The sequence below is a fragment of the Bacillus sp. NMCN1 genome, from assembly GCF_002998085.1.
Classification (GTDB): Bacteria; Bacillota; Bacilli; order Bacillales; family Bacillaceae; genus Bacillus.
This window is the reverse complement of sequence record NZ_PVQL01000002.1, coordinates 115,344-173,014: the sequence shown is the minus strand read 5'-3', so window position 1 is coordinate 173,014 and position 57,671 is coordinate 115,344. Positions and strand designations below refer to the sequence as shown.

At 41.0% G+C, this 57,671-nt stretch carries 49 protein-coding genes and 2 pseudogenes (1 of these 51 only partly in view); 21 read left to right on the top strand and 30 right to left on the bottom strand.

What is annotated here, in order from left to right:
- The 6 genes from deoC to C6W21_RS10655 form a co-directional block, all read right to left on the bottom strand.
- Positions 1-353, bottom strand: the 5' portion of a protein-coding gene (gene deoC, locus C6W21_RS10680) for a deoxyribose-phosphate aldolase (protein WP_106050356.1). It extends 319 nt beyond the left edge of the window; 353 of the gene's 672 nt are visible here — the first part of the coding sequence; the start codon lies at positions 351-353; its stop codon lies off the left edge, out of view.
- 83 nt (positions 354-436) lie between these two features.
- Positions 437-1,381 (bottom strand): DNA-binding transcriptional repressor DeoR, encoded by a 945-nt coding sequence (gene deoR / locus C6W21_RS10675; protein WP_106050355.1) that lies wholly within the window; start codon positions 1,379-1,381, stop codon positions 437-439.
- A 59-nt stretch (positions 1,382-1,440) separates the two neighbouring features.
- The gene (locus tag C6W21_RS10670) at positions 1,441-2,316 is read right to left on the bottom strand and encodes an aldose 1-epimerase family protein (protein ID WP_106050354.1); all 876 of its coding nucleotides are present in this window, start codon (positions 2,314-2,316) and stop codon (positions 1,441-1,443) included.
- 117 nt (positions 2,317-2,433) lie between these two features.
- Positions 2,434-2,895 carry a hypothetical protein gene (locus C6W21_RS10665; protein ID WP_056765343.1) on the bottom strand — a complete coding sequence of 154 codons (462 nt, stop codon included), beginning with the start codon at positions 2,893-2,895 and terminating at the stop codon, positions 2,434-2,436.
- 25 nt (positions 2,896-2,920) lie between these two features.
- On the bottom strand, positions 2,921-3,712 hold the full coding sequence (locus tag C6W21_RS10660) for an SAR2788 family putative toxin (RefSeq protein ID WP_142392854.1): 792 nt from the start codon (positions 3,710-3,712) through the stop codon (positions 2,921-2,923).
- A gap of 56 nt (positions 3,713-3,768) precedes the next feature.
- A complete protein-coding gene (locus C6W21_RS10655) occupies positions 3,769-4,632 on the bottom strand; it encodes a S8 family peptidase (RefSeq protein WP_176544447.1) in 864 nt (287 codons plus the stop codon).
- Positions 4,633-4,857: 225 nt separating this feature from the next.
- On the opposite strand from C6W21_RS10655, the gene C6W21_RS10650 reads away from it, so the two are divergent.
- Positions 4,858-6,678, top strand: coding sequence for an acyltransferase family protein (locus C6W21_RS10650; protein WP_106050352.1), 1,821 nt, complete (start codon positions 4,858-4,860; stop codon positions 6,676-6,678).
- Positions 6,679-6,758: 80 nt separating this feature from the next.
- Here the strand turns inward: C6W21_RS10650 and C6W21_RS10645 are convergent, their stop codons facing one another.
- Positions 6,759-7,856 carry a saccharopine dehydrogenase family protein gene (locus C6W21_RS10645; protein ID WP_106050351.1) on the bottom strand — a complete coding sequence of 366 codons (1,098 nt, stop codon included), beginning with the start codon at positions 7,854-7,856 and terminating at the stop codon, positions 6,759-6,761.
- On the bottom strand, positions 7,853-8,560 hold the full coding sequence (locus C6W21_RS10640) for a class I SAM-dependent methyltransferase (protein WP_106050350.1): 708 nt from the start codon (positions 8,558-8,560) through the stop codon (positions 7,853-7,855). Before C6W21_RS10640 ends, C6W21_RS10645 begins: the two co-directional genes overlap by 4 nt.
- A gap of 129 nt (positions 8,561-8,689) precedes the next feature.
- Between C6W21_RS10640 and C6W21_RS10635 the strand changes: the two genes are divergently transcribed.
- Positions 8,690-9,697, top strand: a complete 1,008-nt coding sequence (locus C6W21_RS10635) for a helix-turn-helix transcriptional regulator (RefSeq protein WP_106050349.1) — start codon at positions 8,690-8,692, stop codon at positions 9,695-9,697.
- A 37-nt stretch (positions 9,698-9,734) separates the two neighbouring features.
- Here C6W21_RS10635 and yidA read toward each other — a convergent pair whose 3' ends face one another.
- Positions 9,735-10,547, bottom strand: a complete 813-nt coding sequence (yidA, locus tag C6W21_RS10630; RefSeq protein ID WP_106050348.1) for a sugar-phosphatase — start codon at positions 10,545-10,547, stop codon at positions 9,735-9,737.
- A 313-nt stretch (positions 10,548-10,860) separates the two neighbouring features.
- Between yidA and C6W21_RS10625 the strand changes: the two genes are divergently transcribed.
- Together C6W21_RS10625 and C6W21_RS10620 are read left to right on the top strand one after the other, a co-directional pair.
- A complete protein-coding gene (locus C6W21_RS10625) occupies positions 10,861-11,220 on the top strand; it encodes a MerR family transcriptional regulator (protein WP_039182663.1) in 360 nt (119 codons plus the stop codon).
- 144 nt (positions 11,221-11,364) lie between these two features.
- Positions 11,365-12,348 (top strand): Gfo/Idh/MocA family protein, encoded by a 984-nt coding sequence (locus tag C6W21_RS10620; protein ID WP_106050347.1) that lies wholly within the window; start codon positions 11,365-11,367, stop codon positions 12,346-12,348.
- 40 nt (positions 12,349-12,388) lie between these two features.
- Here C6W21_RS10620 and C6W21_RS10615 read toward each other — a convergent pair whose 3' ends face one another.
- On the bottom strand, positions 12,389-13,903 hold the full coding sequence (locus tag C6W21_RS10615) for a methyl-accepting chemotaxis protein (RefSeq protein ID WP_106050346.1): 1,515 nt from the start codon (positions 13,901-13,903) through the stop codon (positions 12,389-12,391).
- 319 nt (positions 13,904-14,222) lie between these two features.
- Between C6W21_RS10615 and C6W21_RS10610 the strand changes: the two genes are divergently transcribed.
- The gene (locus C6W21_RS10610; RefSeq protein WP_034660513.1) at positions 14,223-15,560 is read left to right on the top strand and encodes an amino acid permease; all 1,338 of its coding nucleotides are present in this window, start codon (positions 14,223-14,225) and stop codon (positions 15,558-15,560) included.
- 32 nt (positions 15,561-15,592) lie between these two features.
- Here C6W21_RS10610 and C6W21_RS10605 read toward each other — a convergent pair whose 3' ends face one another.
- The 6 genes and pseudogenes from C6W21_RS10605 to C6W21_RS10580 form a co-directional block, all read right to left on the bottom strand.
- A complete protein-coding gene (locus tag C6W21_RS10605) occupies positions 15,593-16,699 on the bottom strand; it encodes a DNA alkylation repair protein (RefSeq protein WP_106050345.1) in 1,107 nt (368 codons plus the stop codon).
- Between the two features lie 89 nt (positions 16,700-16,788).
- Positions 16,789-18,117, bottom strand: coding sequence for a GntP family permease (locus C6W21_RS10600; protein ID WP_106050344.1), 1,329 nt, complete (start codon positions 18,115-18,117; stop codon positions 16,789-16,791).
- A gap of 24 nt (positions 18,118-18,141) precedes the next feature.
- The gene (gene gntK, locus C6W21_RS10595) at positions 18,142-19,686 is read right to left on the bottom strand and encodes a gluconokinase (protein ID WP_106050343.1); all 1,545 of its coding nucleotides are present in this window, start codon (positions 19,684-19,686) and stop codon (positions 18,142-18,144) included.
- A gap of 184 nt (positions 19,687-19,870) precedes the next feature.
- Positions 19,871-20,728, bottom strand: a complete 858-nt coding sequence (locus C6W21_RS10590) for a MurR/RpiR family transcriptional regulator (protein ID WP_106050342.1) — start codon at positions 20,726-20,728, stop codon at positions 19,871-19,873.
- A 92-nt stretch (positions 20,729-20,820) separates the two neighbouring features.
- Positions 20,821-21,756 (bottom strand): nucleoside hydrolase, encoded by a 936-nt coding sequence (locus C6W21_RS10585; RefSeq protein ID WP_106050341.1) that lies wholly within the window; start codon positions 21,754-21,756, stop codon positions 20,821-20,823.
- Positions 21,757-21,856: 100 nt separating this feature from the next.
- Positions 21,857-21,985 (bottom strand): annotated as a pseudogene (locus tag C6W21_RS10580) (DUF1433 domain-containing protein); the annotation flags it as partial.
- Here C6W21_RS10580 and C6W21_RS10575 point away from each other — a divergent pair.
- From C6W21_RS10575 to C6W21_RS10565, 3 genes and pseudogenes are all read left to right on the top strand, one after another.
- Positions 21,969-23,145 (top strand): annotated as a pseudogene (locus tag C6W21_RS10575) (lipase family protein); the annotation flags it as partial. The pseudogenes C6W21_RS10580 and C6W21_RS10575 sit on opposite strands and share 17 nt — an antisense overlap.
- Before the next feature lie 12 nt (positions 23,146-23,157).
- Positions 23,158-23,568 carry a hypothetical protein gene (locus C6W21_RS10570; RefSeq protein WP_106050340.1) on the top strand — a complete coding sequence of 137 codons (411 nt, stop codon included), beginning with the start codon at positions 23,158-23,160 and terminating at the stop codon, positions 23,566-23,568.
- An 82-nt stretch (positions 23,569-23,650) separates the two neighbouring features.
- A complete protein-coding gene (locus C6W21_RS10565) occupies positions 23,651-25,327 on the top strand; it encodes a hypothetical protein (protein WP_106050339.1) in 1,677 nt (558 codons plus the stop codon).
- A 15-nt stretch (positions 25,328-25,342) separates the two neighbouring features.
- Here C6W21_RS10565 and C6W21_RS10560 read toward each other — a convergent pair whose 3' ends face one another.
- Positions 25,343-26,242 carry a LysR family transcriptional regulator gene (locus C6W21_RS10560; protein ID WP_034660520.1) on the bottom strand — a complete coding sequence of 300 codons (900 nt, stop codon included), beginning with the start codon at positions 26,240-26,242 and terminating at the stop codon, positions 25,343-25,345.
- Positions 26,243-26,414: 172 nt separating this feature from the next.
- Here C6W21_RS10560 and C6W21_RS10555 point away from each other — a divergent pair, with 172 nt between their 5' ends.
- From C6W21_RS10555 to C6W21_RS10525, 7 genes are all read left to right on the top strand, one after another.
- Positions 26,415-27,410: a LacI family DNA-binding transcriptional regulator gene (locus C6W21_RS10555; protein ID WP_106050338.1), complete on the top strand. Its 996-nt coding sequence runs from the start codon at positions 26,415-26,417 to the stop codon at positions 27,408-27,410.
- A gap of 172 nt (positions 27,411-27,582) precedes the next feature.
- Positions 27,583-28,848 carry a galactooligosaccharide ABC transporter substrate-binding protein GanS gene (gene ganS / locus C6W21_RS10550; RefSeq protein ID WP_106050337.1) on the top strand — a complete coding sequence of 422 codons (1,266 nt, stop codon included), beginning with the start codon at positions 27,583-27,585 and terminating at the stop codon, positions 28,846-28,848.
- A 142-nt stretch (positions 28,849-28,990) separates the two neighbouring features.
- The gene (locus C6W21_RS10545; RefSeq protein WP_106050336.1) at positions 28,991-30,229 is read left to right on the top strand and encodes a carbohydrate ABC transporter permease; all 1,239 of its coding nucleotides are present in this window, start codon (positions 28,991-28,993) and stop codon (positions 30,227-30,229) included.
- A gap of 1 nt (position 30,230) precedes the next feature.
- Positions 30,231-31,073, top strand: coding sequence for a sugar ABC transporter permease (locus C6W21_RS10540; protein ID WP_106050335.1), 843 nt, complete (start codon positions 30,231-30,233; stop codon positions 31,071-31,073).
- An 11-nt stretch (positions 31,074-31,084) separates the two neighbouring features.
- The gene (locus C6W21_RS10535) at positions 31,085-32,293 is read left to right on the top strand and encodes a glycoside hydrolase family 53 protein (protein WP_106050334.1); all 1,209 of its coding nucleotides are present in this window, start codon (positions 31,085-31,087) and stop codon (positions 32,291-32,293) included.
- A gap of 24 nt (positions 32,294-32,317) precedes the next feature.
- Positions 32,318-34,384, top strand: a complete 2,067-nt coding sequence (locus tag C6W21_RS10530; RefSeq protein ID WP_106050333.1) for a beta-galactosidase — start codon at positions 32,318-32,320, stop codon at positions 34,382-34,384.
- A 300-nt stretch (positions 34,385-34,684) separates the two neighbouring features.
- On the top strand, positions 34,685-36,013 hold the full coding sequence (locus C6W21_RS10525; RefSeq protein WP_106050332.1) for a CitMHS family transporter: 1,329 nt from the start codon (positions 34,685-34,687) through the stop codon (positions 36,011-36,013).
- A gap of 46 nt (positions 36,014-36,059) precedes the next feature.
- On the opposite strand, the gene C6W21_RS10520 is transcribed toward C6W21_RS10525, so the two are convergent.
- The 7 genes from C6W21_RS10520 to C6W21_RS10490 form a co-directional block, all read right to left on the bottom strand.
- Entirely contained in the window at positions 36,060-36,488 is a 429-nt protein-coding gene (locus tag C6W21_RS10520; RefSeq protein ID WP_106050331.1) for a DUF4064 domain-containing protein, read from the bottom strand.
- Positions 36,489-36,512: 24 nt separating this feature from the next.
- A complete protein-coding gene (locus tag C6W21_RS10515; RefSeq protein WP_106050330.1) occupies positions 36,513-37,463 on the bottom strand; it encodes an ABC transporter permease in 951 nt (316 codons plus the stop codon).
- Positions 37,460-38,389 (bottom strand): ABC transporter ATP-binding protein, encoded by a 930-nt coding sequence (locus C6W21_RS10510; protein WP_106050329.1) that lies wholly within the window; start codon positions 38,387-38,389, stop codon positions 37,460-37,462. Before C6W21_RS10510 ends, C6W21_RS10515 begins: the two co-directional genes overlap by 4 nt.
- Positions 38,390-38,716: 327 nt before the next feature.
- The gene (locus C6W21_RS10505; protein WP_106050328.1) at positions 38,717-39,055 is read right to left on the bottom strand and encodes a zinc ribbon domain-containing protein YjdM; all 339 of its coding nucleotides are present in this window, start codon (positions 39,053-39,055) and stop codon (positions 38,717-38,719) included.
- 92 nt (positions 39,056-39,147) lie between these two features.
- Positions 39,148-40,287 (bottom strand): glycerate kinase, encoded by a 1,140-nt coding sequence (locus C6W21_RS10500; RefSeq protein WP_106050327.1) that lies wholly within the window; start codon positions 40,285-40,287, stop codon positions 39,148-39,150.
- A 31-nt stretch (positions 40,288-40,318) separates the two neighbouring features.
- Positions 40,319-41,590, bottom strand: a complete 1,272-nt coding sequence (locus C6W21_RS10495) for a GntP family permease (protein ID WP_106050326.1) — start codon at positions 41,588-41,590, stop codon at positions 40,319-40,321.
- Between the two features lie 117 nt (positions 41,591-41,707).
- Positions 41,708-42,820, bottom strand: coding sequence for a CdaR family transcriptional regulator (locus C6W21_RS10490; RefSeq protein ID WP_106050325.1), 1,113 nt, complete (start codon positions 42,818-42,820; stop codon positions 41,708-41,710).
- 161 nt (positions 42,821-42,981) lie between these two features.
- On the opposite strand from C6W21_RS10490, the gene C6W21_RS10485 reads away from it, so the two are divergent.
- The 4 genes from C6W21_RS10485 (at position 42,982) to C6W21_RS10470 (ending at position 48,054) form a co-directional block, all read left to right on the top strand.
- On the top strand, positions 42,982-43,632 hold the full coding sequence (locus C6W21_RS10485) for a TetR/AcrR family transcriptional regulator (protein WP_106050324.1): 651 nt from the start codon (positions 42,982-42,984) through the stop codon (positions 43,630-43,632).
- Between the two features lie 69 nt (positions 43,633-43,701).
- The gene (locus C6W21_RS10480) at positions 43,702-44,955 is read left to right on the top strand and encodes an MFS transporter (RefSeq protein ID WP_106050323.1); all 1,254 of its coding nucleotides are present in this window, start codon (positions 43,702-43,704) and stop codon (positions 44,953-44,955) included.
- Complete coding sequence (locus C6W21_RS10475) at positions 44,952-47,279, top strand: ABC transporter permease (protein ID WP_106050322.1); 2,328 nt, start codon at positions 44,952-44,954, stop codon at positions 47,277-47,279. Before C6W21_RS10480 ends, C6W21_RS10475 begins: the two co-directional genes overlap by 4 nt.
- Positions 47,280-47,292: 13 nt before the next feature.
- Entirely contained in the window at positions 47,293-48,054 is a 762-nt protein-coding gene (locus tag C6W21_RS10470; RefSeq protein WP_106050321.1) for an ABC transporter ATP-binding protein, read from the top strand.
- Positions 48,055-48,086: 32 nt separating this feature from the next.
- Here C6W21_RS10470 and C6W21_RS10465 read toward each other — a convergent pair whose 3' ends face one another.
- Entirely contained in the window at positions 48,087-48,299 is a 213-nt protein-coding gene (locus C6W21_RS10465) for a hypothetical protein (RefSeq protein ID WP_106050320.1), read from the bottom strand.
- A gap of 913 nt (positions 48,300-49,212) precedes the next feature.
- Here C6W21_RS10465 and C6W21_RS10455 point away from each other — a divergent pair.
- On the top strand, positions 49,213-49,956 hold the full coding sequence (locus tag C6W21_RS10455) for a hypothetical protein (protein WP_106050318.1): 744 nt from the start codon (positions 49,213-49,215) through the stop codon (positions 49,954-49,956).
- Positions 49,957-50,069: 113 nt separating this feature from the next.
- Here C6W21_RS10455 and C6W21_RS10450 read toward each other — a convergent pair whose 3' ends face one another.
- A complete protein-coding gene (locus tag C6W21_RS10450; RefSeq protein WP_142392853.1) occupies positions 50,070-50,333 on the bottom strand; it encodes a DUF3967 domain-containing protein in 264 nt (87 codons plus the stop codon).
- A 501-nt stretch (positions 50,334-50,834) separates the two neighbouring features.
- Here C6W21_RS10450 and C6W21_RS10440 point away from each other — a divergent pair.
- Positions 50,835-52,013, top strand: coding sequence for a Rap family tetratricopeptide repeat protein (locus C6W21_RS10440; RefSeq protein ID WP_106050315.1), 1,179 nt, complete (start codon positions 50,835-50,837; stop codon positions 52,011-52,013).
- Positions 52,014-52,113: 100 nt separating this feature from the next.
- Here the strand turns inward: C6W21_RS10440 and C6W21_RS10435 are convergent, their stop codons facing one another.
- From C6W21_RS10435 to C6W21_RS10420, 4 genes are all read right to left on the bottom strand, one after another.
- Positions 52,114-52,962, bottom strand: a complete 849-nt coding sequence (locus tag C6W21_RS10435) for a PRD domain-containing protein (protein WP_106050314.1) — start codon at positions 52,960-52,962, stop codon at positions 52,114-52,116.
- A gap of 30 nt (positions 52,963-52,992) precedes the next feature.
- Positions 52,993-54,459: a glycoside hydrolase family 1 protein gene (locus C6W21_RS10430; protein WP_106050313.1), complete on the bottom strand. Its 1,467-nt coding sequence runs from the start codon at positions 54,457-54,459 to the stop codon at positions 52,993-52,995.
- A 4-nt stretch (positions 54,460-54,463) separates the two neighbouring features.
- Complete coding sequence (locus tag C6W21_RS10425) at positions 54,464-56,320, bottom strand: beta-glucoside-specific PTS transporter subunit IIABC (RefSeq protein WP_106050312.1); 1,857 nt, start codon at positions 56,318-56,320, stop codon at positions 54,464-54,466.
- A 307-nt stretch (positions 56,321-56,627) separates the two neighbouring features.
- Positions 56,628-57,524, bottom strand: a complete 897-nt coding sequence (locus C6W21_RS10420) for a hypothetical protein (protein WP_142392852.1) — start codon at positions 57,522-57,524, stop codon at positions 56,628-56,630.
- Positions 57,525-57,671: the final 147 nt, after the last annotated feature.

The window sequence follows — 57,671 nt, the reverse complement described above, 5'->3', positions numbered from 1 at the left end:
CCTTTTGCCGCGTCTACAACTGCACGAATATCTTGCTCAACCACATCATATTCGCCGTCTTTCAATGCCGCAATATTGATAACCATGTCCACTTCAGTTGCACCGTTTTCAATCGCATCCTTTGTTTCGAATGCTTTCACTGCCGTTGTGTTTGCACCTAACGGGAAACCGATAACTGTACATACATCAACGCCTGTTCCTGCTAGTTCTTTCGATGCAAGAGATACCCATGTTGGATTCACGCAAACAGATGCAAATTGATGAGTCTTTGCTTCTTCAAGTAACTGCATGATTGCAGCTTTCGATGTATCTGGTTTTAGTGCTGTATGATCAATGAGCTTTGCTATCGTCATGCTTACACTTCCTTTTAATTATGATACTTTCATCATATATGATCGATGAACAATTGTAAACATAGTTATGAAATTTTGTTCATCTATTTTGTGACATTTAACAGAGCCTTTGCTGTATGCTGATCAATCATCAATACGTTCGCATATTTTCCTCTTAGTGCCCCGTGGATAGAAGCAACCTTGCGATGTCCACCAGCAACAAGAATAGAACGTTCTTTTGTCCTTAAATCATCAAGCTCCACGCCAATCGTACGGTTGTTAATCGCTTCACTGCAAATGCGTCCTTCTTGATCGTAAAAGCGCGAACAGATGTCTCCAACGCTGGATGCTTTGAGCAGTGCTTTTTCTTCTTCACGGAAGTAACCAAGTCTAAACAAAAGGGCTTCATCTCTTACCGTTCCAACAGTAAACACAGCAATATTCGCCTGTTTGCCCATTTCAATGATGCGCTGAATATGTCTGTCCTGCTCAACCATCTCCTTGACGGCAGCACTATCAAATACAACAGGAAGCGGCAAATAGCGCGGTGCTGTTTGAAAGGCCTCAGCAAACAGCTGGATGGTTTCCGCGGAATATGTATTCACATGGGAGTGGCTGATCCCACCCTTCAGCTGGACAACCTCTACACCTTTGACCTGTTTAGGTTGCATCTTTTGGGCAATTTGATACATGGTGGTTCCCCAGCTCACACCAACGATATCACCGTCTTTCACTGTGTCTTGCAAGTACTCGGCACCAAATTGGCTCAAGTATTCGGTGATCGTTGGATAATCATCTTTGGGCGAAAACACCACATGAGCTTCGAGCAGGTCATATTTTTCCTTGAGCAATGAAGACAGCTCATTTAAGTCCTCAAACGGGTCCATTACCGTTATCTGGACGTACCCCTTCTCCTTCGCATATTGAAGCAGCCGAGACACAGTTGGTCTAGACAGGTCGAGCTGTTTGGCAATTTCCTGCTGGCTGTAATCCGATAAATAATAAAGCCTTGCCGCTTCAATACTCAGTTGTTGTTTCTCCCGATCCATTCGTACGCCTCCTTTTTCTTCTATCATAACAAAATGTTCACCTTAACATGCACAAATGTTCATTTAAAGAAAATCGTATAGGCGGCATGGAAGGTCTCATTCTTCTTTAAAGTTTGAATACCGAACTTTTCCTTGTACTGGCCATTCGTCCCTTCCACATCGGCGATACCATACCAAGGCTCAATACAAACAAAAGGAGCCATTGTGCCTTTCTCTTGATGATAAGGTGACCAAATACCAACGAACGGAAACCCAGTGAGATCGACCTCAACCCCGTGACCTGCCTGGGAAGTCAACGACACTCGTTTGATATGACTAAAGATCATCGCATCCTGCTGAAAAAGCTCAGGTCGAAGCTGAATTGGTTCCACCTGAATGCCTTTTTCTTTCTCCCTGACAAGTGAATTTTCCAGTTCATATTGGATAGGAAGATGCTGAGAGGAAGGGGTCAATGTCAGGTAGTAATCTGCTGTGCGCTCACCTTCAACAAGCGGGATATGAAATGCGGGGTGCCCTCCAATGGAGAAATACATCGTACCATCTCCGTCATAATCAATTTCCCAGGAAATCGTCAGCCCATTTTCCGACAGCTCGTAACGAATACGGGCGGTAAATTCATAAGGATACTGATCAATGTGACGGCCTTTTGATTCATATTGAAAGGTCACCGTATCTTTCGTTTCTTCATATAAATCAAAATCAACATCCCGCAAGAATCCATGCTGCGTGAGCTCATAGGTTTGATCATCTATCTTGTATTGGTCATTCTTTAATCGTCCAACAATCGGAAATAAGACAGGCGACACCCTGCCCCAATAATCAGGATCGCCAGACCACATATAGTGACGCCCGCTTTCCTTGTCAAGCACCTCCCTGACTTCCGCTCCTTTTTCATGAATCTGAACCAATAACTGATCATTTTCGATCGTTTTCATTCAATACATCCCCTTTCCTTCTTCTTTTATTATGACAGGGATTTTGGTTTTGAGTATAAAAGAGTTAGTTAGAATAAAAAAGACTTCTCCCTTCTAGGGAAAAGCCGTTTAAATTACTTATTCATCATCTTCTTCTATAGTCCATCTAAGACCTTTGATTTGTTTTAAACTCTCAATTTCTTCTTCGTTTTCAGGAAAAATATAGCTCTCCTCTTCATGTGAGCTTGAAACCATCCACTCTTTCCCATTTTTGAAGAATGATAAATCCTCCAGTAAATTAGGGTGAACCCACCCGTATAGAGAGTTCGAAAGTTCTTTCAAAAGATTTTTTGTGTGTTCATTGGCATAATAATAATAAACATATGCTGTTTGACCATCTCCTAGAATCGTGGTAGCCCATTCAGACTCTTCCTTCATTTCTTTAAGAGATGGTGAAAGTTTATCTAGAATTTCACGATAATCAGCAAAATCAGCAAAATCTTTTCTAAAAACTAATTGGAACTCATCACATACTTCACAACATAAATCGATGAGCGCATTGTATTCCTTCTTTCTTGGTTCACGATTAAGAACAATCATCGAAAACCTCCTCTATCTCAATTTCTTATCTAGGGGCGCCAAAAAAAGCATGTGCTCCTGTTCTTTCATATTTACCTTTTAATTTATAAACTGGATGATAGTGATAATGTTTATTTTTTCCTTTTTTGTCAATTTCTGCACCTATTACTTTTCCAATCGGACTGGCTGCTTTAGCAATAGATTGTGCATTGCTTTTGGAAGTAGACCATGTATCTTTTTTCTGAGCTAATCTTTTTACAGCGTTTGCACGACTTACGCCTTTTCCAATAAATAAATGAGGTTTATTTTTGTCTCGATAAGCAATAAAGTGATTATGTTTATTGTCTTTCCTTTTTATAAATTCAGAATAAGCAATATAGGTAACACCTACTACTGTTACTGCAAGTCCCAAAGCTAATAAATGTTCTAATAGAACTGCCCCAATAGCAATACCAATAGGGATAACAAATGCAAAAGATGCTTGAATATCTTCAGAATTCACTTCATATTTCTTATCATCTTTTGTATCTTTAAATGTAACATCTAAATTATCATTTAAAAGTGTCTGCAAGTCAACTTCATAATCCTTTGAAACCTTTTCACCTTCACTACCAATTTCTTCAGTCTGATAACTGATTTCTGTTGTTTTTTTATTTAGAGTTAGAATACCAGTTACTCCGTCTTGCTCCTGTGAAATTACATATTTTTCATTACTATCTTCTAAAACATGAAAATCTTTTGTGGTAACAGCCTCTGTTTTATTTGGAAATTGGAAAAACAAAGTTATAACCAGCGATAGACATATAACAATTGAGATTAACTTACTTATTTTATTCATCCTAAACTAAACCTCCGAGTTTCTTGTTCTAAAAAACAATTTTATTCAAATAATCATCAATACCATTTTTTCAAAACTTTATATATTTGTTGGTTTAAACGTTCTTCAGAATTAATATTAAAACGTTCCCGGTACTGTAAAATTAAGCTTACTACACCTGTAATATGGGCACTCGCTAAAGAGGTACCACTTTCAATCGCATAGTTGTTATGAGGCTTTAGAACTGGTATATCCACTCCAGGGGCAGCAAAATCGTAATTTCCTTTAGATGAAAATTCAGCTACCTTCTTATGCTTATCCACAGCGGTTACAGAAAAAACATTCTCATAAGCAGCTGGGTAATCCATTTTCCTTCCATACTTATTACCAACAGCAGCTACTATAATTATGTTTTTTTGTATTGCTTTGTCTATAATTTTCTTAACAGATGGATCATCTTTCATTAATCCAAAACTAGCATTGATAACATCAATTTTATTATCAATACACCATTGAACAGCTTTAACAAAATTTTTTATTGAACCCTTGCCTTTTGAATCTAGAATTTTAACAGGATATAACTCTACATTCTGCGTTATACCCACTAGTCCAATTTCATTATCATTAGCTGTGATTATTCCAGCTACAGCAGTACCGTGCCCTAAACTGTCCTCTTGTTCTCCTCCTGTACCAATTGTGTTAAGTCCTTTTTTAACTTTACCTACCAAATCAGGGTGAGTCCCATCTATCCCGCTATCAATTATTGCTATTCGTACACTTTCTCCTCCTCTATTATTTTCCACATATTTTTTTGTTAGCTTTATGCTCCATGGAATCTGTTGATGAATATTATTAGTGAAGTTTAAATTTTTTGAGTGCAATTCAAAACACTTAAAATAAATTAAAAGAACTATTAATATTATCAAAAATCTTTTTATCAAACTATTGATTCAACACCACTCCTTTTTTCATATATTATTCTATATTATGGTTTTGAGTCAATATAAAACCAAAAATGTTATATATTAATATATGGTGGTTTACAATAAAAATTTATTGAATAAATTCAAACTAAATATTATGCGTTGACGTCTATTATATATACAATATATGAGTAACCTTTATTAAATAAAGGTTCTTTTACAATTGATGGGGGATTCGTTTTCATGAACAGCAAGGAAAATCGTTTACGTTATATATTAGGATTAGATGGGCTGCGTGCCGTTGCTGTATTGGCGGTCATTGCTTATCACTTACATATTGGACCTGCGAGCGGCGGGTTTCTTGGCGTTGATTTATTTTTTGTGATTTCTGGTTACTTGATTACGACGATCTTGTTACATAAACAGGATTTGGGCTATCAAGAGCTTTTGCCATTTTGGATGGGCCGGATCAGAAGGCTTCTTCCAGCTGCTTACGTGATGATTTTCTTAACCGTCAGCTGGTGTGCGATTGCTGGTTCGAATGCACTATTGTCCATTCGTGGCGATGCCTTATCGTCCTTTTTTTATGTCAGTAACTGGTGGTACATCTTCCATCAGCTGTCTTATTTTGATAGCTTCAACGCTGTATCTCCACTGAAAAATTTGTGGTCTTTGGCGATAGAAGAGCAATTTTATATCATTTGGCCGGTACTATTGATTGCAGGACTAAAATTTGTGAAAAACAGATCCCATCTGCCAATGATCACCTTTGGCCTTGCACTTGTTTCCGCCTTATGGATGGCGATTCTTTATTCACCAGATACCGATCCAAGCAGAGTTTATTACGGAACAGATACTCGTGCATTTGCGCTCCTGATTGGGTGCAGCCTGGCATTTGTATGGCCCATGCAAAGACTGTCCAGCAAAAAGTTACTTCCTGTTGGCAGACGTATTTTACATATCGCTGGTTTTGGTTCGTTTGCGGTTTTTCTTCTATGTGTTTATGCAGTGGACGAATTTGACGGCTTTCTCTATCAGGGAGGCATGCTTTTATTCTGTCTTAATGCAGCGATTTTAATTGCATGCATCTGCCACCCTGCAAGTCTTTTGGGGAAATGGCTCTCCTATCAGCCACTCGTCTGGCTTGGAAAGCGTTCTTATGGTATTTACCTGTGGCATTATCCCATCATCGTACTGACCACACCTGTCATTGAAATTGGACAGCCTTCTATGGGGCGTGTCGCATTGCAGATCATTGCCATTTTACTCATTGCAGAGGCTTCTTACCGCTTCATCGAACAGCCGATTCGCCGGCTTGGCTTCAGACAATATTTTTCCTCTTGGTCTATTTGGAAAAAGGGATTCAAACAATGGTCTACGTCTCATAAAGTGTTCCTTGGAATCACCGCAGCTCTTTTGATCTTATTTACCATTGGCATGTCCAGTTCGTCCCATACGTCCCCACATGCCAAGGAAGTGACACAAATTAAGACAGCACCGAAAAAAGCAGGAGACTCTGCGGAATCAAAAGCGAAGAAAAAGAAGGAAAAACACGAGAAGAAAGCAGCAGATCAGAAGCAGTTTCACCAAATTCTTGCTATTGGTGATTCTGTCATGCTGGATATTGCGCCAAATCTTGAAAAGGCATATGCACAAATCACCATCGATGCAAAGGTTGGCAGACAAATGAACGAAGCTGTCAGCATCGCTCCTCAATATGCTTCATTTAATCAATCTGATGCCGCTGTTATTATTGAGCTTGGCACGAATGGCTATTTTACTGAGGGCACGTTGACAGCATTCATTCAGCAATTTTCAAAGGCGCACATTTTCCTTGTGAACACGAGAGTCCCAAGGTCATGGGAAAATGATGTGAATGCAGTCATTCAGCGAGTGGCCGATCAACATTCCAATGTGACCCTGGTCGATTGGCATTCAGCCGCTACCGGACAGCCATCTTATTTTCAGCCGGATGGTGTTCACCTTTCAACAAAAGGCTCTGACACATTGACACAGCTCATTACAGCGAGCATCAAGAAAAAAGGAGATGTGTCATCATCATAAAAAAGAAGACAAAGGGCTAAAATAAAGATCATTTTAGCCCTTTATCAAAAATCTAAGTCTAGCATCCTGCTAATCTTCTTTTATGCCGTTAAAAGGCTGGCTCTCAGCGCTAACACCCGCTTTTCATTCGTTGTTTGATCCACCAACGCAAAATCACCATTCTCATACGCTAATGAAAATAATTCTTCGATATGAAAAACACCTGTCTGAAACCGCCTGCTCAATAAATGCAGTGCCGCAGCAGAGGCGACTTGAGCTGTTGCTTGAGACTCATCGCGCCCTTTTATTCCTAGCGCTGCTTGATGAACCTTGTTTCCATCCATTCCCTTTGCTTCCACTTTGACTGCATATTGATCTGTTCCCATTTGAGCAGATTGAATCATGGAAATGGCTCGTTCCTTGATTTTAGGCAAATTGAGAAATGACGTCATGCCAAGGCTCCTCGTGAAAGCCAATGCGCGAGTTGCCACCCGGGAATCAAAGCAAAGCCTTGTCGTCACAGTAGGCACGCGGAGCGTCGAAGGCAATGTCTGCTGATCAGAGAAGGGGAAATGATAGGCATGCCGCTTTCCAAGACTTCTACCAAAATCTATCCGTTTACCTCCAGTAAAACTTTTGACTCTTTTACGCTGATGATGCTTAGTAAGCACATAGTCAGTATGGACATTATCAAGCGTCCATTCAATGGCGGCTTTTCCATGCTGATCACCCATCCCAAGCATAATACCAATATCGATCTGATTCACTGAAGAGAGCATAGATGCTGCTTTCGCTGCTAATAAATTCGTAAGGCCAGGCGCAAGCCCGACACTGAGCAAAGCCGTTGCACCGATGTACTGGTGATTCAGCTTTGCCAGCTGTTCCATGTACGCCCCTTTCGCGGAGATATCGATATAATCAATGCCTGACCGCAAACATGTTTCAGCAAATGACGGGTCTTCTTGATCAAGACACATGATCACCAGCTTTGTTTTATCCATCCATTCCGAATATGACGACTCACTGACATCTAATTGATAGGGACGAACTTTCCCTTTTGTCTGGCGTGAAAATTTCTCCGCCTTCTCATAGCTTCTGCCTGCCGCAACAATTTGCCCTGGGTACACTTCGCTTAACTGCAGACATATTTGCTGTCCAACATGTCCATAGCCGCCAATCACCATCACCTGTGATCTCATTTCTCATCCGCCTCTCTACGACCTCGCTTGCAAACAAGCCCTTTGATCATCCCTGCCTGAAAATAAGGTCTGATGTCTTCAAATCCCGCTTTGATTAAATGCCCTCTTATCTCGTCCACGGGAACAGGGTGTGTCGCGCTTCCCAGCCTGTTTTTAAAGGATGTAAACACTTCTTTTTCTAGGCCTTGCCGCTGCATGAAAAGAGAAAGCATGTGAAGCTCCTGTTGAAATGTATGGGACTTCATCTCTCCCTGTATAAATGCCAACACAAACGGTGCGTCTGGTTGCAGCCTGAGGGCAATCTCCTTTAAAAAGCGCAGCCTATTTTCTACAAAATGAATCACAAGCAGACTCACCGCAGCATCGTAAACAGGCTCAGCAGAAACCTTATCTAATGAGGTCTCATGCCACGTGACACGCGCCTCCATCTGAAGCTGTGCAACTCGCCTTTTCGCCATATCCAGCATAGAAGGTGACGGATCCACCCCCGTGATGAGCCAGTCTTTTTTTCTTTGTAGCATGTTGATGATCTCTTCGCCCCCGCCCGCTCCAACAGTCAAAATGCGAGAAGCCTCTCCCTTTAATTCAGTTTCTAATACGTCTATTGTCAACTCATGCAACAGCTGATAGCCGGGTACTTTATGGGCAATCGTAGCTGCATATGATTCAGCAACGGGATCGTGCCAATGCTGTTTTCCTTTCATCTCCTTCTCCTCCAGTTCCTTTCCGCTTTACATCGTTTCCTGTACACTAATGGTATGACATCTTTATTGTAAAAAGAGACATCAAGAAACACGATCCCTAAAAGTGGGGATTTGTGAGGAGGAGATCATGTGACCAATCCAGCCACTCATTTTCAGCAGCTGAGACAACACATTCGGGACGAGCTTGCTGCCGTCCTTGATTTTGATGCTGCCTGTATCACGACCATTGATCCAGCCACTCTCCTCTCGACAGGTTCCTTCACAGATGAACCGATTGAAGAAATTCATGACCAGCTGTTTCAAAATGAGTTCTTAAAAAAGGACGTGCATCAGCATGAGTCTCTAGCCAAAGGCCCTATTCATGCTGCGACCCTAGTCCAAAGCGGAGAATATCTCAACAGTGAGCGCTACCAAGACATTTTGTTACCTAAAGGATGGTCTGATGAATTGCGGGCAGCCCTTGTGATTCAAGGAGAATGCTGGGGTATTGCCAGCCTATATCGTCTAAAGGACAAGGAACCTTTTCAAGAACAAGATATCCGATCGGTCATCGAGCAGACGCCTAGACTCGCAGCCAAGCTAAGAGATGAACTTTTCAAAAAAAGAGACACTGAAGAGGATGACGCGGCGGAGCAGCAAGGTTTTCTCATTCTCTCGCACGATTACAATCTTCTTTATGGAAATGAGACGGGTCTTCATTGGCTTCAGACGTTTCAAGCCTTTGAACAGATCCATGACAGAGCCACCATGCCACGTCCATTCAGAGCATTAGGGGCTAAACTTATATACAGCGGTATCGACCAAACAGCGGCAAGCATGACGAGAATGCCTACGGGGTTGTTCCTCTCTCTTCAAGCATTTCGATTATCGCAGGCAGCCGGGCAGGAAGAGGCTGTCATGATTCACATCAAGAGAGCCCAAACCAATGATATTCTTCCTTATGCGGCAAAAACGTACCGGCTGACAGAAAGAGAAATGAACGTCCTCGACTGCTTATTAAAGGGACAGTCTACAAAGGAAATCGCCAGTACCTTATTTATTTCAACCCATACCGTCCATGATCATGTGAAGGCGATGCTGCAAAAGACAAATTTGAGCAGCAGACGGATGCTTGTTTACTTTTTCTCTCACATATAAAAAAAGCGGCTACCTCACTGGTAGACCGCTTTTTTGTTTATTTTCCTAAAACTAACTCATGCAGGACATGTGCTACTCCGGCTTCATTATTGGATTTTGTCACAACATCCGCTACTGCTTTGACATCATCAATGGCATTTCCCATGGCAACGCCGCAGCCCGCAAATTCTAGCATCGATACGTCGTTCCCATTGTCACCAATGGCCATGACCTCTTCACGAGCAATCCCCAGCTCTTTCGCTAGCAGCTTCACGGCATTCCCTTTGCTGACTTCAGGATGCAGGATTTCAAGGAAGAAATCTGTGCTTTTCACCATCATGTACTTGTCCTTCACTTCAGATGGAATGGCTTGTATCGTCTTTTCCAACCGTTCTGGCTGATCAATATACATCATCTTCGGAAGTCTCATTGAAGGATCTGCCTCTTCAACAGGTAAATATTTAAGCGGCAGCTTTGTTAAATAAGATTCAAGTACTGTGTACTCACTAATATCACGATTCGGAGTGTACAAATGAGCGGAATCGAAATAATGCATCGGTGTATCCAGATCACGGCTCAGCTTATATAAAGAAGTTAAATCCTCATAGGATAACGTCAGTTCTGACACCACTTCATTTGTATGACTGTTTTGGACAAGCGCCCCATTGTAGGCAATCACATAATCTCCCTCTTGATTGAGCTGAAGATCATCTAAATAGCGATTCACTCCGCCAATAGGCCGTCCTGTACATAATACAATTTTAACTCCCTCTGCCTTCGCCTGTTGAATGGCTTCAAACACCTCATCTGGCACCATATGTTGATCATTTAATAACGTACCATCCATATCAATTGCAACTAATTTATACATTCACTGATCCCCTTTTCTCAGCAAAAAACGTGCTGCTGTCACTATTTTGAGCCATCATCTATATGATGACAGGTTATATCATTACTATTTACCTATATTAGCCTATCGTTTTTTCATCACGCTGTCTACTTGTTCTCACCTGTAACAAAATTGTCATCTGCCTACTCTATTATATCGTATTCTATTCATCCTGCTTTAAACAGAGTTTCTCCCCTTTTCCAACGGGGAAATGAAAACAAATGTTCACCACTGAACATTTTGAAACTAGCAAATCTAATTGTATGATGGATAGCAAAGAAAGGAGGTGCAGGGAATGATTACGTTTACTAGAGGTAAATTGTCAAAAATGTCTGGTGTACATATTGAAACCATTCGTTTTTATGAAAATGAGGGTGTGCTCCCCGAACCAAAAAGAGCACATAACGGCTATCGTTTATATGATAAAAAATATGTACTCATGCTTTCCTTTATCACAGAAGCAAGAAAGCTAGATTTCTCACTCAAAGAAATTCGCGAAATTATCAAATCACTATTTGAAAAACAATCAAAGACAGAAGCTGAACAGCTGCTCGAACAAAAAGTTGAGGATATTCAACACTCCATTCAAGAGTTAAAGAAGAGGAAAGCTGCCATTCAATTGTTAACAAAACAAACATTAGCGAACATCAGCTAATTGTAAGGACTGCCAAAGATGTGCCAGTGTTTGCCACTGGTGCCCCTCTCCGCCCAGGTCTCAAGTGCACGTGCAATTCAAACATCAGTTATACTAGAGACAGCTTTACTTGATATCAAACGAGTGGAAGGGGTTTTGAGTAGAATGAACATTGCAACCATTGGGACAGGTGTGATTGTGGAAAGCTTTCTGCAAGCGATTGAACAGCTTGACGGCGCTTCTTGTCATGCCGTCTATTCAAGAAAGGAAGCAACGGCAAAGAAGCTCGCAGACCAATTTGGTGTGAAAACAACTTATACGGATTTAAGGACTATGCTAGAAGATCCAAACATTGAAGCCGTTTATATTGCATCACCGAATCGATTACATAGCGAGCATGCCACGGCTGCATTGGAACACGGAAAACATGTGATTTGCGAAAAGCCTTTCACCTCTAATGTCAAAGAGCTGGAAGCCTTAATCGCTCTCGCAAAGGAAAAGCAGCTTCTCCTATTTGAAGCCATTACGACCGTTCATATGCCAAACTATCATTTAATCAAAAAGCACCTTCATCAATTAGGTAAAATCAAACTGGTTCAATGCAACTATAGTCAATATTCAAGCAAATATAATCAGCTGCTAGCCGGTGAAACGCCAAATGTCTTTAACCCTGAATTCTCAGGAGGAGCGTTGATGGATATTAATATCTATAATGTCCATTTCATCATGAATCTCTTTGGAACACCGAAGCAGGTCCGCTACCAGGCAAACCGTCATCCAAATGGCATCGATACATCTGGTGTTTTGACTTTCACCTACAATGATTTCATTGCGACAAGTGTCGGCAGTAAGGATACAAGCAGCATGAATTTTGCATTGATTCAAGGAGAAAAAGGCTTCATTCATGTGAAAAATGGGGCGAATGGCTGCGAGGAAGTGCTGCTTCATGTGAATGATCAGGTGATCTCACTCAATGCACAAACAAATTTAAACCGCCTGTTTTATGAAGCAGAAGCTTTTCAGCACATCATTGAAACAAAAAATTATGAACAGTGCTATGCATGGCTTGATGAAAGTCTCTCTGTATTGAAAGTCCTTGAAGCTGCAAGAAAAGATGCAGGCATTGTTTTCCCTGCAGATCAATTTTAATGAAAAAAACCGCCTTCTTATGAGAGGGCGGTTTTGATGATTAAATACTCTTTGAATAGGCCACAAGGCGCTGAGACATGTGGTTCACTTCATCGACTGAAGCATTTACTTGCTCTGTTAAAGCAGCCTGTGTTTGTGTAAGAGCTGTCATGTTCGAAATATTTTCAAGAATTTCATCAATTTGCGTTTTCATTTCCGTTAAACTAGATTCGATATTCTCCGTTGCATTGGCACTATGAAGCGCCAGCTTACGCACTTCATCTGCAACGACCGAGAATCCTCTTCCTTGCTCACCAGCTCTCGCTGCCTCAATCGCAGCATTTAAACCAAGCAGGTTCGTTTGGTTCGCTACTTCTTTGATTAAGTCAGAAATATTTTTCGTCTCATCTGCACTATTTTTTGCTAGATTGGCAGCAGATGTTGACTGCTCTTGGGCAACAGCAAGCTCTTGCGCTTGGTTTGTCACAGAGCTGATGCCTGATACCATCTCGCTGATAGAACTTGAAAGCTGTTCTACTTGTGAAGCCATTTCATTCGCTGTTTTCTCTTTGTTTTTTTCTAACGTGATGTCACGAATGGTTCCAGCCACACGAAGAGGAACACCTTTTTCATCACGAATGGTTTCACCACCGGCATGATACCAACGATACTCGCCATTTTTACTCTGTAATCTGTAATCAATGTCAAATGGTGTGCGTCCAGAGTGATCATTTAAATGATCTGCAAAAGCTTGGAGAGCTTTTTCTTGATCCTCAGGATGCAGACGGTCGCTCCAGCTGCTTAACACGTTCGGGAAATCCTTTTCATCCGTAAAGCCAAGCGTTTTTCTGAACTGCGGGGACCACCAGAACTCGTTATTTGGATTGACTGAATCGCCGGCCTCTACGACCATGTCCCAAGGAGCTTCCACAAGCGCACGGTTGATCAAGTCATATCTCGTCACGAATGCTTGCAGCTCTTCTTCTTTCAATTTCTGATCATGAATATCAAAAAGAGCTCCCGCCACACGAAGAGGGACACCATTTCGATCACGAATGGTCGTTCCAGTTGCTTTGAACCAGCGATAATCTCCGTTTTTCAACTTCAAGCGATATTCGATGTCATATGGGGTACGACCCGAATGATCCAATAAATGCGTAGAGAATGCATTTAGGGTATATTCTTGTTCATCCGGATGAATTCGAGATGCCCAGCTGTCTAAAACATTCGGAAAATCGTGCTCATTTTGAAAGCCGATCATTTTGCGGAAATCATCCGTCCATGTGAATTCATTTTTTGGATTGACCGGATCTCCAGCGACAACGATCATATCCCATAAACCAACTTGAATGGCTTTTGTCACTAAATTCATCCGCATTTGAATATCTTCATTTGCTTCCTGCATCTTTTGCAAAGCTTCATTTATTTGGGCTACTGCTTCAATCGTTTGACTTGAAGAGAATGCAGCAGTATCTATTCTTGCTGAAAGGTCTCCCTTCTCAATTCGTTCTACTAATTGACTGCTCTCATTTAAAAGGGTTCCCGACGATGAATCATTTGCTTTTCTCTTAAACATTTTTCATAACTCCTTTCACTTCTTCATACACTTTTGAAATATTTTACAGTTATAAACAATTCTTTATTAGGACTTTAGTATCACAAAAGATATATCGACAAAAACTGAAAATTGTTTATGTCAGAAATAAGATAAATGTTCATTTCTTCACGAAGTTTCATATTTTGGTGGTGGATGATAAAAGGAATTTATGGATAAAAGTGTATCATTTGATAGAATCAACCGCCTTTTTTGTCTGAAAAATCTCTTTTTTTATATTGACACTGACGTCTCGAAAAAAGAAAATGGAACATAAGCATTTTTAAAAAAGGAGAACGTCATGAGCGCGAATCAGGAACAACAAGAATTAAAAAAGCTTTTATCACCGCGTCACATTCGCATGATTGCATTGGGCGGGGTCATTGGTACAGGAATCTTTAAAGGAAGTGCCGATACAATCGGTTTAGCAGGTCCTGGGGTCATCTTTTCCTATGTATTTGCCGGATTATTATTGCTCATCGTGATGGCAGCCTTAGCCGAAATGGCGATTGTCTATCCGGGAAATAACCTTCGCGACCTTATACAGATTGCGCTTGGTCAACGTTTTTCATTTGTCGTCGGCTGGGTTTACTGTTTCATGTGGCTCACTGTGTGTGTCATCGAGATTATCGCAGCAGGCAGCTTGCTTCAATACTGGATGCCGAACGTGCCGCTATGGTCACTATGTTTACTCTGCTCACTCTTAGTCATCGGAATTAACTTAAATAATGTAAAATATTTTGGTGAAATTGAATTTTGGTTCGCTGGAATGAAGATTTTCGTTATTATTGTGTTTATTATTCTTGGTGCAGCCCTATTATTTGGAATCATTCCGAACGAACAAAGCACACCTGCACTCACCAACTATCAAAATTTCGTCCCGAACGGATGGGGTGCGATCTTTGCATCTTTATTAGTCGTTATTTTCTCTTATGGGGGCTCTGAATTGATTGGGCTGACCATTACAGAAACAAAAGATGCCGAGAAGGTCTTGCCTGGTGTTGTTAAAAGTATGATGTGGCGTATTATCTTATTTTACACTTTGCCGATTTTGATCATCTGCGGACTCATTCCTTGGAATCAAATTGATCCAAACAACAGTCCATTTGTTCAAGTCTTTTCAGCAGCCGGTATGCAAGGCGCCTCTCATTTCATTAATTTCGTGTTGATTACAGCCGTTCTATCTGCGGCCAATTCTGGCATTTATGGAACGACGAGAATGATGCATTCTCTCTCTAAATCAGATGGCGGTCCAAAAAAACTGGCACAGGTCAACAAAAGAGGCGTACCCATTTTGAGTTTATGGGTGACCGTTCTTTTTCTCCTCATCGGAACATTTTTTGCTTACTTATATCCTGAGCAAATTTTCAGTTATATGCTGGCTATTCCTGGTTTTGCTGTTTCACTCATTTGGATTAGCATTTGCATGGCACATCTGAAACTTCGCCCGAAATATCCACAGGAGCCGTATTTCAAGGTGTGGCTGTTTCCGTATTTGACTTTATTTGCAGGTCTTGTACTAAGTGTGAGTTTTGTGATGTTTCTATTCAGACCAGAAAACTTGCCTAGCTCGATTATCAGCATCGGTTTCTTAGTCGCAGCCATCATTGCTTCATTCTTAATGAAAAAGAAGGCTTAAACGCCAAAACCCGCCTCAATGGCGGGTTTTTTTCATGAGCTGCTGTCTTCTGTCACTTCAAAATCAACTGACGCTTTCGGGATGCCGTTGATGATCATTGTTAATGTATGGGTTCCTTCATAGTGTTTTCTCGTCGTCATATTTTGAAAAGACTGTGACCTGACGAATTCTCTATGTAGTGCTGAGCCAGTTTCAAACTCTGTGATTTTAAATACCTTTTGATTGCGGGTCCCCCGGGCTTTGACGTAGTCTATGGCATACTCTACACGCAGCTTTAGCGGATTATCGGCTTGAAGAGTAAAATGAAAAGTCATTTTCTCACCGATACGAATAGGATCTTGCACTACCTTCAAATCCGTTACCTGAACGGATGGATCGTCTCCATAGCCAAACAAAGCCATGATATCCGGATCTCCTTTTTTGAGTAAGGTACGGGATGCATGTTTGACAATCCAGTTCGTATGATTGTTAGTTCCATACCATTTTTGAACCGTCTGCTTCATCAGATCTGGCTGAATTGCAGAGATATCATTTAGATGGTTCGCTACACTTTTTTGCACATACCGCGCCGTGTCCGACTTCAAGTTTTCCAAAATCGGCAGCGTGACCGAAGGATTTTTTTTAAGCGAAGGAACAGATAAGCCCCATGGCAGACGCGGTCTGCACCCTTCACTAGCAAGCCTCCGTATATGCTCATTTTGATCCTGAGACCATACGAGCATTTGCGCCATCATTTTGTCTTGATCTTGAATCAGAAATGGCCGAACGGCAAATTCAGAAGTGGAAAAGGGCGTGAAGAATTCGAGCGCCTTGATCGAGAGTTCCCAATGTGCCAGGCCGTACGTCTCGACGTAGTCTGGAAATACGAGCGCACTAAGCCCTGAAAAATGCGGGGCTACCTGACGCAATACCTCAACTGTCTGCTCATAATCCTCAGGTAGACAGGCATGCATCGATTCAGTGACTCTTCTCATCCGTCCTTTTAACTCAAGCTGCTGCCAATCCTCTTGAAGCACGAGCCGCTGGAATTGCTCAGCATCAAATACAGTCGAAGCCTGCGTAATTTTCTCCGCTAATTCTTGAATAAATAATTCATGGTACACATGTTTTAAAGGTTCGATCGTGTCCGCCTCCCACATCTCAATATCATTATTTTACCCCAATCTGAAGAAAGTGGTATCACAACAATCAAAAACAGCCCAATTCCAAAGAACCAGGCTGTTGTTCGCTATATAAACATATTAATGATCATAATAAATGCAATGGCACTAACGGAAATAATTGTCTCCATAGCCGTCCATGTCAAAAACGTCTCTTTAATGGTCATACCAAAATACTCTTTGATCAGCCAGAAACCAGAGTCATTGACGTGAGATAAAATTAACGAACCCGCTCCTGTTGCTAACACAAGAAGCTCTCTGCTTACATCCGGCATAGTTGCAGCAATTGGGGCTACAATACCTGCTGCCGTCATCATAGATACCGTCGCAGATCCTGTTGCTACACGAATCACCGCAGCAATCAGCCAGCTAAGCAAAATCGGTGAGATCGGTGAGTGTTTAGCTACATCTGCAATATAATCACCAACACCTGAATCAATGAGCACATTATTGAAAGCCCCGCCTGCTCCAATGACAAGCAAGATGGAAGCGATCGGCCCTAAGCAATCGTTGCTAAAGGAAAGCACCCGGTCACGGCTCATTCCTTGCATAAAGCCAAGACTGAAGAAAGAATACACCGTTGCAATCAGCAGTGCTGTAATTGGATCTCCGATGTACTTGAATACCTGGAACCACATATTGTCCTCTGGTAAGATAATGTCCGCCAATGTGGCAAGAAGCATCAGAATCACCGGTACCAATATGGTAAACATCGTATTCGCAAAGCCGGGGAGCCTTCGATCTTCATTTCGTTCAGTGAATTGCTTTCTCAGCATCTCCGGAACTGGTTTATGTATCCGTTTTCCAATCCACTTACCATATAACGGTCCGGCAATAATCGCTGTCGGCAGCCCGACAATAATAGAGAAGAAAATGGTTTTCCCCACGTTGGCATGATAGATGCCAACGGCTGCCATTGCCGCTGGATGAGGCGGCACTAGTCCATGCACGACAGACAAGCCAGCGATTAACGAGAGCCCAATGGTCACGAGCGAGATGCCTGTTTCAATGGCAATTGTAAAAAGTAAAGGAATGAGAAGAACGAAACCGACCTGGAAAAAGACAGGTATCCCCACGATAAAGGCAACAAACATCATTGCCCAATGCACATTCTTCGTCCCAAACCGGCCGATTAAAGTTTGAGCTATCCGCTCTGCTCCCCCCGATTCAGCCATCATTTTTCCAAGCATGGTACCAAGCGCTAGAACAATGGCCAGCAATGATAACGTATTGCCTAATCCCGTTTTAATCGATTGAATAATTTCCTGCAAATCCATCCCCGTAGCAAAGCCCACTAGCATCGAAGTAATAATTAAACTCACAAATGGATTCAGCTTAGCGACTGTAATGAGAATGAGTAAAAGGACAATCGCCGCAATCACGATGAATAAAAGCATGTTCTCCCACCTTTTCCCTGATGTTTAACGATTTTGTTTTAATTGCAGCGCACTAATGACATCAAATTCATCCTTCAGTTTGTCGTAGAGACGCTCATATAAATAAAACAGCTCTATGTAAGTTTCATTGTTTTTCATATTAGGTTCATGACGAGCAGAGATTCGAATCCACTCTTGAACCTCTTCTATCTCTTCCATTTGACCTAAACTATGAAGTGCAAGGACAGCTGCCCCAAGTGCTGACGCTTCATAACTTTCTGGAACAAGTACTTCTCTGCCCATCGTATCCGCTAAAATTTGCCGCCACAGCGGAGATCGTGCAAATCCGCCCGAAGCTCTGACATCCTTTGCAGACCCGGTTAAATCTCTTAAGGCAACACCAATCGAGAAAACACTCATAATGACGCCTTCTAACACAGCTCTAATAAAATGCTCCCGCTTATGCTGAAGACCGATCCCAAAGAAGGTGCCTCTCGCATTTGGATTCCAATAAGGTGCACGCTCACCTGATAAAAATGGCAGAAACAGCAATCCCTCTGAGCCTGCTGGAATCTTTTCCGCAATATCCATCATCAAATCGTAAGGGTCCACACCAAGGCGCTTTGCTACCTCCACCTCTGAAGATCCAAATTCATCCTTCAGCCATCTCAGCATGATCCCGCCATTATTGGTCGGTCCTCCTACAACCCAATGCTTATCTGTCAGCGCATAGCAGAACGTTCTTGATTGCTCATCTGTGATTGGTTTGTCTACAACCGTACGGACCGCACCGCTTGTCCCAATCGTAACAGCCACCTCTCCTTTGCCAATCGCGCCCACACCTAAATTCGCTAGAACACCATCATTCGCACCAATGACAAATGGTGTATCTTCCTTAATGCCCATGCGCAGTGCAATCTCAGGCTGAAGTCCTCTCAGCTGATGTGTCGTTGGGACAAGTTCAGATAGTTGACTAGCTTCAATTCCAGCAATACGAAGCGCCTTCTCATCCCATTGAAGCGTTTCCAAATGGAATAGACCCGTTGCTGAAGCGATTGAATAATCGACGACATACTGACCGAAGAAATGATAAAGAATATATTCTTTAATAGAAATAAATTTCGCTGCTTTCTTGAAGACATCAGGTGCCATTTCCTTCATCCAACGTATTTTTGAAAGCGGTGACATTGGATGGATTGGTGTACCTGTCCTTTTATAAATGTGGAAGCCATCCATGTCTGATATGATTCGTTTCGCTTGTTCTGCACTTCTGTTATCTGCCCAAATGATACTGTTCGTTAACGCCTTACCACCCCCATCCATCACAATTAAGGAATGCATCGCAGTACTAATCCCGATGCCTATGAGATTTGCGGCATCAAACGCTGCTTTCGTCAATGCACCTCTTACACTCGCAATGACGGCTTCTAATATCTTTTCAGGGTCCTGCTCAACCCATGCTGGCTGGGGCTGAATGAGCTCATAAGGAACTGAATGCTTCGCTATCACTTTCCCCTGAGGTCCAAACAGAACCGCCTTTGTACTTGTTGTTCCAATATCCAAACCAATTACCGCCTGGTTACCCTTCATCTGTATCACGCCCAATCATTGATTTGAAATCACATATGTAGTTTTTGATATACCTGTTAAACCCCATTATAAAAATAATTTTTTCGACATTCAACGACCGAAAAGAAAATTATTTTCATTCAAAAGCTCACAATCGTTACCATAGCAGCACTTTCACTATCAGAAAAATTTATTTTTGGAATCATTACACCCTTTTTTGTGAAATGGTTTCTCGCATTTGCTTTAAATTTGTTATTGTTTCCTGCTGCCTTAAATGAGCAAGTGCAAAATATAGAACATCAATGACAGTCAGCTGAGCAAGTCTTGCAGACATCGCTTCTGTTCGAAAAGCCGTTTCTTGCGTCGCTGTATACAACGTGACATCTGCAAGCTGACTCAATGGAGAGCGCTGATAGCTTGTAATGCCGATGGCTTTGGCTCCTTTTCCCTTTGCTGTTTTCATCGCATCGAGTAAATCTTTATTACGTCCAGAATGAGATATACCGATCACTGTACTGTGCTGATCAAGGAGACCAGCAGACATCGCTTGAAAGTGAGAATCTGTGTGAACAATACAGTTGATACCTGTCCTCATAAATTTATGAAAAGCGTCTGTCGCTATGAGCCCAGACCCGCCACTCCCATAAAACTCTAAGCGTTTTGCCTCATGAATGATTTGTATAGCTTTTTCTACATCCTCTGGATTCAACAATTGAAAACTATCCTTTAAAGCAGATATATTCGCCTGAAAAACCTTTTGCATAAAAACAGCCGTATCATCATCAAGACTCATCTCTTCATCTACATAATCAGGCTTTGTTTGGTCTATTTCCTGGGCAATAGCAATCTTCAAATCTTGAAAGCCCTCAAATCCAAGCCTTTTACAAAGACGAAAAATCGTTGCCTCTGAGCTTGCTGTCTTTTTCGCAAGCTCTACAATAGACAAATGGATGATGTCGCGGGGCTCACTCGTAATATGTTCTGCAATTCCTTTCAGCTTTGGCGGCAATCCTCTGCTTGCTGCTCGTATTTTTTCAATACTACTTAAACTAACAGAAGCCAATTGACTTCACTCCTCCCTTATTCATGTCAGCGCATACATTTCCTCATGTTCCCATCTTATAAAAAAGAAGCCTGTTTGCACAGACTTCTTTTCTAAGCATTCATCGTTTTGATCAATAAATCAAAGAAAGCGTCAGCATCTACATCCATACACACTTGAACGTTGCGCTCTTTCTCCCATTGATGCTGAAAATCACAGATCATCTGGCCATCACAAAACTCACTCTTCGTCTCCACGTCCACATGAAAAGCCTGTGTGCCCACGAGCTGCTTGTCAATGGCAAGACTTACAGCAAGCGGATCATGCATGGCACACGCCCACATACCATTCCGCTCAAAATAGCGCTGGCGGTAAATGCTTGTACTCTCTCTAATATAACTGGCCAACGTTTCATTCTGAATCGCATCGATTCTCTCATCCGTTAGCAAGACCTGTCTCGTGACATCTAATCCCACTTGGGTCAATGAAGGGAACCCTGCATCAAGCACTAACTTTGCCGCTTCTGGGTCTGCATATGTATTAAATTCTGCAACCGGTGTGACGTTTCCCTGTCCCTGCACGACACCACCCATAAAAATGACTTCTTTGACGTGATGAATCAGCTCAGGGCATTTTTTCACCGCAAGGGCTAAATTTGTTAAAGGTCCTGTCAACACAAGCGTAACCTGCTTCGAATACTTCATCACCTGATCGATGATAAAATCAGGCGCAAAACCAGCATCTGCTTTCTTCTTAGGCTGAGCATCCTTTAAAGCACCGCCAATTCCATCCTCTCCATGCACCCGATGTTCATAATGAGGCGGCCTTAAAAGAGGTGTAGCTGACCCTTTGATAACAGGGATCTCATCTGCCTCAACCAACTCTAGCACTTTACATGTATTCAATGTAGCCGCATCAACAGACACATTCCCACATACCGTTGTAATCCCTAAAATATCAAACTGCTTACTTTTCACTGCCAGCAAAATCCCGATGGCGTCATCGATTCCAGTGTCTACGTCCAAGATCAATTTCTTTGTATTTTCCATGGTTGAAACCTCTCCCTTATTTGTAAGTGTTGTTAGGGGAATGATAGCATATTACTTTGGTCATCATTTTTTAGGGAACAAACGGCTAACGGATGTTTTTTTACTCTTTTCCTCCAATGTCTTTCAGATACTGTTCGTGTTCTTTTTTGGAGAGACTATTCAAAAAATCTTCTTTCACTTGTGGATCAAATTCATCCCAGTTCTCAAAACGGTCTGATAAAGAGTCAGATGATCTTCTTTCTACCATTTTGACGAAGCTGCCTCCTTTTAGTCGGTCGAAGGCTTTACAGGAAGTGACGACTAAGATGACAACAGGCACAACCACCTATACAAATGAAATTGTTCAAGATTGGATGGTTTCGGATACAAAGTATCTGATTAAAAATATTCCGTTTGAAAATGGTGCAGAGAATCAAATGGTTCAAGCGGATCAGTATGCGAAAGAAATACATAAGAAAATGCCGAATGCCAAGATGTATGTGACAGGCCATTCACTCGGCGGGTCGAATGCGTCCTATGTTCTTGTCAAAAATGATTTTATTAAAGGCGGGGTTACCTTTGAGAATCCGAATATTTATCCCAATCTATCGGATGGCCTACAAGCTAAAGCATTAAAAGGTGATTACCGTAGTAGATTAACAGAATATATCAATCTCAATGACGGGCTTTCTCTTTTAAATCGACATACGACAGAAATCGGTCGTGTGAAAGTGATGTATGATGCCGCTTTACCTGAAGGCGTCGATTACTCCGAGGACCCCTCCAAAGCCGTCCAATTCATGAAAGACCTCCTCAATCGGGCAATGAGTGTCAATCCTTCACTGGATGCAAATTTGTTTCTTGAAGCCCTCGCTGGCAGCCATGGCTTAGATCGGTATGCATTTTCATCAGATGGCTCCGTTGAAACCATTGATGATAAGTTGAGAAAAAATCCTTCTCTCGCTGCCGCCATGTTACACCAATTGAGTCAGTCGAATATTCACCCGCAAAGTGTGGTGGCGATTTTAATCAAGTCGCATGTTCTCATGAACACAGGTCGTCAATTCTCATCACTTGCCGAGCACGATATGCAGCAAATCATTCGCAAAATCGAGAAACTCGATGACAAAGTGGATCAATCTGTGGAACGGGTACGCTCGAGATACAAACAGATTGTTGGATTTGGTTCCTATGAACAGCTGACGGCTTCAGATGTGGATGCCGTGATTCGTCATTTAAAAGCGGAAGGACTTGAACGAGTTCTATTCAGTCAAAAAGTATGATACAGCGATTGATAGCGCTATGAATATAAAAAGGTGGCTGGACTCAATATCAGATGATATGAGCCAGCTAGGGAAAGAATACCATGATGCAGATACAGCCCTGGCAAAGAATATGGGCATTTCTTAAGGAGAACGAAGAATGGAATTTTCAAAGAAACAACCAACAGATGCAGACCGTTTTTTGCAACGAATGACAGATACGCATACATCAAGCTCCGTCTTTTCTCAAACCAACTTTCACACTGAAGACATGACACCAGCAGAGCTGGCTGCTTTGAAAGCAAAGATCAAAGAAAAACAGAAAACAGCGCTAATCAGAGCCATCCGGCATCAGCTTCAACATGAATTTGCAGAAGACCGCCAAGAAGCGGGAAAAATTTTAGATCTAATTGATGAACTTCAGATCAAAGTGTATAAACATCAAAAGCGCATCCATACGCATATGTCAGGACAAGCCATTGACGCCTTAACAGAGAAAATCGAGCAAATACTCAAGTTTTACGAACTGAAAGAAGATGTTCAATCCGCCTTCAACTCAATTGGCATTTAGATGAACCTTCCGTCCGATGAATCTTTTCCCCGTCTCATTCGTATATACTAAAAGAGTGATTGATTTGAAAGGAGATCTGTTTGTGGGATATATTTTGTTATTTTCGGTTGTGATCGGTCTTGTCTTAACCCTTTTGCTCACACCGCTCAGGTTGATCGTTAGAAAGAAAGGGGCAGAACAGCAGGTTCCGCTTATGTGGATTGCAGGCCTTGCTTTGCTGTTCATGGTCGGTATTTTTGTTTTCTATTACATGACCAATTTGGATCGTAACCCTTCATCCCTATGGCTGATTGGACTTGTTGTGACAGCAGCAGGCGCCTTTTTGTCAGTTGGATTGGAGCGTAAGATCAAAGGCGTGCTGTTTCTTATTCTATTACTGCTCGGTGTTTATTTGGCGACAGCTTTTCTATTCAATGCGAATGAGAAATTTGATGTCTCCAAAATGGAACAAAAAGTGGAAATCAAAGCGTTTGATGAGACGGAAACACCTGCGAGTGTACCGCCTCAATTTGCTCGGAACAAAATGAAGAAATCGTTCGGACAGGTTCCAAACACAAGCTACTATGAGCTTGGAAGCCTGCAAATCCAGAAGGTCAACGGTGAGTATGTGTACATCGCCCCAGTGGAGTTCTCGGACTTCTTTAAATGGATTCGTTCGGGCAGTACGCCGGGTTACTTTACATTAAGTGCGACCGACTCATCTGCTAATCCAAAGTTTGTGAAAACAGAGATGGTTTACACACCTTCCTCTTATTTCAACAAAGAAATTGAGCGGCATATCCGCCTTCAGTATCCTGATTTGATTTTCTACGGCGACACACAGCTGGAAATCAATGATGATGGAAAGCCTTATTACATTCGCACGTATGGCGATTTTATCTCGGCGCGAAACGGCTTTAAAGCATCAGGCGTGGTCGTTGTTGATGCCAAAACAGGTGCAACGAAGAAATATGCTTTAGATCAAGTACCTGCTTTTATTGATGGGGCTGTTTCACCAGAAGCGGTCAGTCTGCAAAACAGTTATTTCGGAAACTATATTCACGGGTTCTGGAATAGTATGTTTGGAAAATCAGATGTGAAGCTGCCTTCAGATGAAGGAACAGAAGCCAATGTGAGTCCGGTGTTTGATTCAAAAGGAGATATGTACTACTTCACAGATTTCACAAGTCCGAAAGAGGGCGTTGATTCGATGCTTGGGTATGCCCTGACAAATGCCCGGACAGGAAAAGCGACTTATTATACCGGAAATCTTGAAGCGTCTTACATGGATTCTCAAGGCGCTCTGCAAATTATTGAGAAACGTTTCATCGAGAAAAAATGGAAAGGCCGCATGCCGATTCTTTATAATTTCTATGGAGAAGCCAGCTGGCTCACACCGGTTCTCGATTCAAATGGATTCCTGCAAAACTACTTTATCGTTTCGGCAGCCAATCCTGAAATCGCTGCGTACGCTTCAACACCAAACGAAGCACTGAGAGCCTATAAGACAGCTCTTCAAAAAGGCGGCGGCACCGTCAACAGTTCATCTAAGCAGGAAAAGAAAGAAGCTACAGGGAAAGTCAAACGAGTCTATAAAGAAAAGACCGGTGATTATACAACCGTCACCTTCCTGCTAGACGATGGGAAAAACTACACCATGTCATCTGAAAAAGAACCTCTCGTCATTTATTTAAAAGAAGGCGATCAGGTCACCATGAAATACACAGATACAGGTGAAATCTTCCTTCCAGTTGATGAATTAAAAATTAAAGGTTTATAAAAAAAGACGTTTCTCCTACTGAGGAGAAGCGTCTTTTCTCTCTTTCCTTAACAATTCAACGAGCAACTCTTTATTTTTATTTCCCCCTGTCATTGGTGACTCGACATAGGAGAATTTTCGTTTGAAATCCATTCCTCTCACAGAAATGACAGCCAATTCACCGCCAATGCTGCCTCGCTGAAGGACATATTTAGATAAAACAGAAAGCCCCATTCCGTGGATCACAGCTTCTTTAATCGCTTGATTGCTGCTAAATGTCACAAAGGTCCGTGCTTTCAATCCATTTGATTTCAGGACGTGCTGTAAGTATTCTCCGGTACCTGATCCCTCTTCTCTCGTGATCCATGTTTCGTTTTGCAGCTGATCAATCGTGACATCCTTTTTCTTAGCAAAGGGGTGATCCAATGGCGCCACGATATAAAGCTCGTCTTCTAGAAAAGTTTCGACAGTTAGTTCTTTATCATTCGTCTGTCCTTCGATTAAACCGATGTCGACATGGAATAAGCGGACATGTCTGGCGATCGCCTCTGTGTTATCAATGACCACCTCAATATCAACATGCGGATAGAGCTGATGAAACTCTGCTAAGATTTGCGGCAGCACGTACTCTCCAATGGTAAAACTCGCCCCGATTGTCAGCTTCCCTCTTGCGAGATGATGATGCTCATAAATATCCTGCTTCGCCTGTTCATATAAACGAATGATTTGTTTTGATCGATGGTACAGCATATCCCCAGTTGGTGTAACAGTTAATTGCTTTGGCGAACGATTCAGCAGAACGGTCTGAAATTCCTGCTCCAAGTTCTTAATATGAAGACTGACACTCGGCTGTGAAATCCGCAGCTTTTGGGCTGCTTTTGTAAAGTTTTTCTCTTCCACGACTGTCACAAATGTCTTCAGTGCATCGTAATACATCGGTCCCTCTCCTATCAGAAATCTTAATCCAATACCTTTCATATATATATCTTACTAATTCCTTCCCAGTGCGTAAAGAAGCGCTTTACTGAAAACAATTTAATAAAAATATTTACTAATTTTTTTAAAGACTCTATACTAAGAGGAGATATTTTCTATAGGAGGTGCTGATTTGTCAGCAAAAATAAAGGACATTGCTGAAAAAGCTGGATTATCCATTGCGACTGTATCTCGCGTACTGAACCAAGATCCCAATCTATCTGTCACGGATCAAACACGCGAAAAAGTATACGCCGCCGCAGAAGCTTTGTCCTATCAAAAGAAAACATTCAAACATTCATTAAAAAAAATCGCCTTTCTCTATTGGATGACCGAAAAGGAAGAGCTTGAAGATATTTATTTTAAATCCATTCGCCTGGGCATTGAGGAGCTCACCAATACCCGGAGTTTAAATGTTGCCGCTTACAATCCGTCTGATGGGCTTCATTCCATTGATCCTTCTACAGAAGGGATCATCGCCATCGGCCGATTTAAAACGTCAGAGCTTGATCAATTATATGCGATCACTCAGCATATCGTCTTTATTGATACGTCACCGGATGAAGACCGTTTTGATTCTGTAAAGCCAAACCTGAAACGAATTGTTGAAAAGATCATCGATTCTTTTATTGAAAAAGAGCACACATCCATTGGATTCGTTGGCGGCACAGACCTTGATCTGAATACGAATATGCATATACCAGATATTCGCGAAACGACTTTCCGTGAATATACGATGACTCACAATGTCCTTAATGAGCGATTGGTCTATGTCGGTCACCATTTCTCAGTTGATGAAGGCTATTCGCTGATGATGAAGGCGATTGATGAGCTTGGTGATGACCTGCCCACCGCTTTTTGTGTCGCTAGTGATCCTCTTGCCATCGGCTGCTTACAAGCATTAAACGAGCGCGGATTTTCTCTGCCGAACCGCGTGAGCGTCTTTAGTATCAACGATATTCATGTGTCTCAATATGTGTCACCACCGCTCACCACGTATCATATCCACACGTCTTTACTTTGTGAAACAGCAGTCGATTTACTGTTAGAAAGACTTGTGGACGGCAGAACATTACCCAAAACTGTGCTGATTGCCTCTGAACCTGTCTTTCGAAAAAGTACGATATAAACAACTGGAAGCCCCGCCCAATGTGGAGGGCTTCTTTTCTCTTCCTATAAGTAAAAAAATTTACTTAATAAATTTAATTAAATATGTTTACTTTTTTTACTTAAGTTGATATTCTCACATTAAGAAAGCGTTTTCTTATCATCCGTGAAAAAAGAACGAGAGGGGATTACCAATGAAAAAGGGAAAATGGGCGACATTATCAGCAGTCGTTGGTACTGCTGTGCTTCTGCTTTCAGCATGCGGACCGGGAGATGACAATTCAAGCGGTACACAGCCGGCATCTACAGGTACAAAGACCTTGCTAGTGTGGGAGGATGTCAAAAAGTCTGATGGGATTCAAGACGCTGTAAAAGAATTCGAAAAACAACATGATGTGAAAATCAAAGTGGTTGAAAAAGCATATGCCGACCAAATTGAAGCTCTCCGTCTAGATGGAGCAGCCGGGACAGGTCCAGATGTGATCACCATGCCTCACAATCAGATTGGATCAGCTGTAACCGAAGGGCTATTACAGGAAATCAAACCAGATCAAAAAATAATTGATTCCTTCATAGACGAAGCCATTCAATCACAAACAGTGAATGGCAAGCTGTATGGTCTGCCAAAATCCGTTGAAACAACAGTGCTGTTCTATAACAAAGACCTAGTGAAGAAGGTACCAACTACACTCGATGGCTGGTATGAGCTTTCGAAAAAGCTGACAAAGGACGGGAAATACGGTTTTGTCGCGAAATGGGATGAAATTTACTACGCACAAAGTGTGTTAGGCGGATCAGGGGGCTATATTTTCAAACAGAAAAGCGATGGCTCTTATGATGTCAATGATATCGGTCTGAACAACGATGGCGCCATCGAAGGCGGAGAATACATTCAGAAATTCTTTAGCGAAGGACTTTTCCCGAAAGGCATCATTGGTGAACAAGGCATCAACGTCCTCAACTCCTTATTCACAGAGGAAAAGGCAGCGGCTCTTATTTCTGGTCCGTGGTCATTTGGTCCATATAAAGAAGCCGGCATTGACTATGGCGTGACTGAACTGCCAACACTCCCTAACGGAAAACATATGAGCTCATTCTTAGGCGTGAAGAGCTACAACGTCTCCTCTTATTCTAAAAATAAAGAACTCGCTGAGAAATTTGTTGAGTTTATCACGAACGAAAAAAATTCGAAGAAGCGCTTTGAAGTGACAGAGGAAATTCCCCCAGTGAAAAAGCTAATGAAAGATCCAATCATTACTGAAAACGCAAATGCGAATGCTGTTTCAAAACAAACGAAATATGCCACGCTAACACCGAACAATCCTGAAATGGAAGAGGTGTGGAAGCCGATTGACAGCGCATTAGGGCTGATTGCAACCGGCCGTACAGATGTGAAAAAGACATTTGATGATGCGGTCAATCAAATTGACTCTCAAATTAAAGCAAATCACTCCAAATAACCATCAAATGCGGGTAGCCTTGCGTATCAAGCTGCTCGTAGTTGATTAATTTCATATGAAGTAGGTGTTAGACGTGACGGGTAACCTTGAACTAGACCGCACACACACAGTGGAATCAAAAACACACCGGAGACGGGCGCTAATGTTCTCCTTTATACCCGGGATGGGGCAGATATACAACAAACAGTACGGCAAAGGGGCACTCTTTTTCCTGTTCGGCGTCTCTTTTTTGATTGTATTTTATGATTTATTCAATATTGGCTTCTGGGGGCTGTTCACACTTGGGACGATGCTGCCTCGTGACAACTCTGTTTTTCTTTTAGCAAAGGGGATTATTGCGCTGTTAACAGCTGGTTTTGGTATCGGCTTTTACGTACTCATGATGCGTGATGCTTTTATGAACGGAAAGAAACGGGATCAAGGGGTTCCACTTCATTCCATCCGTGCTCAATATCATCAGCTCATCGATCAAGGCTTCCCTTACTTAATGAGCACTCCTGCTTTCTTTTTACTTCTATTTTCTGTTGTCTTTCCTATTATGTTCAGTTTTGCGCTTGCCTTTACGAACTATGATTTATACCACTCGCCTCCTGCCAATCTGATCGACTGGGTAGGAATCAAGAACTTTCAAAATATCTTTTCTATTGATATTTGGAGAGACACCTTCATTGATGTACTTGGCTGGACCGTTGTATGGACTTTGGCTGCGTCGACCCTTCAATGTGCCGTCGGCATCTTTCTAGCGGTTCTGCTCAATCAGAAGGATTTAAAGGGAAAACGATTTTTTAGAACAATTTTGATTCTACCTTGGGCTGTTCCGGGCTTTGTGACCATTTTGGTGTTTGCTGGACTGTTCAATGATACATTTGGAGCCATTAACAATACACTTTTTGCATCGATAGGGATTGATCCAAAACCATGGCTGACAGATCCATTTTGGAGCAAAATTGCCCTCATTGCGATGCAGACTTGGCTTGGATTCCCTTTTGTTTTCATCATGACAACCGGTGTTTTGCAGGCGATTCCTGAGGATTTATATGAGGCTGCGACCATAGATGGAGCCAATTTCTTTCAGAAGTTCCGGTCTATCACGTTACCGCTTGTCCTCTATTCCATTGCACCCATACTCATCACACAATATACGTTTAACTTTAACAACTTTAATATCATCTATTTATTTAATGGCGGAGGACCGCCTGTTGCGGGGTCAACCGCTGGGGGAACGGACATCTTGGTTTCTTGGATTTATAAACTTACGATGCAGTCTTCTCAATATGCACTCGCTGCGGCTGTCACGATTTTACTCTCAATCTTTGTCATCGCCATTGCACTCTGGCAGTTTAAGAGAACGAATTCATTCAAAGAGGAGGACATGATGTGATATGGGATCAAAACAAACCAAGCTCATTCGCCTGAGCATTACTTATTTTATCCTTTTCATTGCCTCCATTTGTATTCTATATCCACTGCTTTGGACAATCGGTGCTTCCTTTAATCCTGGAAACAGCCTCATGAGCACAAGTATGTTTCCGAAGAATCCAACGTTCAGCCACTTTACCGAGCTCTTCTTCGGTCAGGGAGCACTTTATGCAAAATGGTATTGGAACTCCATGAAAATCAGTATTGCGACTATGCTCTTAACGTTAATTCTTGTCAGCTTTACAGGCTATGCCTTTTCTAGGTTCCGATTCAAAGGAAGGAAAAATGGACTGATTCTCTTTTTGCTGCTGCAAATGATTCCTCAATTTTCAGCGCTAATTGCGATTTTTGTTTTGGCTCAAATGCTTGGACTGATTAACAGTCATCTTGCACTGATTTTGATTTATGCAGGTGGACAAATTCCGATGAATACGTATTTAATGAAAGGTTATCTTGATGCGATTCCGAAGGATCTCGATGAATCAGCCAGAATGGACGGCGCAGGGCATTTCCGGATTTTCATCCAAATTATTATGCCGCTTGCTAAGCCGATTTTGGCGGTTGTCGCCATCAACTCATTTACAGGACCACTGGGTGATTTCATCATCTCCAGTGTCATTGTCCGCTCACCCGAAATGTATACACTCCCGATCGGTCTGTACAATCTTGTGTCAGACAAAATGGGAGCAAGCTACACGACCTTTGCAGCCGGGGCTTTACTCATTGCGATTCCAGTCGCTTTATTGTTTCTTGTTTTACAAAAACAATTTGTATCCGGCCTCACACAAGGCGGGACAAAAGGATAAGGGGAGATTTGATGAAAAAATGGATGCTCGTCACGGTTGTCGTTTTCTTTTTGATGGGAATAGGTATTTTGCCTGAAGCAAAAGCCGATACGATTTCTGTTCAGCCGATTAATGGACTGCAAGGTGATTTCATCAAAGGAGCCGATATCTCTATGCTTGCGGAAGTAGAGAGAAGCGGCGGCAAATACTACAACCAGAACGGACAGCAGGTTGATCCGCTCAAGCTATTAAAGGATAAAGGTGTCAACTACGTGCGCATCAGACTGTGGAATCATCCATACGACAACCAAGGCCGTGCCTATAATGGTGGGACAAATGATTTAAACACAGCCATCGCTTTATCGAAACGTGCAAAAGCACAAAATATGAAAGTGCTGCTTGATTTTCACTACAGTGATTTCTGGACCGATCCTGGTAAACAGTTCAAACCGAAAGCTTGGGCATCTCTTTCACAAAGCGATTTAGAAAAAGCGGTCGGCACTTACACAGGGGATGTACTCAAAGCGATGAGAGCACAAAATGCCCTGCCAAATATGGTACAGGTCGGAAACGAATTGAATTCAGGTATGCTTTGGCCGAACGGAAAGAGTTGGGGCGAAGGCGGCGGTGAATTTGACAGGCTCGCCGCTTTGCTAAAGGCTGGCACAAATGCTGTCCACTCTGTCGATTCTAACATCAAAATCATGCTTCACCTTGCACATGGAGGGGACAATGGTGCGTCCCGCTGGTGGTTTGATGAAATCACAAAACGAGGCGTCTCATTCGATACGATCGGTCTATCTTATTACCCGTATTGGGACGGCGGATTTAGTGGTCTTACTAACAATATGAATGATATTAGCGCCCGCTATAACAAAGATGTCATCGTGGTAGAAACCGCCTACGGCTTTACAACAGCAAATGGCGACAACCTAGAGAATTCATTTAATCAAGACTCTGTAAAAACAGCCGGCTACCCGGCTTCACCTCAAGGTCAGGCATCTTTTATACGAGATCTATCAGAGAAAATTTCACAAGTGAAAAACAATCGCGGAAAAGGGTTCTTTTATTGGGAGCCGCTTTGGATTCCTGCGAAAGGTGCTCCGTGGTCAAGTCAATACGGGCTGGCTTATATCCAAACAACCGGTACGGCCGGAAATGCTTGGGAAAATCAAGCGATGTTTGATTTTAACGGAAAAGCACTGCCTTCTTTAGATGTATTTAAACAAATGACACCGTAATTAAAAGGAATAGGACGTGACAAAATGGGAAAGCGTTACCCACTCGTTCACCCAAGTGTAAACGGATTCTTGCATGGTGGCGATTATAATCCAGATCAATGGCTCCATATGCCGGAGATCATTGACGAAGATTTTCGATTAATGAAGCTTGCACACTGTCAAACATTCTCCATCAACATTTTCGCATGGAGTAAGCTAGAGCCAAAAGAAGGTCAGTATGATTTTGCATGGCTGGATGACATCATGGACCGCTTGGCAGCACAGGGGGCTCACGCCATTCTCGCAACGCCAAGCGGGGCAAGACCTGCTTGGCTGTCACAAGCATATCCAGAGGTATTGCGCGTCGAAGCGAACCGTCAGCGTAACTTACATGGACTGCGCCATAATCATTGCTTCACCTCACCAGTTTATCGAGAAAAAACGAATACACTCAACCGGCTGCTGGCTGAACGCTACAAGGATCATCCAGCACTGATCATGTGGCACATTTCGAATGAGTACGGCGGCGAATGTCATTGTGATCTTTGCCAGGAAGCATTTCGAGACTATTTGAAAGACAAGTACAATCATGACCTTGACGCTTTGAATCAAGCATGGTGGACGGGTTTTTGGAGCCACACGTATAGTGATTGGTCACAAATCGAGTCACCTGCACCGCACGGGGAGCACATGATTCACGGGATGAACCTAGACTGGAAACGCTTTGTCACAGCACAAACGATCAATTTTTATCAAAATGAAATTGAACCGCTGCGGGAATTGACGCCTCATATCCCAGTGACCACCAACTTTATGGGCGACTACCCGCATATGCGCCCATTCCTTGGGCTGGATTATCATCAATTTGCAAAAGAGGTCGACGTGATTTCATGGGATAGCTACCCTGCATGGCATAGCGGCAGGGAAACAACTGCTGAATTAGCGTCAAACGTTGCATTCGTTCACGATTTGTATCGTTCATTAAAGGACGGACAGCCATTTCTCGTTATGGAGAGTACACCGAGCCTAGTGAACTGGCATGAAGTGAATAAGGTCAAACACAAAGGAATGGCACACCTTTCTGCCCTACAGGCGATTGCCCACGGATCAGACTCCGTGCTTTACTTCCAATGGCGCCAAGGTCGAGGTGCCTCCGAGAAATTCCACGGCGCAGTTGTCGATCATTCCGGACATGAACATACACGTGTGTTTCAAGAGGTCGCTGATCTAGGAAAACAGCTGGAGCAGCTGCAGCCCATCGCGGGGACATCCGTTCAACCAGAAGTCGCCATCATATACGATTGGGAAAACCACTGGGCCATTGATGATGCGCAAGGCTTAAATAATACAAACAAACGCTATGTAGAGGCTTGTCAAACTCACTATCGAAGCTTTTGGAAAAAAGGCATCCCTGTTGACATTGTCGGCATGGAAAAGGATTTATCATCCTATCAAGTACTAGTTGGACCAATGCTCTACATGATCAAACCAGGCGTCGCAGAAAAGATTGAAGCCTTTGTCAAAGAGGGCGGCATTTTTGTAGCGACATACTGGAGCGGCGTGGTCGACGAAAATGATCTCTGCTTCCTCGGCGGTTTCCCGGGCCCTCTCCGCCATGTACTTGGCATTTGGGCAGAGGAAATCAACACATTGATGCCAGATGAACATGTGTTAATGACCACAGGTAATGGACGCACCTACCATGTCGGCCAATATTGCGAATCCATTCATCCTGAAACGGCCTCTGTGTTAGGGCATTTTGAGAATGGCTGCTACGAAGGACAGCCAGCCCTGACTGTCCATCCTTTTGGAGATGGAAAAGCATACTATATGGCTTCCGAAAATGAGCAGATTTTTTATGATGAGTTTTACGAGGATCTCATCGCAGGAATGGGTATACAGCCCGTCCTATCATCTGTGATTCCAGAGGGAGTCAGTGTACAAAAACGAACAGATGGGTCGCAAGACTATGTATTTATGATGAATTTTACAGAAGAGCAGCAGAACATATCAATAGATTCAGTGGAAAGCTATGAAAATATGCTGACTGACGAGCAGGTGGCAAACCAGCTTCAGCTTGAACCTTACGAGTACGTTATCTTGAAAAAATAATTTAAAAGAAGCGTTCATTCATTGGACGCTTCTTTTATTTCAATGATCCTAAATACCTATATAAATATATTTTTTGTATAAATGCCCTTGAAGCATCATATTTTATCTAAATTTTTTGACATGTTTGATCCCGTGCCAATACTGGTTCCACCATCCTTTTTCACCATTTTATAGGTATGAAAGCGGTTGCCTAATACTCATATTTTTGATACCCTTTTTTTCAATGCAGATATGGGACTGCATTGTCATAAAAAGAGCAAGTAAATAAATGTAAACGGTTTATTGTAGGGGGAGGGACTTATGTTAACGTTTGTTGGATTATTGATTATTTTAACGATTATTGTATTGCTGATTTGGGGGAAAGCAAGTCCAATTGTTGCCATGGTCATGGTGCCTTTAATCGGGGCATTCATCGCAGGATTTGGGATTAATGACATTCAATCCTTCTTTGAAGAAGGGATTATCAAAGTACTGCCAGTGGCGACCATGTTCATCTTCGCCATTTTATTTTTTGGCATTTTACAAGATACAGGGTTCTTTGAACCTGTAATAAAAGCGCTTATTAAACTGACAAAGGGAAATGTTGTCACGGTTGCGATGGGGACAGCTCTAATAGGTGTAATCGCTCATTTAGACGGAGCAGGAGCGACTACTTTTTTATTAACTGTACCTGCACTGCTTCCACTTTATAAAAAATTACATATGAGTCCTTACTTGTTGCTGTTATTGATCGGGACGAGTGCCGGCTTAACCAATATGGTGCCGTGGGCTGGCCCCACAGGACGGGCAGCAAGTGTGTTGAATATAGACCCATCTGAACTTTGGGTGCCGCTCATTCCCATTCAGCTCATTGGAGTCGTTCTCGTATTAGGAATGGCATTTATTTTAGGGAAAAGGGAAGAAAAACGCATTCGGGTAAAAATCGCTGCAAACGAAATCGCAGCTGTTCAATTAGAAGGCGCAGATTGGGACCGGGCTATTCAATCCATTAGCGAGACAGGTGACGCCGCTTTAAAACGTTATCACTTGATTTGGGTGAATTTCATTCTGTTTATAGCCGTAGTTGTCCTTCTTGTACTCAACGTGATTCCGGCTAGTTATATGTTTATGATTGGTCTTTCTCTAGCACTATTAATTAACTATCCGAAAGTGGATGTACAAATGGAGAGAATCAAGGCGCATGCACCTAGTGCACTGATGATGGCGGCTGTTATTTTCTCCGCAGGTTCGTTTCTAGGAATTCTCGAAGGAACGGGCATGCTAAAAGCAATTGCTGTGGACAGCATTCAGATTCTACCTGCTTTCCTGCTTCCATTCTTACATATCATTGTCGGGATGTTTGGGGTACCGCTAGATATGCTGACAAGTACAGATGCTTATTATTATGCACTTCTGCCAATTGTCGAATCGATTACATCTGAGGTTGGCGTGTCGGGCACTTCTGCGGCGTATGCCATGATGATTGGAAACATCATCGGAACCTTTGTCAGTCCACTCGCTCCAGCCGTTTGGCTTGCGATAGGTCTTGCGGGAGTCGATATGGGGAAACATATCCGATACTCCTTCTTCTGGATGTGGGGATTCAGTGTTGTCCTTCTGTTCGTGGCGTTGCTGATCGGTATCATTTAAAAAAAGAAAGACATGCGTACAACGACGCATGTCTTTTTCTTTGTATTTATGAAGGATATTCACTCGTGTGAATGTCTGTTTTCGGCTTTCTAATAAGAGACATCAATCCAATCACAAACAATAGAACCATTGGAGCGAAAGCAAGGCCGACTGTTCCAATTAAAAGAGTCACAGCAGAAACCAAGAAAAGAATACCTGAAAGCACGGCACGGCGATCTGTTTTCAAGAAAATCACACCGACAATCGATAGCACAGCCGCAATTGCGGAAACGACCATGAACTGCGTACCAAATGCATTGACAGAAGCTTGAAGCGTTTCAATTGGCAATGTTTCTCCTTCCTCTTGTAACACTTCATTGATTTCATCATAAAATGATGGACCCACGGAGAGGATTAATGCCCCAAACCCAACTCCAATGACATTGAGGACAATACTAATAATCCCCATAATTTTTTCACCTTTACGTTTAATCATGTGTAAACCTCCTAAAAAGTTAAATTAACCTGTTTTTACTTCTCGCTTTTGGAAGACGATTAAGGCAATGGCCAAGAAAATAGCCCAATAGATGACTAGGACTGTTAATGAGAATCCTAGAGACATACCTTCGATAAGAGTAACCTCTTCCATAAAATATTGAGATGGATCATTTGCAAATAACAAATATTTTGCCCAATCAAAGAAGAGCATTAAAATACCTGTAATTGATCCACCCACAATATAAGCTAACACACTAATAGCGATGGAGATAGCTTCACTTCTAAATACTGTTGAAATGGCAAACGAAAGTGTTCCCAACACGACAAACATTGCACAATGAGCAAGATAATAAAAGACCATATTTGCAAACTGCGATCGTTCAATCACTTCACCATTTTGATAGACCAAATTCACATAATCAGTGTTGAGTCCGAAGAAAATGGCACCTAATATAAATGACAAGATAAACAGCACCACAACAAGTAAAAGAGCATACAGCTGCACCGTAATATATTTAGATATTAGGATCTTTAGCCTTGATGGTGGACGAATGAGTAATAACTTAATTGTACCATGCTTATATTCTGCCGACACAATGGTGGAAGCAATAATGATCACAAACACACCTACAAGCTGAAGTAAATTGGCGTTTGTTTTCACATAATCCCATACACTGTCACTAAACTGATTAGCTGGCGGTAGGTTATGCTTAATTCGATAATCATTAATAGCTATCTCTTTTTCAAGGCTTCTTTTAAAGAAACCATTTTCTGTTTCTTTGAGTTCCTTCTTGTTCTCAGTATTCATCATTTCTAGTTGGTTTTTCCAAGCTCCGGACGATTGATCTTCGTCATTTGTTTTCACTGCAAAGATCAATGTGGCAATCATACCTAAAACAAGAAGCCCAACCATAATCCAAGTACCTACACGATAACTGATCTTCATCCACTCGTTTTGAATGAGGCGAATCATACGTCTGCCTCCTTTTTACCTGTTAAGCTTAAGAACTTATCTTCTAGGGTTTGTTTTTCTATCTTGATTTCGTACAAATGAATGGACGCGCCGCTCAAATGACGAATCAATTCCGGCATTTTCTCTTCTGGCAAGGAGAAGAATAAATACTGCTCCTCTTCTCTTACAGTTGTGCCTTCCTCAAATGCACTAATGAGCTTCTTCGCTTCTTCCAGCTCACCGGATGCGACCTTCATTCGATAATTGACCAATTCGTCTTGATTCGTCTCTGCACGCTGATCCTCAATCGCAATCAGCTTTCCTTTTTGGATAATCGCAAAACGATCACACATCAATTCCATTTCTGACATGAGGTGACTTGAAACAATAACAGCCAGCCCTTCTTCCTTAGCAAGCCTTCTCAAGTAATCTCGTATCATCCGAATTCCCTCTGGATCAAGTCCATTGGTCGGCTCATCTAATATCAGCAGTTTCGGTCTATGTATGAGTGCTTGCGCAATGCCTAAACGCTGCTTCATTCCTAATGAAAACGTTCGGACACGCTTATGTTTCACGTGCTGTAAGCTGACCAGCTCTAGCAGCTCATCAATTCGACCTTCATCCACTTTTCCATTCATTCTGGCAAAATGAACAAGGTTTTGTCTTGCCGTTAAATGATTATACATTTCTGGGTTTTCAATAATCGCACCTACATCTTGGATCGCCTGCTGATATGAGGTTTGAATACTATGACCATTAATCAGAATGTCGCCAGATGTAATAGGAGAAAGACCGACCATCATGCGAATGGTTGTCGTTTTTCCTGCGCCATTCGGCCCTAAAAAGCCAAAGACTTCGCCCGCTTGGACAGAAAAGCTCAAGTCTTGAACGATCTTTTTCCCATGAATATGTCTAGATACATTATGCAGTTCTAAAACGTTCGTCACGTTACCTCTCCTTCTTGTCTAAGTATCATCTATCATCTATTTCCTGATAAACACCATGATCCGTCAAAAATAGAAGAACACTTCCATATGGTACAGCAATGCCCAAAAGTTGTGAAGGGGATTAGGCAAAATTTAGAGAATCCTCTGCCTTTTTTAAGGTAGGGTTAAGAAAACAGCAATTTTTTATGTGAAAAGAGGCTTGATTTTTTAAAAAAATGAACCTTTTTCAACAGGTATATATGTATGGAATTATGTTTAAGATTATTCCTTTCACCTATAAATAAAGAAATGAAAAAGAGGCCTCTTACTGACAGCCTCCTTTCGTTATTATATCTTTTTCACAAACTCTGATTTTAACTTCATTGCGCCAAAGCTAGGAATTTTACAATCAATGTTATGATCGCCTTCAACTAAACGAATACCTTTGACCTTCGTCCCTATTTTTAAAACGGAAGAAGAACCTTTTACTTTTAAATCTTTAATAACAGAGACCGTGTCCCCATCACTTAACAGATTTCCATTCGCATCTTTGACAACAAGCTGTTCCTCTACGGCTTGTTCTGTTTCAAGCGACCATTCATGTGCACATTCAGGACAAATCAGCAGGCTGCCGTCCTCGTAAGTATAAGGTGAACTGCATGTAGGACAATTCGGTAGATTAGACATTTCTGTTTCCTCCAACTATCTATTTTATTCATACAATTTTACCACATTTCTATAGAAAGGATTGTGATAGAAAAGGGAACATTTTTCAACGTTTACTTATTTCTTCCAACTGATATGGCAGCCGCAATATTCCGAGCGGCTCTCTCTACATGAAGAGCACCATCTCTCATCGCCTCAGAAAGAGAAGTCACACCTGGAACGATACTAAACAGTGCATCAATTCCATGCTCATGTACGACTGCACTGTCTTTTGAGAGGGAGCCCGCAATACCAATCACAGGCAGGTGATACTGCTTTGCTGCTTTGGCTACACCAATTGGCGTTTTTCCATAAATGGTCTGCTGGTCAATCCGGCCCTCCCCAGTAATGACAAGGTCAGCCTCCTTGATGACATCATCAAAATCAACAGCCTTCAGCACAATATCAATTCCTCTTTGCAAATCTGCGTGTAAAAAGCCTAATAAACTCGCACCAAGTCCTCCTGCCGCTCCTGCCCCTGCTGCATCTTCAAAGGATACATTGAACTGCTTTTTCGCTATTTGAGCAAAATGGGCTAAGTTCTTGTCTAACACTTGAACCTTATGTTCATCTGCACCTTTTTGAGGTCCGAATACAGCAGACGCTCCTCTCTCACCTGTTAAAGGATTATCCACATCACAGGCTGCCTCCAGCCGAACGGATTGTAGTCTTGGGTCAAGTCCAGATAGATCAATGGAAGCTAATTGATGAAGGGCTCCACCGCCTGGCGACAGCTCCTGTCCTGCTTGATCAAGAAAAGCCGCACCTAATCCTTGCATCATCCCAACGCCGCCATCATTTGTTGCACTTCCACCAAGCCCAATGATGACATGCTTTGCTCCTTGATCCAGTGCCGCAAGCATTAATTCCCCTGTTCCTCTCGATGTCGTGAGTAGCGGATTGCGTTTTTCTTGGGGAACAAGGTGTAACCCAGAGGCTGCGGCCATCTCTATGACGGCCGTCTCACCGTCTCCTAACATACCAAAAAAGGCATCGACGGGTTCACCAAGCGGGCCTGTAACCACTTGATTGACAATATGCCCGCCCGTCGCATCAACTAGCGATTGAACAGTTCCCTCTCCGCCATCTGCCATGGGAAGTTTGATATATTCAGCATTTGGCAAAATCGTACGAAAGCCTCGTTCAATGGCACAGGCTGTCTCATATGCAGATAAACTTTCTTTAAATGAATCTGGTGCGATCACAATTTTCATCCTAAAGCCCCTCGTTTCTTATCAAATGTCCTCAGCCAAACAGCTGGAAAACGCCGAAAATGATGGTCGATACGACGGTTAATGTCAAACCAATTAACGATTCAAAAGGCATGAGTTTCAACCGCTCTTTGATGTCCATTTGAACACTTCCTGCTGTTGCATGGAAAAAGCTCCCGTGCGGCATATGATCAAGCACAGTTGCGCCAGCATGAATCATGGCTGCTCCTGAAAGAGCAGATACACCAAGCCCAATTAGTGTACCGCTAAATACGCCACTCGCTACCGCTGTTCCTGCTGTTGTCGAAGCGGTGGCGGCTGACATAAATATCCCTGAAGCTGGTGCAAGTAAGTATGGAGGTAATCCCGATGAGTCAAGTGCTTGAATAAACACATTTTTTAAGGAAGAGTTCGATACAATTCCTGCTAGTGTGCCTGTCCCTAATAACATAATCGCTACACCCGACATTTTATGAAGCCCCGACATCGCATAATCATTGAGAAACTTCCCTTTTTTCATGAAAAGAGCGCCTACAATGCCTCCGATCGGTAAGGCAATCATTGGGTCTATATTGATTTGAAAAAGCGGTCTTAAAGCCAACAATAAAATGGTGACAAGCGGACCGATCACCGCTGGTAAAAAGGCAGGTACTTTAACCTTGCTTTGATTAACTTCTTCTTCAAGTACAGGCGCTCCTTTCTTCGCCAGCTTTTTGGCTAACACATATGTAACAGCCAATCCAAACACAGCCGGAATGACACCCGCAGCCATCATTGAAGTAAGCGGTACACCAAAAGCATCAGAAGCGGCAATGGCATTTGGATTCGGTGACATGATATTCCCTGCCTTCCCGCCTCCAATCATGGCAAGTAAAATCCCCATTTTTGACAGCTTTGCCCGTTTGGCAATGGCAAGTGCGATGGGCGCTACCGTGATAACGGCTACATCTACAAAAACGCCCACTGTTGTTAAAAGCATGGTTGCCAGTGCGAGTGCTAATAACGCCCTCGCCTCTCCAAGCTTCTTCACGATAGCCTCGGCGATAGATAAAGCTGCACCCGACTCAATTAAAACGCCAGCCAGTACACCTGCCGCCATAATTCTGAGGACAGCTGGAATCATATCCTTAGCGCCTTCCATCATGACGTTAACAGTCTGAACAATATCTACACCGCCTACCAAGCCGCCTATGAAGGCACCTGCTAGCATGCCATATGCAGGTGATACTTTTTTTAGAATAAGAACAATCGCAATCACAAGCGCCGTCATGGCTCCTAGTGTACTTACTGTCACATCTCCACTCATCCTCGATCCCCCCAAAATGTCTTTCTTTAATTGTAAGCGTTTACTAATGGGAATCGGGTTGTGAATCTAGATGAACTTTTTTAATTTATCTCTTCAATCCATTGTGCATTTGCACAATCAAGATAGTTGACTCATCAACTGCGCCATATAAAGCTCCATCAACTGTTTCACATGACGAGGATCTTTTCCGGTCAAAGTTTGAATTTTATCTAAACGATATCGCAATGTATTCCGGTGAATAAATAACCGATCAACAATTCTTTGTAAATCACCGCCCTCTTCAATGTAAACCCTTAATGTATGGACGAGCTCCGCTTCCTGTGTTAATGGCTTGTAAAAGTCAGTCCATCTCCTGTTTTCTTCAGCAGCTCCTGCTGTCACGAATAAGCTTTCCAGCTGATAAGATTCAAAAAAATAAATGCTCTCCTCAGGATCAAGAGTTTTCCCCAACCTTAACGCATCTCTTGCATGTTCAAAAGACAATGACAGCCAGCTTATGTCGTCGGCGACAGTCCCTATCCCCACCAGCACCTGACCTCCTACTGCTTTTTCCATTGTTCTTTGCAGCCGCCTTGTCACATGCTTCAAACGTTGATCAGGTATCGGCTGCCTTAAAAGAACCAATTCATGACGAAAGGTCATGCCAAGCAAATCATCCGCATTCTTATCGTATTGAATCGCATGCATCATTTTATGCACAGCGTCCTCTGAGGATGGAACTGGCTGAAAAACGATGACCATTCGGCGCATATCTAAATCCATTCCCAGCCATGCAGTTCGGTTCTTTAGCTGAAGATCACCAACGTCCGAATCAGAAATTAACTGATTGACAATTTCACTCTCTATTCGTTGCCGCCATTGAACCCGTTCAAGCAGAAAAGACTGCTCTAACACAAGCTCAGCTGCCATTCTCACCAACTCGGCATGATGCCGAATGTCCTCTGGCTCACCAGTAATGCCAATTACACCAACTACTTGTTCACGAAAGCAAATGGGCAAATTGATTCCCGGTCTCACTCCTTCTAAGCGTATGGACGCCTTCTGGTCAATTTCCACACTGTCCCCGCTTGTCAGCACAAGTCGTGCACCATCATGTTTCTGACCAATCCTGTTTCGTTCACCAGAACCAATAATGACACCATCTGCATTCATCACATTGATATTTTTATCTAAAATACGCATCGTACGTTCAACCATTTCTTGTGCCAATTCAGTGGTTAAAAATTGCATGAGGCATCTCTCCTGAAGATGTTTTCATTCAATGTATCATAGTGTTATTGCACAATAAATACAAAGTGTTTAAAAATGAGGCATTGACAAAGGTACATTGAAAAGTGTTTAATCAAATCAAGAGACCGACCGACAGTCTAGTCAAAAGAAAGGATGGCTTTATGAGAACCGTTAAACATCCTGAAGAACGTAAAAATGACATCTTAAACGCAGCAGAAGAGCTTTTTTCTACCAAAGGCTATCAGCAAACAACGATTATCGACATTCTGAAAGCTGTTGGCATTGCAAAAGGCACTTTTTATTATTACTTTTCATCCAAAGAAGAAGTGATGGATGCCATTATTGACAGGATTATCAAAGCAGATATCATCGTGGCGAAGCGTATTGCGGCTGAGCCAGACCTTCCAGTCGTCGACAAACTATTTCGTATCATCATGGCACAATCGCCTCAGCAAGGAAGCAATAAACAGGGGATGATTGAACAATTCCATCAGCCTTCTAATGCGGAGATGCACCAAAAAAGCTTAATCAAAGCGATTAAAGAACTATCACCCGTATTGGCAGACGTCATTCAGCAAGGGGTGGAAGAAGGGACATTCAAAACAAAGTACCCGCAAGAAACGGTTGAATTCCTTCTTGCTTCTGCACAGGTCATATTTGATGAGGCCCTTTTTCAATGGACAGCCGAAGAAAGTATACAGCGCGCTTTAGCTTTTATCGATATCCTCGAATCCTCATTACATGCAGAAAAAGGGAGCTTCTCCTTTCTTCTAAAGCGATTAACTGGAGAGCTGGATGAAAAGAATCAGTGATTGGTCACTTCAATACCAATCCTGCATACATTATAGACTGACGGTCGGTCTAAAAGGAGAGTGATACCCATGTCTTTATTATCCAAAAGAGGTTCATTCCACTTTATGTACCTCGTGCTCGGACAAATTATTTCCGTTTTTGGGTCTTCCTTAATTCGGTTTGTTCTATCTTTACACGTGCTGGATATGACCCAGCGTGTTGACTTATATGCCTTACTATTCGCTTTATCCAACGTCCCGCTCCTTCTTTCCCCCTTAGCAGGCGCAATCGCTGACCGATTTAACAGAAGGAACTTGATGATTTTATTTGATGTTCTCACTGGCATCATGATTCTGGCTTTTTATTTTTGGTTATTCTCAGGAAATGATTCACTCTATATGATCGGAGCGGTCATGGTGCTTCTTGGTGTGATGAGTACGTTCTATGCTCCTGCTGTGATGTCCAGCATTCCACAGTTAGTAAAACAGGAACAATTAGAACAAGCAAACGGAATCGTCAATGGCGTGCAGGCACTTTCAGGTGTTCTCGCTCCTATTATCGGCGGGGTTCTGTACGGACTGATTGGAAGTCAATCCATCATAGGTGCCAGTGCCATCGTGTTTTTTCTATCAGCATGCATGCTTTTACGGTTAAACATATCCTTCTCACCTACCCCGCTAACGGAAAATATGGGCAAAGTGCTCGTAAAAGATATGAAACAAGGATTTTCCTATATTGGCAGTCAGCCATTTTTAAAAAGAGCCATGCTGCTTGCTGCAATGTTAAATTTCATCCTCACGCCATTTTTTATCGTGGGTAGTCCAATCATTTTAAGGGTCACAATGAAAAGCAGTGACATCATGTATGGAATAGGCATGGGCTTGATTGAGTTCGCTGTGATCGCAGGGGCTCTGCTAGTTGGACTTGTAGCGAAGCATTGGCGCATCCCTACTTTATATCGCTGGTTGCTAGTTATCGCAATCATCTTGCTACCTGTCGCATTCTCAACATCCAACACAGCTCTTCAATTTGGCACTTATCCAGCTTATTTTCTCTTTCTAGCAGGATGTCTTCCAATTGCTATGCTACTTACAATGATCTCAATCGTTGTAATTTCACATGTTCAAAAGAAAACGCCAAATAGTCAATTAGGAAAAGTGATGGCAAACCTGACAATGGTTTCTCAATGTGCTGCCCCGCTTGGTCAAATGATGTATGGGTTCTTGTTCAACACGTTTTCAGCCAACATGTATGTGACGGTGCTAATAGTCAGTACTTCCATGTTTGCCCTTGCCTACTTAACAAAAAATATGCTTCAACATGAAGGAGAATCAGCCTCATGAGATTGACGTTTATAAAGAAAGACTTAACCCGCCACCGTCTCATTTCCATCGGTTTAACCATTTGTATTATGATGACATCATTTCTCGCAACAAGCGCCGCTCAAATGACAGTACAGCTGAATGGTTCCATTTCTAATCTGCTCCATTCAGCCAAGGCACCAGACTTTGTCCAAATGCATGACGGCAACCTAAATAAAAGAGACATTGAAGCATTTTCAAGCAAGCAGTCCATGGTAAAAGCACATCAAATCGTCCCAATGATTCCAATTGAACATGCATACATCAAATTCGGAAATGAACCCGCCAAAGCAGGTGTGATGGATCATTTATTTGTGAAACAAAATCGTCATTTTGATCTTCTTTTAAATGAACAAAATGAAAAGCTCTCTGTCAATAAAGGTGAAGTGGCTGTCCCTATCTATTTTCAACAAAAGTATCATCTCAAAATAGGTGAAGCGTTACTGATTGGGAAAGGGGCTAATCAATTCTCATTCCGCATCAAAACGTTCTTGCGAGATGCACAAATGAACCCCAGTCTTGTTAGTTCGAAAAGATTCCTTCTTCATCACAAGGATTGGGACGCAATGAATCAAGTATTTCATAAAAAGGAATATTTAATTGAATTTTTACTGCATGATGCCGCGCAGGCAGATGCCTTTCAAGCAATCTACCAGTCATCACAGCTTCCACAACAAGGTCCAGCTGTCACATTACCTTTGCTCCGTATGCTGAATGCATTGACAGATGGAATGGTGATCGCCATTCTCCTGCTTGTTTGCATGCTGCTCATCGGTATAGCCCTTCTCTCTCTATATCTTGCTATGACAGCTTCTATAGAAGAGGACGAACGTGAAATTGGAATACTGAAGGTGCTTGGGATTCCTTTAACAAGAATCAAGCAATTATACGTTGGAAAGTATGCCGTGCTTGCTTGTGTAGGGTGTATAGCAGGATATGGGTTAACGCTTATATTTGGTGATATGTTTACAGCCAATATTCAGCGATACATGGGGAATCAGCCTTCTTTTACTTCTTGGTTCATCCCGCTTTGTGTTTCTATTGTGTTGGCAATGATCGTCATTTCTTGCAGCTATGCTGTCCTAAGAAAGTTTGGTCGAGTATCAGCCGCTCACGCACTTCAAGGCGGCGTCATTTCAACGAATTATAAAAAACAAATACCCCTACATCTCAAGAAAAACAGGTTCATACCGGTCAATATTTGGCTTGGTTTAAAAGATCTGTTATCACGAAAGAAGTTGTACACAACAATTACTTGTATTATCGCTCTTTGTACATTTTTGATGCTGCTGCCTATTCAGCTATGGTACACCTTACAATCGCCGGATTTCATCACATATCTTGGCTCTGGTCAAAGTGACCTTCGAATTGATATACGACAAGGAAATCATCTAGAGGAAAATACAAATGAAATAGAATTAATGATTCGTGAAGATCCGGACATTCATGCATCAGCCATATATGAAACAACTTCTCTTCAGGCAAAATCAAAGGAGAATACATTAGAAACACTCTATTTAGAAACAGGTAATCTCTCAGCATTTCCACTCACCTATTTACAAGGGCGACAGCCTTTAAAGAATAAAGAAATTTCCTTATCAGTGCTCAGTTCAGACTCACTCCAGAAAAAGGTAGGAGAAAAAATTACTCTCGTAACAAACGGGCATGAAATTCAGAAAACAGTGACTGGCATTTATCAGGATGTCACCAATGGCGGCAAAACAGCAAAAGCAATATCACAGCCATTTTCTCAATCAGCCCTTTGGAAAACCATTCAAATCAAACTAAAACAAGGAGTAGAAATTGCAGAGAAAAAGACAGTATTTGAAAAAGGAATATCTCCTGCAAAAGTGACAGATATGAAAGAATACGTTCAACAAACAATCGGCAGCACAGCGTCTTTAGTAAAAGTCGTTGCATTTTTGTCTACATTAGCTGCTTTTGGAACCGCCAGTTTAACGCTATTCATGTTTCTGCACATGTTAAAAGCGAAAGATTCAAGTCGAAACCACATGTTAAGAACGATTGGATTTTCTAAAAAAGATGTAACAGCACAATATATCACAAGTTTTATCGTCGTTACCTCTTTTGGCGCCTTTATTGGTACGATCGCTGTCCATACGATTGGACCAGCTTTGATGAGTATAGGTGGAGCATCCTTAGGGGCATCAAGCCTGCAGTGGCTGGCACCACAATGGGTGTCAGTTGTTTACCCCATCACACTGTTGATTGTCAGCTTAGCTTTAACTGCTTCGTTATTGAAGACGTTTTTTTCTAGTCAAAATACACGTCATACACTTTCATAAGGAGATGTTTCACATGGAACACTTGATTGAAACAAAGCGATTGTCTTTGCAAATTGATTCTTTAAAAGGACAGAAACAAATCATTCTTAAAGATATCCATTTATCGATAAAGCCTGGGGAATTTGTGACCATTATGGGACCTTCCGGATGCGGGAAAACTTCCTTGCTTTATCAACTTAGCGGGATAGAAACAGCCTCAACAGGTGAAATCAAATATAAAGGACAATTACTATCAGAAATGACAGACAAACAGTTAACTGCTCTGCGATTAACAGATATGGGATTTGTCTTTCAACACAGCCACTTACTAAAAAATCTTAATCTATTTGACAACATCATTGCTGCAGCTTACTTAACAAAGAAAAAGCCGAGAAAAGAAGTAAATGAACGCGCTAGATATTTAATGGAAAAACTTGATATTGATCATTTAGCAGATAGATATTTGTCTGAAGTATCAGGAGGTCAGCTTCAAAGAGCCTCTATCTGTCGAGCGCTTATGAATGAACCAGACATTCTTTTCGCCGATGAACCAACAGGTGCTCTTAACTCCCATGCAACGAAGGAAGTGATGAATATATTTTCGAAAATCCATTCTGAAGGAGCAACACTACTACTTGTCACACATGACCCAAAGGTTGCTCTTCGTTCTGAAAGAATCATGTTTATGAATGACGGAGAAATAACAGCCAGCTTACATTTAGGGAAATATGATGACTCAACTGCCGAGAATCGAGAATTTAAATTAAATCAATGGCTGCAAAATTTAGGTTTTTAATTGGAGTAAAAACAGGCAGAAAGCTGCCTGTTCTACTTTTTCTGGCACTCAAACGAATAATCCATCGAAAAACGATTTGTTTCTAATATGATTTTGCCGCCTACTTGTTGACAAGATTCAGTCAGCAACTCTATTTCTTTGCTATAAAAGTATCTCTTTGACATATACAGAGTCACTAAAACGAGTAACAGCGTCGTCATGACCACTGTGATTTGCCAGTTTAAGATTTGAAATCTTTTTTTCATATCAACATCCTTTCTAACAGACTAGTGTTTGTGACTTTTGTGTGCTTCTATCAGTTTCTATTCCAAATTTGATCTAGCATCATCATAACTGATTTTCTTTAATAGATCGACCTTCCAACTGACCCATCGTTTACCTAAAATCTAGGATCTTTTTGATTGCTAGGAACCAAAGCAACTGTAACACCAAAGATATTACAAAATAAGATATGTACTTAATACCGTTCATATTAATTCGCACCCTTTATTAATGCACCGAGCGCTGGCGGATCCCCATCCTTGACTGCGCTCTTTCCAACGATTTTTATGATCTCAACAGTTAATTTACCCATAGCTTTTTTTAGATCAGTTGTTGCATTCCACCTGTAATAAACCCAATTCCAGTGAAGTCAATGATCTCGTTGATCACACATGATTTCCATAATTTTTTAGAAATTTCTATATCTCCTGGCTTGTAACTTATTGAGTTTTATCTATCAATGGATCCTATAAATTTGTTTTTTAATGTAATTTTAAGGTTTTTTTGTTTATGAACATGTTAAAATATAGAACGTTAGTAACTTAGGATTCTTTCAAAGATAGCAAGAGGGTTTCATCTTACAGGAAAATTTTTTAAGCTAAAAATTTAACAATTTACAATTTAATAGTTTTTTTATTGTAAAATACAGTTAGGAGTTGATTGTGAAATAATTAAGGAGAGATGAGGAGTCTATGAATAAAAAGTATAAATTTAATGTCACTGGTTTTATTATAATGATTATTTTTGTAGTTGTTATGTTTAATCTTACAATTAAAACTGAGAATTTCTATCTTATTCCTATCATGGTTTTGGGTGCTGTTATTATTCAATTTCTGTTTAATCACTTTATCAGATATGACTTTTTTAAAAAAATAAGTAAACGATGAGGTAAAATAAATGAAAAATAAAATGATTATTACTGGTTTAGCTGCATCACTCCTAATCGGTCTTCCGTTATCTGGAAGCGGAAGCAATGTTTTGAATGCTAAAGAAGGCAAAATACAAAATGATGAATTTAGTGGGATTGAAAAAGTTGAAGAAAATAAAATATTTCTTAATTCGGGAATTGTTGTAACTAAAGTAAGTGATGAAAAAACAACAGCAACTGATGAAGATGGGAATTTAGAATTTGAAGTAATTAGAAAATCTGAAAGTCAATTAGAATTAAAAAATTTAAAAACTGGCGAAGTTAAAGAAATTAAAATTAATTCAGAAGTATATTATGAAACTCCATTAGAACAAGCAAAAACAGATGCACTTATTAATAAAGATAATCAAGTATCAGAAGTAACTACATATGCAGCTGGTCCTCCGAAAGGATCAGTTAATGGATATAAATATAAGAGAACTACAAATCATAATACCTTACTAGATTCTGCTAAAGAAGGAGCTATAGTTGCTATTATTACATCAGTCTGTGGACCATTAGGTACTGCAGCAGGAGTAGCATATTCAATTGCTTCAGTATATAAAGCTTCAAAATCTAAAATGATGTATTGGAAAGAAAGAACTTATACAAAACAGATAGGGAAATGGCAACTTTCTGTAAAAACCCAATACAATTACTATAAAGATTCAAAGTATAAAAAATATATCAAGACTATTACAAAATATAAAACGTATCAAGGTGGAGGAATTTAATAATTCATCTATCCAAAAAACAGACTCAAATGAGTCTGTTTTTTTAATAAGAATGCCTTGTTGTATTAGTAACAGTAAAACTGATACATAAAAAATTTAAAAATTAGGGAAGATCAATGGTAAAGGGTCATTGTCATTTGTGTTCTATTTCCAAAATTGCCACCACTTTTTTGTTGAACTGCAGCAATCTGTTTTTTCATTTCTTCATTCTTTTTTAGAGCCTCTATGAAGTTTTTGTCGCGTTCCTCAAGCTTAGCCTCAATGTAGTGTTGTTGTTCATGAATTGTCTGAATAAGAGATTGGATGATTTGTTTTTGTTCATTCATTTGTGAGTGAAGAGTATTCCTTATGTCCTCTATCGACTCATTCAGCGTCAATGCTGTACTTTCTGTGTGATTGTCTATTGTGATAGTGATTGGATGTCCTTCATTAGTGAGGATGGTCTCAATGTTTTATATAGACTTTCCTTCTACGTATAAACCACGAATTTTTTTCAGCAAAGGAATGGACTCATTTGCTACTAAATAGCTTTTTCCGTTTTTCTTTATGTTCAAATGATGGCCATGTTGACGAATGTATCTTCGTAATGTGGTATCTGGTATTTGAAGTTCTTTCTCATTTATTTGTAATATACCAGTGATATTTTCGAACATAATCATAAAACCCAATGTATATATTCCTTTTTTAGACGATTAAAAAAAGATTTTAATCATTTGTAAAAACATTCAATCACCATTACAATTTCGTACATCACATGACCATAGGTCCTTTTTATTACCTCTTGGCAATCACCTCGCAGAAATGATTATATTCTTCCAAAAATTGTGATATCGTTTTTTAGTGAAACAGGTGAAAGGATCTTAAAGAGGTGAAATTTCATGGCTATCATTTCTGCTGAACAGGTGGGGAACCGTTTAAATGATTGGCGAATTGCGATTCGCAAGCATGATGTACACAGTGCTAACGCAATGTACACAGAATTAAAGCAATTGCTTCAAGAAATGGAAGAGAATCAGGAGGTCTTGACTTATTATTCATTGCTAGAAGGCAAGTATAAGCTCATGTTATATGAACGGAGAGGTAAAAAACTGTATGAACAGACAGAGTTAGATTGCCCCTCTAAAACAAACGACTTAATTGAATACTATTTTTACCTATACAAAGCCCTTTACGCTTCATATAACAGGGACTATGCATCAGCCATTGGTTTGTTTAAAATTGCCGAGAAAAAACTGCAAAACATTCCGGATGAAATAGAAGTAGCAGAATTTCATACGAAAATCGCAAACTTATATATGCTACTTCGTCAAAGCCTAATTTCTCTTCACTATATTCAGAATGCTATAGATATTTTCAAAAGTCATGAAGGATATGAAAGAAGACTAGCGACAGCCTTTGTCATCGCCGCTGCTAATTATATGGACATTGGCGACTTCATAAGAGCAGAAAACTACTACAAAAAAGCAATACACATCGCCGACAGTCTAAATGATCATTTTCTAACTTCACAGCTTTTTCATAATATCAGTATTCTATATGCTCAAACTGGAGAATCGAAAAAATGTATCGATGCCCTAGAAAAGGCTCTAAGTGATGAAAACTACCTCTCATCGTGCTATTTTCATCACTCCATGTTTATGTTAATAAAAGAGCTGCTCTCTATTGATGAAAGAACACAAGCTCTCTATTACTTCGAATTGGTCAACCAAAAACATGAATCAGAGAAATGCCCCATCTATACAGCAAAAATGAATTTGCTTTACCATCTGTATTTTACTGAAGATATGGTTCAAAAAGCTCAAGCCTGTTTCGATGAAATCAGCATTCTAAAAGAATTGAAGGATGCTGAAGGTGCCTGTGAATTAAGTGCACTAGCTGCAAAACACTTTGAAGATTTGGGTGCCATTGATCAAGCCTATCTCTTTTTAAAGGAAGCCTATCACATGAACCATCCTATACTTGACTGGAGGAATTCTAATGAAAAAAATGAGTTTATTGATCATCGCTTTAACCATCGTTGTTTTCGGACAAACAGCGTCTTTCAATTCATTAAATGAGACGAATCCTGGTACAACAGAACGACCTATCGGAACTTAATATAAAAATTGGTCATAGCAAAGAACCACTTACCTGATCTCAAGGCAAGTGGTTCCACCATTATTTTAATTGCTGATAAGACATGAGGCGGTGTATATGTACCGCAAGATAAGTAAGCTCATCATTAGGAATGACGATACTATGCACCTGTTTAATATAATCTTTGATTTTAAAAGCAACATCCATCGCCTGAGGATACAAGTGTGCAATTTGTTCAAACAACTCATTTTCTTGATCTGAGAGTAATTTATTTGCATAAAACCTTTCTACAAAGAACTTCACATGTGTAATGAACCGACTGTAATGAATATTCTCTTGGTCCATTTTCATATTCAATGTATAGCGCACAAGATTGACAATACTCCCGATCATTTTGGCATATTTCATGCCATCTTTTGAATCGGATTCTTCACCTAATGCATTAATTAAGTGAAAGGCAATATTGGCGGCTTCTTCTTTTGGTAATTGTATGCCCAATGTATCATTGACTAACTCAAGTGCGTACTTCCCTACTTCAAATTCTTCAGTATAATAATTTTTGATTTCCCAGTACACGCGATTCGTAATATTAATATTCTTTTTATATCGTTCGACAGCAAAATTCAAATGATCCATTAAGGTAAAATAAACACCTGAATTTAGATTTGCATTTAACCGTTTTTCTGCATATTGGACGATGCGCTGAGTTAAATCGATAAACTCTTGAGGCATTGAATCTAACAGTTGAAGAAATTCTTTTGCTCTCATGTTATCGACTGACATAAAGACTTGGTCCGCTTTTTTCTCTTCTATCATTTGGCCCGGTTTCTGTCCATAGCCAATCCCTCGGCCAAACAAAACCATCTCCTGTTGGTTCTGATCTTCAGCCAGGACCACACTCGAGTTTAAAACTTTTTTGATTTTAAACATCGTCATCACCTGTTTTCATGATTGTGGTGTTCAATCAAGCGATTCACCATTTGTCTCAATGACTTTTTGATACCAATAAAATGAGTCTTTTCGAGATCGTTTTAATGTCCCATTCCCATCGTCATCTTGATCTACGTGAATGAAGCCATAGCGTTTTGACATTTGTGATGTACCTGCACTAATAATATCAATTGAGCCCCAGCTCGTATATCCAAAGAGATCGACGCCTTCTTCAATCGCTTCTCTCATCTGACGGAAATGCTCTTTAAAATAGTTAATCCGATAGTCGTCATGGATAGAGCCATCACTTTCAACTACATCCTTTGCACCCATTCCATTTTCGACAATGATAAGAGGTTTTTGATAGCGATCATACAATTCGATTAAAGAAATTTTCAGACCAACCGGATCAATTTGCCAGCCCCAGTCAGTTGAAGGCAGATAAGGGTTTTTGACTCCACGAATCGTATTCCCTTCTGTCTGTTCTAACCCTTCTTGGGCTGATTCAGTTAAAGACATATAGTAGCTAAATGAGATAAAGTCTACTGTGTTTTCTTTTAGAATGGTGAGATCATCTGCTTCCATATGAATATGAATATTTTTTCTCTCAAGCATACGTGTAATCAGTGGCGGATATTCGCCAAACACCTGAACATCTGCATAGAAATAGTTTTCTATGTTTTGTTTCAAGGCTTGTTCCACATCATTCGGGTGACACGTATGCGGATACGTTGTCAATTTTGTCAGCATACACCCCACCTGGCTGCCTGGGATAATACGATGACAATCTGCTGTTACAAGAGCAGATGCGACAAATTGATGATGAAGCGCTTGATACACCGTCTCTTCTACTTTTCCTTCTGGGCAACGATCAGGAATAATTCCTGCAGTAATGAATGAGTGGCGGTGTATACTATCAATTTCATTAAAGGTGAGCCAATATTTCACATCATGTTGATAACGTTCGAAACAAACATTGGCGAATTTCACAAAGAGATCGACCACTTTTCTTTCAACCCAGCCGTTATATTTCACGCTAAGGGCTAAAGGCATTTCATAATGAGAGAGTGTCACAATCGGTTCTATGTTGAGTTTTTTCATTTCGGCAAATACACGATCATAAAATTGCAACCCTTTTTCATTCGGTTCAGCTTCTTCTCCAGTAGGGAAGATCCGACTCCACGCAATAGAAATGCGAAGTGTTTTAAAGCCCATTTCAGCAAATAGAGCCAAATCCTCTTTATAGTGATGATAGAAATCAATACCTCTTCGTTTTGGGTACTTTTTATCGTCTGGATCTTTTATTGCACGATCTATATTTTCAGAAGTCACAGCAAGATGTCCTTCATAATCTTCTACACTTAAATTGGAACGATACATTGCAATATCTGCAACTGATGGTCCCTTTCCATCTATATTCCAGGCGCCTTCTGCCTGGTTGGCGGCAATGGCGCCGCCCCATAAAAATCCTTTTGGAAAACCTTTAATTGTTGTCATATGATTAGCCTCCTAATTGTGTGACAACCATCAATGTATCTTGACGATTGACCTCTTGTAATGGCTGTACCTTTATATCATATTGATCTGTATTTGTGATTACAGCAAGTGTAACTGGATCATAACCTGCTGCTATGATTTTTTCTACATCAAATTCAATCAGTAAATCTCCTGCTTGAACACGTTCTCCTGCCTGCACTTTTGGATGAAAATACTGTCCTTCCAGCTGAACGGTATCGATGCCAATGTGGAATAATACTTCAACCCCTTGGTCCGTTTTCATACCAAGTGCGTGATGTGTTTCGAACAGCAAGGTCACCTCGCCATCAACTGGTGCATAAAGCGCTCCTTTTGAAGGTACAATGGCAATTCCTTCTCCCATGACCTTTGAAGAGAAAATATCATCTTTTACTTCAGATAGAGAGATCATTTGACCAATTACAGGGCTTTTGAATGTTTCACCTGCTCCAATTTGTTCAGCAAATGCAGCTTGGTCAATTGTCTCTTCTACTGTTTTATCCTTACCTAATACAAAAGCAGCGATAAAAGCGACAATAAACGAAATGACTGCTCCAATGACAGCAAACATCAGATTTCGCGGGAGCTCATCTGATATAAACATCGACATACTTGCTAATCCAGGGCCAACAAGTACAAAGGCTTGTATACCAACTAATCCAATGAAGATCCCGCCAACAAACGAACCAATCATGACACTTCCAAGGACTCGCTTATTTTGAAGTGTCACACCATACAAAGCAGGCTCTGTGATACCAAAAAATGCTGAAATCCCTGCCGAAATGGCTGTTGATCTGAGTACCTTGTCTTTTGTGCGTAGTGCCACAGCGAAACACGCTCCACTTTCTGCAATATTATGCGCAAGTGATGCTGGTAAATAAAGTGCTTCTTTCCCAAGGTTCCCCATCGTTGTGACTGCATAAGGGACCATTGCTTTGTGCATACCTGACGCGACCATGAATGGAAGGACTGCTGCTAAAATTGCGACAGCTACCCAGCCTACTGTATTAAACATTGCAAGAATAATGGAGGAAAAACCTTGTCCTGCTGTAAAACCAATCGGTCCTAATAGAAGTAACGTAACTGGTACAGTAATGACCAATGACATCATTGGGACAAAGAAAATCCGAATTGGTTTTGGTGAAAATCGTGTAAAGAATTTTTCCATTTGAGCGTAAAGCAATACAGAAAGGATTGCTGGAAACACTTGATACGCATAAGCTATATTTTTTACGTCGAATGACATCAATTGCGCACCTTCAGTAAGCATGGCCGTCATGTTTGGAAGAAGGAGCGCACCGACTGCTGATAATGCGACCAGTGGGTTTACTTTTAGTTTATTGGCAGTCGTTACAGCGACTAGTAAAGGCAGGAAGTAAAGAGGTGCGTCCCCTACCATGTTCAGTATTTGATAGGTTTGGCCCTTTGCATCCATCCAGCCTAATAAAGAGAAAAGGAGAAGAAATGATTTTAAAATCCCTCCGCCTGCGATAGCTGGAACAAGCGGCTGGAAGACACCTACAATGAAATCTAACAGAACTGTGCCTGCTTTTCTTTTTTCTTTTGGCTGATTGGATGGCACGTCTTGACCAGACGAGCTGCCGCCCATTAATTTTGTTATCTTTTGATACACTTCAATCACGTCATTCCCAATGACCACTTGGCATTGTCCTGACATTCTGACAGCTATGACACCTGGTGTTTTTTCTAGTGCTGGTACATCTGCTTTTTTCTGATCAATTAGTGTGAAGCGAAGTCTTGTTGAACAGTGCTCAAGGTGCGCGATGTTTTCTTTGCCACCTACATGCTGTAAAACGTCTTTGGCAACCTGTGTGTAATCCATTTCTTCTCCCCCTTTTCTCATACATGAGACCTATATTTTGGTAATAAAAAAAGGACCTAAAACGACAAATTAAAGAAATTCATCGTTTTTAGATCCTGCCTGCATGACCAGTCACATGTCTAATTTATCAATATTGGATTTGATTTTAGTATATATTGAGTTAATGTAAGCGTCAACATATATTTATTGAATTAAACATTTTTTTATAAGTCTAATGTCATCAAAACGACCTCATTTTACTTTAGAGGACATTTAAATCAAAAAAGTCAGATAGTCTCATATGTCCTATCTGACTTGATTGTTATCTTTATTTTTTCTTTGCTTTTTTCTTTGCGGCTTTTTTAAATGCTTCTACTTGCTTTTGATATTGTTTCTTATTCACAGCTTTTAGCTTCATTTTTTCATTCTTTTTCCAAAACGGTAACTCAATATAGGAAGCTTCTATATCAGATGATCCTATCATCTTAGACAGGCCACCCTTTATTTTTGGTGTGGGATATACCCAAAAGTTTTTAAAACCTGTGATTCCAACTGCTTGATATTTTTCTTTTTTCAATGGCTTACTTTTCTTCCCTGTGGCTTTGGAGATTGTAATAGCCCCTGAAAAATCCCCTTCAAAAACGGCTTCTTCGATATCAAGGAAAATTTGATATGAATTGTTTTTTGCTGTATACAAATAGCCGTAGGCTTTATTTAAATTGTCTGTGTATTTCCCTATGATCTCATAGTAACGGTCTTCTGCTGTATCCACGTACTCATCATAGCGCTTATCAATGGCTTTTTTGTATTCTTTTAATTTCTTCTCATCAACAGCTTGATATCGTTTACTTTTCTTTGCCCCTTGCTTTTTGACCATGAGGTCTTTTCCAGAAAAATAAATGTCATATACGATTGTTTTCTTCTTTTGTTGGATTTTAAGTTTGTATCCTTTTTTCGTGGTTTTCCCCGTTAGTTTGTATTTTGTTTTCACCATAAAAGGTTCAATTGGATCAACCTTAACACCCTTACCGTTTAGGTAACCCGTGACCTTGCCTTTCTTTTCAGTCACCTTCAGCCAACTGACATTGTCCTTTGTTTTATAGGCATATGCATAAGATTGATTCAGTGATTCTTTTTTAGCAGATGCTTTGTTTCCTCCAAAACTTCCAACACCAATCAATAGTGCAACAATCATGAACAATATTCCTATGTTCCTCAACTTCATTTGTACACCCTCCATTCTTTTATGAATAGATGCGCAAGCACTTTACACATCAAGTATATATTACCATATTTATGATTTATCTCCTGTATTTTAAAAATATAAAACTATAATTATTATTTTCTTGCTTTTTATTCATTTCAAATTTAT

Excerpts from the sequence above, each read along its gene's own strand:
- deoR (WP_106050355.1), bottom strand. The coding sequence starts at position 1,381 with ATGGATCGGGAGAAACAACAACTGAGTATTGAAGCGGCAAGGCTTTAT.
- C6W21_RS10670 (WP_106050354.1), bottom strand. The coding sequence starts at position 2,316 with ATGAAAACGATCGAAAATGATCAGTTATTGGTTCAGATTCATGAAAAA.
- C6W21_RS10665 (WP_056765343.1), bottom strand. The coding sequence starts at position 2,895 with ATGATTGTTCTTAATCGTGAACCAAGAAAGAAGGAATACAATGCGCTC.
- C6W21_RS10660 (WP_142392854.1), bottom strand. The coding sequence starts at position 3,712 with ATGAATAAAATAAGTAAGTTAATCTCAATTGTTATATGTCTATCGCTG.
- C6W21_RS10650 (WP_106050352.1), top strand. The coding sequence starts at position 4,858 with ATGAACAGCAAGGAAAATCGTTTACGTTATATATTAGGATTAGATGGG.
- C6W21_RS10645 (WP_106050351.1), bottom strand. The coding sequence starts at position 7,856 with ATGAGATCACAGGTGATGGTGATTGGCGGCTATGGACATGTTGGACAG.
- C6W21_RS10640 (WP_106050350.1), bottom strand. The coding sequence starts at position 8,560 with ATGAAAGGAAAACAGCATTGGCACGATCCCGTTGCTGAATCATATGCA.
- yidA (WP_106050348.1), bottom strand. The coding sequence starts at position 10,547 with ATGTATAAATTAGTTGCAATTGATATGGATGGTACGTTATTAAATGAT.
- C6W21_RS10625 (WP_039182663.1), top strand. The coding sequence starts at position 10,861 with ATGATTACGTTTACTAGAGGTAAATTGTCAAAAATGTCTGGTGTACAT.
- C6W21_RS10620 (WP_106050347.1), top strand. The coding sequence starts at position 11,365 with ATGAACATTGCAACCATTGGGACAGGTGTGATTGTGGAAAGCTTTCTG.
- C6W21_RS10615 (WP_106050346.1), bottom strand. The coding sequence starts at position 13,903 with ATGTTTAAGAGAAAAGCAAATGATTCATCGTCGGGAACCCTTTTAAAT.
- C6W21_RS10610 (WP_034660513.1), top strand. The coding sequence starts at position 14,223 with ATGAGCGCGAATCAGGAACAACAAGAATTAAAAAAGCTTTTATCACCG.
- C6W21_RS10605 (WP_106050345.1), bottom strand. The coding sequence starts at position 16,699 with ATGTGGGAGGCGGACACGATCGAACCTTTAAAACATGTGTACCATGAA.
- C6W21_RS10600 (WP_106050344.1), bottom strand. The coding sequence starts at position 18,117 with ATGCTTTTATTCATCGTGATTGCGGCGATTGTCCTTTTACTCATTCTC.
- gntK (WP_106050343.1), bottom strand. The coding sequence starts at position 19,686 with ATGAAGGGTAACCAGGCGGTAATTGGTTTGGATATTGGAACAACAAGT.
- C6W21_RS10585 (WP_106050341.1), bottom strand. The coding sequence starts at position 21,756 with ATGGAAAATACAAAGAAATTGATCTTGGACGTAGACACTGGAATCGAT.
- C6W21_RS10570 (WP_106050340.1), top strand. The coding sequence starts at position 23,158 with ATGGAATTTTCAAAGAAACAACCAACAGATGCAGACCGTTTTTTGCAA.
- C6W21_RS10560 (WP_034660520.1), bottom strand. The coding sequence starts at position 26,242 with ATGTATTACGATGCACTGAAGACATTTGTGACAGTCGTGGAAGAGAAA.
- ganS (WP_106050337.1), top strand. The coding sequence starts at position 27,583 with ATGAAAAAGGGAAAATGGGCGACATTATCAGCAGTCGTTGGTACTGCT.
- C6W21_RS10545 (WP_106050336.1), top strand. The coding sequence starts at position 28,991 with ATGTTCTCCTTTATACCCGGGATGGGGCAGATATACAACAAACAGTAC.
- C6W21_RS10540 (WP_106050335.1), top strand. The coding sequence starts at position 30,231 with ATGGGATCAAAACAAACCAAGCTCATTCGCCTGAGCATTACTTATTTT.
- C6W21_RS10535 (WP_106050334.1), top strand. The coding sequence starts at position 31,085 with ATGAAAAAATGGATGCTCGTCACGGTTGTCGTTTTCTTTTTGATGGGA.
- C6W21_RS10530 (WP_106050333.1), top strand. The coding sequence starts at position 32,318 with ATGGGAAAGCGTTACCCACTCGTTCACCCAAGTGTAAACGGATTCTTG.
- C6W21_RS10525 (WP_106050332.1), top strand. The coding sequence starts at position 34,685 with ATGTTAACGTTTGTTGGATTATTGATTATTTTAACGATTATTGTATTG.
- C6W21_RS10520 (WP_106050331.1), bottom strand. The coding sequence starts at position 36,488 with ATGATTAAACGTAAAGGTGAAAAAATTATGGGGATTATTAGTATTGTC.
- C6W21_RS10515 (WP_106050330.1), bottom strand. The coding sequence starts at position 37,463 with ATGATTCGCCTCATTCAAAACGAGTGGATGAAGATCAGTTATCGTGTA.
- C6W21_RS10505 (WP_106050328.1), bottom strand. The coding sequence starts at position 39,055 with ATGTCTAATCTACCGAATTGTCCTACATGCAGTTCACCTTATACTTAC.
- C6W21_RS10500 (WP_106050327.1), bottom strand. The coding sequence starts at position 40,287 with ATGAAAATTGTGATCGCACCAGATTCATTTAAAGAAAGTTTATCTGCA.
- C6W21_RS10495 (WP_106050326.1), bottom strand. The coding sequence starts at position 41,590 with ATGAGTGGAGATGTGACAGTAAGTACACTAGGAGCCATGACGGCGCTT.
- C6W21_RS10490 (WP_106050325.1), bottom strand. The coding sequence starts at position 42,820 with ATGCAATTTTTAACCACTGAATTGGCACAAGAAATGGTTGAACGTACG.
- C6W21_RS10485 (WP_106050324.1), top strand. The coding sequence starts at position 42,982 with ATGAGAACCGTTAAACATCCTGAAGAACGTAAAAATGACATCTTAAAC.
- C6W21_RS10480 (WP_106050323.1), top strand. The coding sequence starts at position 43,702 with ATGTCTTTATTATCCAAAAGAGGTTCATTCCACTTTATGTACCTCGTG.
- C6W21_RS10475 (WP_106050322.1), top strand. The coding sequence starts at position 44,952 with ATGAGATTGACGTTTATAAAGAAAGACTTAACCCGCCACCGTCTCATT.
- C6W21_RS10470 (WP_106050321.1), top strand. The coding sequence starts at position 47,293 with ATGGAACACTTGATTGAAACAAAGCGATTGTCTTTGCAAATTGATTCT.
- C6W21_RS10465 (WP_106050320.1), bottom strand. The coding sequence starts at position 48,299 with ATGAAAAAAAGATTTCAAATCTTAAACTGGCAAATCACAGTGGTCATG.
- C6W21_RS10455 (WP_106050318.1), top strand. The coding sequence starts at position 49,213 with ATGAAAAATAAAATGATTATTACTGGTTTAGCTGCATCACTCCTAATC.
- C6W21_RS10440 (WP_106050315.1), top strand. The coding sequence starts at position 50,835 with ATGGCTATCATTTCTGCTGAACAGGTGGGGAACCGTTTAAATGATTGG.
- C6W21_RS10435 (WP_106050314.1), bottom strand. The coding sequence starts at position 52,962 with ATGTTTAAAATCAAAAAAGTTTTAAACTCGAGTGTGGTCCTGGCTGAA.
- C6W21_RS10430 (WP_106050313.1), bottom strand. The coding sequence starts at position 54,459 with ATGACAACAATTAAAGGTTTTCCAAAAGGATTTTTATGGGGCGGCGCC.
- C6W21_RS10425 (WP_106050312.1), bottom strand. The coding sequence starts at position 56,320 with ATGGATTACACACAGGTTGCCAAAGACGTTTTACAGCATGTAGGTGGC.
- C6W21_RS10420 (WP_142392852.1), bottom strand. The coding sequence starts at position 57,524 with ATGAAGTTGAGGAACATAGGAATATTGTTCATGATTGTTGCACTATTG.